Source organism: Nocardia arthritidis, assembly GCF_011801145.1.
Taxonomy (GTDB): Bacteria; Actinomycetota; Actinomycetes; order Mycobacteriales; family Mycobacteriaceae; genus Nocardia; species Nocardia arthritidis_A.
Window position 1 is genome coordinate 171821 of sequence record NZ_CP046172.1, and the last position, 57671, is coordinate 229491.

General features: G+C 66.4%; 44 protein-coding genes and 1 pseudogene (2 of these 45 running past the window's edge). 25 read left to right on the forward strand and 20 right to left on the reverse strand.

The features are described from left to right. The 15 genes and pseudogenes from F5544_RS00815 to F5544_RS00885 all read left to right on the forward strand — a co-directional run. Positions 1-1357 carry the 3' portion of a glycosyltransferase gene (locus F5544_RS00815; RefSeq protein ID WP_167471399.1) on the forward strand. Its footprint begins 575 nt before the window's first position, so only the last 1357 of its 1932 coding nucleotides appear in the window; its start codon lies beyond the left edge, outside the window; it ends in the stop codon at positions 1355-1357. An 80-nt stretch (positions 1358-1437) separates the two neighbouring features. After that, the gene (locus F5544_RS00820) at positions 1438-1956 is read left to right on the forward strand and encodes a phosphatase PAP2 family protein (protein ID WP_167478888.1); all 519 of its coding nucleotides are present in this window, start codon (positions 1438-1440) and stop codon (positions 1954-1956) included. A gap of 1 nt (position 1957) precedes the next feature. After that, positions 1958-2890, forward strand: coding sequence for a decaprenyl-phosphate phosphoribosyltransferase (locus tag F5544_RS00825; protein ID WP_167471400.1), 933 nt, complete (start codon positions 1958-1960; stop codon positions 2888-2890). 4 nt (positions 2891-2894) lie between these two features. Beyond that, positions 2895-4820 (forward strand): flagellar motor control protein ZomB, encoded by a 1926-nt coding sequence (gene zomB / locus F5544_RS00830; RefSeq protein WP_238847572.1) that lies wholly within the window; start codon positions 2895-2897, stop codon positions 4818-4820. A gap of 294 nt (positions 4821-5114) precedes the next feature. Further along, on the forward strand, positions 5115-6185 hold the full coding sequence (locus F5544_RS00835) for an alpha/beta hydrolase (RefSeq protein WP_238847027.1): 1071 nt from the start codon (positions 5115-5117) through the stop codon (positions 6183-6185). A gap of 298 nt (positions 6186-6483) precedes the next feature. Beyond that, positions 6484-7560 carry an alpha/beta hydrolase gene (locus F5544_RS00840; protein ID WP_167471402.1) on the forward strand — a complete coding sequence of 359 codons (1077 nt, stop codon included), beginning with the start codon at positions 6484-6486 and terminating at the stop codon, positions 7558-7560. A gap of 283 nt (positions 7561-7843) precedes the next feature. Continuing rightward, positions 7844-8854: an alpha/beta hydrolase gene (locus F5544_RS00845; RefSeq protein WP_167471403.1), complete on the forward strand. Its 1011-nt coding sequence runs from the start codon at positions 7844-7846 to the stop codon at positions 8852-8854. A 317-nt stretch (positions 8855-9171) separates the two neighbouring features. After that, positions 9172-10215, forward strand: coding sequence for an alpha/beta hydrolase (locus tag F5544_RS00850; protein WP_167471404.1), 1044 nt, complete (start codon positions 9172-9174; stop codon positions 10213-10215). Between the two features lie 327 nt (positions 10216-10542). Beyond that, the gene (locus tag F5544_RS00855) at positions 10543-12312 is read left to right on the forward strand and encodes an alpha/beta hydrolase-fold protein (RefSeq protein ID WP_167471405.1); all 1770 of its coding nucleotides are present in this window, start codon (positions 10543-10545) and stop codon (positions 12310-12312) included. Between the two features lie 161 nt (positions 12313-12473). After that, a complete protein-coding gene (locus tag F5544_RS00860) occupies positions 12474-13004 on the forward strand; it encodes a DUF732 domain-containing protein (RefSeq protein ID WP_167471406.1) in 531 nt (176 codons plus the stop codon). Further along, positions 13001-14002, forward strand: coding sequence for a cutinase family protein (locus F5544_RS00865; protein WP_167471407.1), 1002 nt, complete (start codon positions 13001-13003; stop codon positions 14000-14002). Before F5544_RS00860 ends, F5544_RS00865 begins: the two co-directional genes overlap by 4 nt. A 189-nt stretch (positions 14003-14191) precedes the next feature. After that, positions 14192-15223: an LLM class F420-dependent oxidoreductase gene (locus F5544_RS00870; protein WP_167471408.1), complete on the forward strand. Its 1032-nt coding sequence runs from the start codon at positions 14192-14194 to the stop codon at positions 15221-15223. Positions 15224-15418: 195 nt separating this feature from the next. Then, positions 15419-17328 (forward strand): annotated as a pseudogene (gene fadD32, locus F5544_RS00875) (long-chain-fatty-acid--AMP ligase FadD32). A gap of 85 nt (positions 17329-17413) precedes the next feature. Next, entirely contained in the window at positions 17414-22729 is a 5316-nt protein-coding gene (gene pks13 / locus F5544_RS00880) for a polyketide synthase Pks13 (protein ID WP_167471409.1), read from the forward strand. Beyond that, entirely contained in the window at positions 22726-24270 is a 1545-nt protein-coding gene (locus tag F5544_RS00885; protein ID WP_167471410.1) for an acyl-CoA carboxylase subunit beta, read from the forward strand. The genes pks13 and F5544_RS00885 overlap by 4 nt, the downstream gene beginning before the upstream one ends. A gap of 51 nt (positions 24271-24321) precedes the next feature. Here the strand turns inward: F5544_RS00885 and F5544_RS00890 are convergent, their stop codons facing one another. Next, the gene (locus F5544_RS00890; protein WP_167471411.1) at positions 24322-24819 is read right to left on the reverse strand and encodes a peptidylprolyl isomerase; all 498 of its coding nucleotides are present in this window, start codon (positions 24817-24819) and stop codon (positions 24322-24324) included. 145 nt (positions 24820-24964) lie between these two features. Between F5544_RS00890 and F5544_RS00895 the strand changes: the two genes are divergently transcribed. Then, positions 24965-28279 (forward strand): arabinosyltransferase domain-containing protein, encoded by a 3315-nt coding sequence (locus F5544_RS00895; protein WP_167471412.1) that lies wholly within the window; start codon positions 24965-24967, stop codon positions 28277-28279. A 70-nt stretch (positions 28280-28349) separates the two neighbouring features. On the opposite strand, the gene F5544_RS00900 is transcribed toward F5544_RS00895, so the two are convergent. Both F5544_RS00900 and F5544_RS00905 read right to left on the reverse strand, forming a co-directional pair. Next, positions 28350-28511, reverse strand: a complete 162-nt coding sequence (locus F5544_RS00900) for a hypothetical protein (protein WP_167471413.1) — start codon at positions 28509-28511, stop codon at positions 28350-28352. Between the two features lie 170 nt (positions 28512-28681). Beyond that, positions 28682-29080, reverse strand: a complete 399-nt coding sequence (locus tag F5544_RS00905; protein WP_167471414.1) for a winged helix-turn-helix transcriptional regulator — start codon at positions 29078-29080, stop codon at positions 28682-28684. A 94-nt stretch (positions 29081-29174) separates the two neighbouring features. On the opposite strand from F5544_RS00905, the gene F5544_RS00910 reads away from it, so the two are divergent. After that, positions 29175-30107 carry an NADP-dependent oxidoreductase gene (locus tag F5544_RS00910; RefSeq protein ID WP_167471415.1) on the forward strand — a complete coding sequence of 311 codons (933 nt, stop codon included), beginning with the start codon at positions 29175-29177 and terminating at the stop codon, positions 30105-30107. Between the two features lie 110 nt (positions 30108-30217). On the opposite strand, the gene F5544_RS00915 is transcribed toward F5544_RS00910, so the two are convergent. From F5544_RS00915 to F5544_RS00945, 7 genes are all read right to left on the reverse strand, one after another. Continuing rightward, complete coding sequence (locus tag F5544_RS00915) at positions 30218-30949, reverse strand: NYN domain-containing protein (RefSeq protein WP_167471416.1); 732 nt, start codon at positions 30947-30949, stop codon at positions 30218-30220. Between the two features lie 102 nt (positions 30950-31051). Beyond that, positions 31052-34366: an arabinosyltransferase domain-containing protein gene (locus F5544_RS00920; RefSeq protein WP_167471417.1), complete on the reverse strand. Its 3315-nt coding sequence runs from the start codon at positions 34364-34366 to the stop codon at positions 31052-31054. A gap of 80 nt (positions 34367-34446) precedes the next feature. Continuing rightward, the gene (locus F5544_RS00925) at positions 34447-36486 is read right to left on the reverse strand and encodes a galactan 5-O-arabinofuranosyltransferase (RefSeq protein WP_238847029.1); all 2040 of its coding nucleotides are present in this window, start codon (positions 36484-36486) and stop codon (positions 34447-34449) included. Positions 36487-36585: 99 nt separating this feature from the next. Then, positions 36586-37020: a type II toxin-antitoxin system VapC family toxin gene (locus F5544_RS00930; RefSeq protein ID WP_167471419.1), complete on the reverse strand. Its 435-nt coding sequence runs from the start codon at positions 37018-37020 to the stop codon at positions 36586-36588. Beyond that, positions 37017-37262, reverse strand: coding sequence for a hypothetical protein (locus tag F5544_RS00935; protein WP_167471218.1), 246 nt, complete (start codon positions 37260-37262; stop codon positions 37017-37019). The genes F5544_RS00930 and F5544_RS00935 overlap by 4 nt, the downstream gene beginning before the upstream one ends. Positions 37263-37287: 25 nt before the next feature. Then, positions 37288-38049, reverse strand: a complete 762-nt coding sequence (locus F5544_RS00940; protein ID WP_167471420.1) for a decaprenylphospho-beta-D-erythro-pentofuranosid-2-ulose 2-reductase — start codon at positions 38047-38049, stop codon at positions 37288-37290. Continuing rightward, positions 38046-39476 carry an FAD-binding oxidoreductase gene (locus tag F5544_RS00945; protein WP_167478890.1) on the reverse strand — a complete coding sequence of 477 codons (1431 nt, stop codon included), beginning with the start codon at positions 39474-39476 and terminating at the stop codon, positions 38046-38048. The genes F5544_RS00940 and F5544_RS00945 overlap by 4 nt, the downstream gene beginning before the upstream one ends. 168 nt (positions 39477-39644) lie before the next feature. Here F5544_RS00945 and F5544_RS00950 point away from each other — a divergent pair, with 168 nt between their 5' ends. Beyond that, positions 39645-40100 carry a GtrA family protein gene (locus F5544_RS00950; RefSeq protein WP_275107005.1) on the forward strand — a complete coding sequence of 152 codons (456 nt, stop codon included), beginning with the start codon at positions 39645-39647 and terminating at the stop codon, positions 40098-40100. Positions 40101-40244: 144 nt separating this feature from the next. Here F5544_RS00950 and F5544_RS00955 read toward each other — a convergent pair whose 3' ends face one another. The 3 genes from F5544_RS00955 to F5544_RS00965 form a co-directional block, all read right to left on the reverse strand. Continuing rightward, positions 40245-40877: a pyridoxamine 5'-phosphate oxidase family protein gene (locus tag F5544_RS00955; protein ID WP_167471421.1), complete on the reverse strand. Its 633-nt coding sequence runs from the start codon at positions 40875-40877 to the stop codon at positions 40245-40247. 286 nt (positions 40878-41163) lie between these two features. Further along, on the reverse strand, positions 41164-43371 hold the full coding sequence (locus F5544_RS00960) for a molybdopterin-dependent oxidoreductase (protein WP_167471422.1): 2208 nt from the start codon (positions 43369-43371) through the stop codon (positions 41164-41166). A gap of 145 nt (positions 43372-43516) precedes the next feature. Further along, positions 43517-43999, reverse strand: a complete 483-nt coding sequence (locus tag F5544_RS00965; RefSeq protein WP_167471423.1) for a hypothetical protein — start codon at positions 43997-43999, stop codon at positions 43517-43519. Positions 44000-44190: 191 nt separating this feature from the next. On the opposite strand from F5544_RS00965, the gene F5544_RS00970 reads away from it, so the two are divergent. Beyond that, positions 44191-44748 carry a DUF4282 domain-containing protein gene (locus tag F5544_RS00970; RefSeq protein ID WP_167471424.1) on the forward strand — a complete coding sequence of 186 codons (558 nt, stop codon included), beginning with the start codon at positions 44191-44193 and terminating at the stop codon, positions 44746-44748. A 236-nt stretch (positions 44749-44984) separates the two neighbouring features. Then, positions 44985-45827, forward strand: a complete 843-nt coding sequence (locus F5544_RS00975) for a helix-turn-helix domain-containing protein (RefSeq protein ID WP_275107006.1) — start codon at positions 44985-44987, stop codon at positions 45825-45827. On the opposite strand, the gene F5544_RS00980 is transcribed toward F5544_RS00975, so the two are convergent. After that, positions 45828-46259, reverse strand: coding sequence for a MarR family winged helix-turn-helix transcriptional regulator (locus tag F5544_RS00980; RefSeq protein WP_167471426.1), 432 nt, complete (start codon positions 46257-46259; stop codon positions 45828-45830). It lies immediately after the preceding gene. 85 nt (positions 46260-46344) lie between these two features. On the opposite strand from F5544_RS00980, the gene F5544_RS00985 reads away from it, so the two are divergent. Continuing rightward, the gene (locus tag F5544_RS00985; RefSeq protein ID WP_167471427.1) at positions 46345-47817 is read left to right on the forward strand and encodes an MFS transporter; all 1473 of its coding nucleotides are present in this window, start codon (positions 46345-46347) and stop codon (positions 47815-47817) included. Positions 47818-47884: 67 nt separating this feature from the next. On the opposite strand, the gene F5544_RS00990 is transcribed toward F5544_RS00985, so the two are convergent. Together F5544_RS00990 and rfbA are read right to left on the reverse strand one after the other, a co-directional pair. Beyond that, on the reverse strand, positions 47885-48433 hold the full coding sequence (locus F5544_RS00990) for a dTDP-4-dehydrorhamnose 3,5-epimerase family protein (protein ID WP_167471428.1): 549 nt from the start codon (positions 48431-48433) through the stop codon (positions 47885-47887). A gap of 2 nt (positions 48434-48435) precedes the next feature. Further along, positions 48436-49305 carry a glucose-1-phosphate thymidylyltransferase RfbA gene (gene rfbA, locus F5544_RS00995; RefSeq protein WP_167471429.1) on the reverse strand — a complete coding sequence of 290 codons (870 nt, stop codon included), beginning with the start codon at positions 49303-49305 and terminating at the stop codon, positions 48436-48438. A 216-nt stretch (positions 49306-49521) separates the two neighbouring features. On the opposite strand from rfbA, the gene F5544_RS01000 reads away from it, so the two are divergent. Then, complete coding sequence (locus F5544_RS01000) at positions 49522-50514, forward strand: alpha/beta hydrolase (protein ID WP_167471430.1); 993 nt, start codon at positions 49522-49524, stop codon at positions 50512-50514. 122 nt (positions 50515-50636) lie between these two features. On the opposite strand, the gene F5544_RS01005 is transcribed toward F5544_RS01000, so the two are convergent. Both F5544_RS01005 and F5544_RS01010 read right to left on the reverse strand, forming a co-directional pair. Beyond that, the gene (locus tag F5544_RS01005) at positions 50637-51335 is read right to left on the reverse strand and encodes a hypothetical protein (RefSeq protein WP_167471431.1); all 699 of its coding nucleotides are present in this window, start codon (positions 51333-51335) and stop codon (positions 50637-50639) included. A 189-nt stretch (positions 51336-51524) separates the two neighbouring features. Then, positions 51525-52235 (reverse strand): hypothetical protein, encoded by a 711-nt coding sequence (locus tag F5544_RS01010; protein WP_167471432.1) that lies wholly within the window; start codon positions 52233-52235, stop codon positions 51525-51527. A gap of 317 nt (positions 52236-52552) precedes the next feature. Between F5544_RS01010 and rfbB the strand changes: the two genes are divergently transcribed. Further along, on the forward strand, positions 52553-53557 hold the full coding sequence (rfbB, locus tag F5544_RS01015) for a dTDP-glucose 4,6-dehydratase (RefSeq protein WP_167471433.1): 1005 nt from the start codon (positions 52553-52555) through the stop codon (positions 53555-53557). Positions 53558-53563: 6 nt separating this feature from the next. Here the strand turns inward: rfbB and F5544_RS01020 are convergent, their stop codons facing one another. Further along, positions 53564-55120: a DUF2142 domain-containing protein gene (locus tag F5544_RS01020; protein WP_167471434.1), complete on the reverse strand. Its 1557-nt coding sequence runs from the start codon at positions 55118-55120 to the stop codon at positions 53564-53566. After that, a complete protein-coding gene (locus F5544_RS01025) occupies positions 55117-56121 on the reverse strand; it encodes a glycosyltransferase (protein ID WP_167471435.1) in 1005 nt (334 codons plus the stop codon). The genes F5544_RS01020 and F5544_RS01025 overlap by 4 nt, the downstream gene beginning before the upstream one ends. A 113-nt stretch (positions 56122-56234) precedes the next feature. On the opposite strand from F5544_RS01025, the gene F5544_RS01030 reads away from it, so the two are divergent. Together F5544_RS01030 and F5544_RS01035 are read left to right on the forward strand one after the other, a co-directional pair. After that, positions 56235-56756 carry a GtrA family protein gene (locus F5544_RS01030; protein ID WP_238847031.1) on the forward strand — a complete coding sequence of 174 codons (522 nt, stop codon included), beginning with the start codon at positions 56235-56237 and terminating at the stop codon, positions 56754-56756. Between the two features lie 240 nt (positions 56757-56996). After that, a protein-coding gene (locus tag F5544_RS01035; protein ID WP_167471436.1) for a glycosyltransferase crosses the window boundary here: on the forward strand, positions 56997-57671 show its beginning. Its footprint extends 1227 nt past the window's final position; 675 of the gene's 1902 nt are visible here — the first part of the coding sequence; the start codon lies at positions 56997-56999; its stop codon lies beyond the right edge, outside the window.

Below are 57671 nucleotides of genomic sequence, written 5' to 3' on the forward strand. Positions count from 1 at the left end.
GGCACTTGGCTCGGACCCGCTGGTGCTGGATAAGGTGACCGCGGTGATCGTCGCGGACCAGGGCAACCGCAAGGTGGTGGACGAGCCCGGTTTCACCGAGGCCGCCGCGGTACTAGGCGACCGGCTGATCCTGCGCGATCAGCCCAACCTCGGCGGCTCCGGCGGTTACAGCCGGGTGATGTACGAGGCGCTGAAAAATACTGCGGCGCAATACATCGTCTATATGGACGACGATATCGAGATCGAACCGGATTCGATCCTGCGCGCACTGGCCTTCGCCCGCTTCGCCAAATCGCCGATGCTGGTCGGCGGGCAGATGCTCAACCTGCAGGAGCGCTCGCACCTGCACAGCATGGGCGAGGTGGTGGACCGGGGCGTCTTCATGTGGACCTCGGCGCCCAATGTCGAATACGACCACGACTTTTCGAAGTACCCGCTCCGGGATCGGGATAATTCGAAGCTGCTGCACCGGCGCATCGACGTCGACTTCAACGGCTGGTGGACCTGCGTCATCCCGCGGCAGGTGGCCGAGGAGATCGGCCAGCCGCTGCCGCTGTTCCTGAAGTGGGATGACGTCGAATACGGTTTGCGCGCAAGGGATCACGGCTATCCGACGGTCACCCTGCCGGGTGCCGCGGTATGGCATATGGCCTGGAGCGACAAGGACGACGCGATCGACTGGCAGGCCTACTTCCACCTGCGCAATCGCCTGGTGGTCGCCTCGCTCCAACTGCCGGGCAACGGTCGCGGCATGGTCGTCAACACGATCAAGGCGACGCTGAAACATCTGCTCTGCCTGGAGTATTCGACCGTCGCCATCCAGAACCTGGCCATCCGCGACTTCCTCGCCGGGCCGGACCGGCTGTTCGAACTGCTGCCGAGCGCGCTCGGCGCGGTGCACGAACTGCGCAGGCAGTACCCGGATGCGGTGATACTGCCGTCCTCCACCGAATTGCCGCTGGCCAGCCACATCGGCGTCGGCGCCGTCGGCGAACCGGCCAACCCGCTGGCGAAGATCATCCGGCTCGGCAAGGGCGTGCTGCACAACTTCCGCCCCGCGCGGCCGGAACATCACGACACCCCGCAGCTCAACGTGCCGACGCTGGACGCGCGCTGGTTCCTGCTCTCGCAGGTGGACGGCGTCACGGTGACCACCGCCGACGGGCGCGGCGTCGTCTACCGCAAGCGCGATCCGCGCCAGGCGCTCGGCCTGTTCAAAGAGGCCATGCGGTTGCGTAAGGAACTGGCCGCCCGCTTCCCCGAAATGCAGGAGCGCTATCGTGCCGCTCATCCGCGGCTCACCAGCACTGCGGCCTGGGAACGCGCCTTCGGAATCGACCAGAACGGGAGCAAGTAGTGAACGCGGTCAATCCGAGCGTGCGGGATTTGAGCGAAGACCGTTCGGATACAACGGATTCCGGTACGCGCCCGCCGGAGGTGGCGGTCATCAACGCGGTGCAGGCCACGATCGGCGCCAAGCCCGCGGTGGTCTCGGCCGCGCGCGGCATGTCGCATTTCGGTGAACATGCGCTCGGCTGGGTCGGCATCGCGGCGGCGGGCTGGCTGGTCGACAAGCCGCGGCGCAGGCAGTGGGCCGGTGTCGCGGTCGGCGCCGTCGGCGCGCACGCGGCATCGATCGTCATCAAGCGGATCGTCCGCCGCCCGCGCCCGAACGATCCCTCGGTGCAGGTCAACGTGTCGACGCCGAGCAAGCTCAGCTTCCCGTCCTCGCACGCGACCTCGACAACGGCGGCTGCGGTGCTGCTCGGGCGGCTCACCGGGCTACCCTTGCCTGCGGTGCTCGTTCCGCCCATGCTGCTTTCGCGCGTGGTGCTCGGCGTGCACTACCCCTCCGACGTGCTCGCCGGGTCCGCGCTCGGCGCCGCGTCGGCCGCTGTCGTGCTAGCCGCCGAAAAGAGATTCGATAGTGACCGCACAGGAAAGAGCCGGGGTTGAGATGAGTGAAGAGCCGACCGGCGCCGACCTAGACGAGGCCGTTGTCAAGGGCCCGCCGAAGACGTTGGCGGGCGGGCTGATCAAGGCCGTCCGTCCCCGGCAGTGGGTCAAGAACGTCCTGGTGTTGGCCGCTCCGATGGCGGCGGGCCAGAAGGTGCTCACCGACGGCCACGTGCTGTTCCACATCGGCATCGCTTTCGTGGTGTTCTGCGTGGCCGCCTCGGGCATCTACCTCGTCAACGACGCCCTCGACGTCGAGGCGGACCGGGCGCATCCCACCAAGCGCTACCGGCCGATCGCGGCTGGCGTCGTACCGGTGAACCTGGCATACACGCTGGCCATCGCGCTGTTCGCGGTATCGATCGCCGGATCGTTCGTCGCGGACTGGCGGCTGGCCGTCGTGATGGTCATCTATATCGCCATCCAGCTGGCCTACTGCTTCGGGCTCAAGCACCAGGCGGTGCTCGACATCTGCATCGTGTCGTCCGGCTTCCTGCTGCGCGCCGTCGCCGGTGGCGCGGCCGCGAATATCCCACTGTCCCAGTGGTTCCTGCTGATCATGGCGTTCGGTTCGCTGTTCATGGCCGCGGGCAAGCGCTACGCCGAACTGCAGATCGCGCTGGCCACCGGCGCCAAGATCCGCAAATCGCTGGAGTACTACACGCCGACCTACCTGCGGTTCATCTGGACCCTCGCGGCGACCGCCGTAGTGGTGTTCTACGGTCTGTGGGCGTTCCAGCAGGGCAATCAAAAGGACACCGAGTGGTTCGCCATCTCGATGATTCCGTTTACTATCGCAGTCCTGCGTTACGCGGTCGACGTCGACGGTGGCGAGGCCGGTGAACCCGAAGAGATCGCGCTGGGGGACCGTGTCCTCCAGTTCCTCGCAATCGCTTGGATTGGAGCGGTAGGTGTCGCTGTCTATCTCACCTGACGAGATGTTGGTGGCGGGAGTGGAGCAGGGCGAATACGAATCCGAGCAGCCGGCCGCAGCGCCGGCTCGTTCGGCGCGCGCCGCCTTCCTATCCCGCACCACATTCGTCGGTGGGATAACGCTCACCGTTGTGCTCTTCGCGGTCGGTGCGTGGAATCGGCGGTGGATCGCCGACGACGGGCTGATCGTGCTGCGCACCGTGCGAAACCTCATGGCGGGCAACGGTCCCGTCTTCAACGAGGGCGAGCGCGTGGAAACCAACACCAGCGCGGCCTGGACCTATGTGGTCTGGTTCTTCACCTGGATCACCCAGGCGCGGGCCGAGTACGTGGTGCTCGGCGTGACGCTGGCGGTTTCGCTGGCCGCGATCGTCTTCGCCATGCTCGGCACCGCCCGGCTCTGGGGCGGTGCCACCTCGGCGTTCATGCTGCCCGCGGGCGTGCTGGTCTATATCGCGCTGCCGCCCGCCCGCGACTACGCCACCTCCGGGCTGGAGAGCGGCCTGGTCATCTTCTGGATCGCGGTGCTGTGGCTGCTGCTGATCCGCTGGGCGCAGGCCGATCGAGTGCGCCTGCCCGGACTGCTCGGGCTGGTGTTCTGGGCCGGGCTGGCCCCACTGGTCCGCCCGGAGATGACGCTGTTCGCCGCGCCCGCCCTGCTGATGATCTTCTGCGCGCCCGTCCCGCAGACCCGGTTCCGGCCGATCGTGGTGCGCGGCTTCATCATCGCCGCCGCCGGGCTGCTGCCGCTCGGCTATCAGATCTGGCGGATGGGCTACTACGGCCTGCCCTATCCGAACACCGCGGTCGCCAAGGACGCGGCGGGCAGCAAATGGGGCCAGGGCTTCAAATATCTGTGGGATCTGGTGGGTCCCTACTACCTCTGGGTGCCGCTGCTGGTGCTGTTGATCGTCGGCGTGCTCATGGTCCGCTCGGCCCTCGCGGGCAAGCGGCGGGAGCGGCGGGAATGGACCGTGCGCCGGGTGCGCGAATGGTTCCGTTCGCCGAGCGCGGTGGTGACGCTGGTGCTCGGCAGCGCGCTCATCCTCACCGTTTACGCGCTGCGCGTCGGCGGCGACTTCATGCACGGCCGCATGCTGCTGGCCCAGCTGTTCCTGTTCCTGCTGCCGGTCGCCGTCGTGCCGGTCCGGGTGCCCGATTTCCGCGAGCGGCGGCTGTCGGCGGGCGACTGGTCGTTCGCGCTGGTGCTGTTCGCGCTGATCGGCACCGCGGGGTGGGCGCTTTTCGCGGCCAACACCACCGCTATCAAAGCGGGCACCAAGATCACCTCGACCGGCATCGTCGACGAGCGCATCTACTACGTGCTCAACACCGGCCACGATCACCCCATCCTGGCCGAGGACTACCTGGACTACCCGCGCATGCGTGCGATGGTCAACGTCATCCGTGATACGCCGAACGGCGGCCTGCTGCTGGCCTCGCCGTCCTTCATGGACTGGTACACCGCCCCGCCGCCGCTGCCGATCCCGCAGGACGGCGACGAGCATACGGTCTTCTTCCTGAACCTCGGCATGACCAGCATGAACGTCCCGCTGAACGTGCGCGTCATCGATCAGATGGGCCTGGCCTACCCGTTGGCCGCGCACAGCGACCGGCTCACCGACGGGCGCATCGGGCACGACAAGAACCTCTACCCGGACTGGGTCGTCGTCGACACCGGCATGGTCGACCGGCACCCGTGGATGCCCTGGTACCTGGACGAGAAGTGGGTGACTCAGGCCCGGGTGGCCATGTCCTGCCCGGACACCCAGGCGCTGCTGCTCTCCTCGCGCGGCCCACTGACCTTCGAACGCTTCCGGCACAACCTCAAGAACGCGCTGCGCTTCGCCGAGTACCGCATCGATCGCGTACCGAAGTATGAGATCCAGCGTTGCGACTTGGTGGATCCCTATCCGGCACCGCACCATTGAGTCCGGCTGCACGCGTGGTTACTTCGACTGCAATGCGGCCGTCGTGCCGGAAACGTCCGGCATGGTAGGAGCGATAGGCCTACTGGGCACGCCCCTTGCGGGTGTGCCCACCGTTTGCACTGTTGATTACCCACAAGGTGGCGTTCGCCGCTTTATATCGGTTTGATAACGCTGAGATTACCGGGGTGCGCTACGCTGCCCCTGATACGCCCGCCGTCGGCCACATTGCGGTATGCCGTCGGCGGTCAACGTAAACGCGGCCCCGCGGCCGCACGAATGAAAGGCCGAAACCTGATGCGAGGCGTGTTCGGGCGTCTGAGGACTCGAAGAGCCGGTTCCTGGCTCAAGCGGTCGGCGCTGGTGTCGCTGGCCATCGTGCTACCGCTCGGCGCTTCGCTGACCGCGCCCGCCGTTACGGCGTCGGCGGCGTTCAACCCGGCGGGAATGGACTTCTGGGTCGATTCGAGCATGGGGCCGATCAAGTCGCGGATCTTCCGCGCCGCCGACGGCAACACCAGCCGCGTCGTCTACGCGCTCGACGGTATGCGGGCGCGCGGCGATCTGAACGGCTGGGAAATCGAAACCAACGTCGCCGACGCGCTCGCCAAGGCGAATATCAACGTGGTGATGCCGGTCGGCGGGCCGTCCAGCTTCTACGCGGACTGGAACGCGCCCAGCAATTTCTTCGGCATCAACACCGGTTCGGCGGGCTCATCGGGCTCGGCGTCCGGCTCGTCGATGACCGGATCCAGCAACTTCCAGGAGGTGCTCGGTAAGACCAGCACCTACAGGTGGGAGACCTTCCTTACCTCCGAACTGCGCAACGCGCTGCGCGACCGGCTCGGCTTCAGCCCGAACCGCAACGGTGTGTTCGGCCTGTCCATGGGCGGTAGCGCCGCGCTCACGCTGGCCGCCTACCACCCGGACCAGTTCAGCTTCGCCGGATCCTTCTCCGGCTACCTGAACATCTCCGCGCCCGGTATGCGCGAGGCGATGCGCGTCGCCATGATCAGCGCCGGTGGCTACAACATCGACGCGATGGCGCCGCCGTGGGGTCCGCAGTGGCTGCGGATGGACCCGTTCGTCTTCGCCCCGCGTCTGAAGGCCAACAACACCCGGCTGTGGGTGGCCGCGGGCAGCGGTATCCCGAGCGCGGGCGATGTGTCCTCCCCGATGGACGTTATCCAGGGCACGCCGCTGGAGGCGCTCGCGCTGGCCAACACCCGGGCCTTCCAGGTCCGGATGATCACGCTCGGCGCCGACAATGTCACCTACGACTTCCCGGCCGTCGGCGTGCACAACTGGCGCAACTGGGAGGACGAGGTCTACCGGATGATTCCGGACATGTCCGCCAATATCGGCTGAGTTCCCACCCGCGAAAAAGCCGCCCGATTTGGGCGGCTTTTTCCGTTTTCGGCCACTGTGAATATCGCGAATCGGCTACCGCCTCGGCAACGAATCCGCGTCGAGCGCCGGGTTCAGTTGTGGCATGAATCACTTTCCAGCAACATGTAAGCATTCTCCGTCGATTGATACTTGGAGAACATGCATACAGGTCGGAATGCCCTGGAAATCATGGGCTGTGACTGATGGTGCGCGATGAGGTGGTAGGTCGGCTAGCTCGATATTTGCTGACCGCCGCTCGAATGAAAGGTCGAGTCGAATGCGAGATAGGCGCTGGAAACGTAGGCCCGGTAGCTCGGCAGCGTCCGGATCATGGGCGCGGCGGATGGTCATCGGATTGGTCACCGCGCTGCTACTGCCGCTCGGGATCACGCTCGTCGGCGGCGCAACCGCATCGGCGGCCTTCAACCCCGGTGCATTCGACTTCTGGGTCGATTCGCCGATGGGCCCGATCAAGTCGCGCATCATCCGCGCCAGGGACGGCAACACCGATCGCGTGGTCTATGTGCTCGACGGTATGCGCGCCCGTGAGGATCTGAACGGGTGGGAGATCGAAACCAACGTCCCGCAGACGCTGGCCGACTGGAATATGAACGTCGTTATGCCGGTGGGCGGACAGTCCAGCTTCTATGCCGACTGGAATGCGCCGAGCAACTTCTTCGGCATTCCGCCGGGCACCGGTTCGAGTTCGGGTTCCGGCGGGCTGAACATCCTCGCGGCCGGTCCGGGCAAGAGCTACCGGTACCAGTGGGAGACCTTCCTCGAGAACGATCTGCGTCCGGCCCTGCGTGACCGGCTCGGGTTCAACCCGAACCGCAACGGTGTGTTCGGCCTGTCCATGGGCGGTAGCGCCGCGCTGACCCTGGCCGCCTACCACCCCGATCACTACAGCTACGCCGGCGCCTTCTCCGGTTATCTGAATATCTCCGCACCGGGTATGCGCGAGGCGATCCGGACCGCGATGATCGACGCGGGCGGCTACAACGTCGACTCGATGGCGCCGCCGTGGGGTCCGCAGTGGCTGCGGATGGACCCGTTCGTCTTCGCGCCGACGCTGATCAACAACGGCACCAAGCTGTGGGTCGCCGCGGGTAACGGCCTGCCGCGGCAGGATGACCTGAATATCCCGCTCGATCAGGTGCTCGATCGCATCTCGAAGGGTGGTCCGCTGGAGCTGTTGGCGATGTGGAATACGGTCGCCTTCAAGCTGCGGATGGATTCGCTCGGGGCGCGCAATGTCACCTACTCGTTCCCGCCCGCCGGTCTGCACGCCTGGACCAACTGGCAGGACGAGGCGTATCAGATGATTCCGGATATGTCGGCCAATATCGGCTGACCCGACCGGCCAGAGCCGCCCGGCACCGATCGAGGTGTCGGGCGGTTCGTCGTTTACGCCTGGATTGGCTGATCGGTCGCTGACTGTTCCGAGAGTTGGCCGCGGAAACCAGTATTCGGATAATTTGGCCGCACCTCGGCAAATGCCGTGACTTGATCACGATCCGGTATCGGCATGCGTTTCCGCTGGGTCGACTCCGAATAACGACCTATAGAAAGCGGTAGCGCGGCGAATGCGCGGCGGTTGCGGTCAACGGTGATCGAACGGGCGAAAGGTCGAGTCGATGCGGTCTGACGTGGTGCGCGGAAGGATTGCTGAAGGCCGGTTGCGTGGTCGCCGCCGAGTGCGGCGCACGGTCGCCGCCGTGGTGCTCGCGCTGGCCGTGCCCTTCGGAATCGGCGGGCTGGCGGCACCGGCGACGGCGAGTTTCAATCCGGCGGGCTTCGATTTCTGGGTCGATTCGAGCATGGGCCCGATCAAGAGCCGCGTCTTCCGCGCCGCGGACGGCAACACCCGTCGCGTCGTCTACGCGTTGGACGGGCTGCGCGCCAGGAACGACCTGAGCGGCTGGGAGATCGACACCGAAATCTCCAGGGTGCTGCCGCAATGGAACATCAATGTGGTGATGCCGGTCGGCGGCCAGTCCAGTTTCTATTCCGACTGGATCGCGCCGAGCAACACCAACGGCCAGGCCACCACCTACAAGTGGGAAACGTTCATCACCGAGAATCTGCGCGACGCGCTGCGCGACCGGCTCGGTTTCAGCCCGGTGGGCAACGCGGTGTTCGGCCTGTCCATGGGCGGCAGCGCCGCGCTGGCCCTCGCGGCCTACCACCCGGACCAATTCCGTTACGCGGGTTCGTATTCGGGGTACCTCAACATTTCCGCCCCCGGTATGCGCGAGGGTCTGCGGCTCGCGCTGCTGGATGCGGGCGGATTCAACATCGACGCCATGTGGGGTCCGCCGTGGGATCCCAAGTGGCTGCGCAACGATCCGTTCATGTTCGCACCGCTGTTGCGGCGCAACGGTACTCGGCTGTGGATCTCCACCGGCAACGGTATGAACGGGCCGAAGGACGTGATCAACGCGCCGATCGATGCCTTCCACCTCGGCAACGCCATGGCGCTGGAGACGATCGCGCTGGCGAATACCCGTGCCTTCCAAGCCAGGATGGACGGCCTCGGCCCGAATAACGCGGTGTTCGACTACACGCCGGTCGGCGTGCACAGCTGGCATTACTGGCAGGACGAGGTATTCAAGATGCTTCCGGATATGAGCGCGAATCTGGGTTGATGCCAAATCTCGCGGCGCCGCATGAATTTTCGGTGTTCCGAGAAGACATCACCTGCCGGACGCGATAGGGTCACCGCACCATCACAGCTTGCCCACGGGCGGATTTCGGCCATCGGGTTGCCTCGGCCTTGCTAAGGCATCGGTGACCGAATATCGTCCAGCGAGCGCAAGTGTGACCAGATCGATGTAGCGCCGTCGGGTGTGCCGGAAGGTCGGGATCCGGTAAGTCCATGACGTGCGTCTCGTTGGCAGCACGGGTGTTGTCGCGTCCGCAGGGCCCGCGGCCACACCACAACAGCAGAAAGAGAGCAGGATTCATGCGTTTCGGCAGGGCCGCCGCGCCGGAGAAGGATAGGTCGGGACGGCGAGGCGCACCTCGCGGTTTGCGTAATCGAATTCTTGCTGTCGGCGCGGCCGCGCTGGCACTACCCATCGCCGCCGGCGCCGCGGCCCCGACCATGGCCACCGCGGCGCCCGCCGCCGTCGCCGGTCCGGCGCTGCGCGTACCGTCCGGCGGCTACGAGGATCTGGTGGTCCCGTCGACGATGGGCCCGATCAAGGTACAGGTCCAGTGGGCCGCTCGCGGCGGTAACGCTGCGCTGTACCTGCTCGACGGCCTGCGCGCCAAGGACGATCGCAATGCCTGGTCGTTCGAGACGAACGCGCTGCAGCAGTTCGCCAACGACAACATCAGCCTGGTCATGCCGGTCGGCGGCCAGTCCAGCTTCTACACCGACTGGTACGCGCCGAGTAACACCAACGGCCAGAAGACCACCTACAAGTGGGAAACCTTCCTCACCAAGGAACTTCCAGCCTTCCTCGCGAATTACGGTGTCTCGCCGAACAACAACGCGGTGATCGGCCTGTCCATGGGTGGTAGCGCCGCGCTCGCGCTGGCCGCCTACCACCGCGAGCAGTTCAAGTACGCCGGTTCCTACTCGGGTTATCTGAACCTGTCCGCGCCGGGTATGCGCGAGGCGATCCGCCTGGCGATGCTGGACGCGGGCCGCTTCAACGTCGACGCGATGGCCGCGCCGTGGAGCCCGCAGTGGCTGCGGATGGACCCGTTCGTCTTCGCGCCGCAGCTGCGCGGCCTGCCGATGCACATCTCGGCGGCCAACGGCATCCCCGGCCAGTTCGACCACCCGGATTCGGCCATCGGCGTGTTCAACACCGCCAACGGTATGGCGCTCGAGGCGCTGTCGCTGGTGAACACCCGTGCGTTCCAGGCCCGGCTCGGCGCGCTCGGTATCCCGGCCGAGTTCGACTTCCCGGCGGCCGGTACCCACGCCTGGAAGTACTGGGAGGACCAGTTGGCCAAGTCCCGCAAGGGAATTCTGGACGCCACCAACGCCTGGTGATTTTTGAAAAGCGGCTTGTCCCGCCTCTCCGCGTATTTTCGCCGGTCGTGAGAGCCGCCCGGCCCGGTTAACGGGCTGGCGGCAGGCGAAGTAGTCGCTTTTTGGGCGTACCCGACGAGCTACCCATGTGCTCGCGAAATCAGTTGTCGCGGTGGGTAGCTCGTCGAGGCGTTTGAACTGGCTGGTCTATTCCCGTGTGTCTTACCGGGAACTGGCCGGTTACGGGGGTAGAAAGCTTTTGTGGCTGGGATCGCGTGCGGTAGATGGGGGAGAATCGGACGACGGGCCGGAGCGGCGCGTATCCGGTTGACGTTGCTTGCCACGGCCATGGTGCTACCCCTGGCGGCGGGCCTATCCACCGCCGCCCAACCCGCGAGCGCACAACCGGCGGCCGCCGCGCAGGGCGCCTCGGTGCAGAAGGTGGTGTGGCTCAACGACCGCCGCGTCGCGCTCTGGGTGAACTCGCCGTCGATGGGCAGCCCGGTCCAGGTGCAGCTGCTGCTCGCGCGCGACTGGAATACCCGCCCCGACGCCAAATTCCCGGTGCTGTACCTGCTGGACGGCCTACGCGCGACCGAGGACGAGAGCGGCTGGACCAAGGACGCGGGCGCGGTCGACTTCTTCGCCGACAAGAATGTCACCGTCGTGCTGCCGATCGGCGGCCAGTCCAGCTTCTACTCCGACTGGCTACAGCCGAACAACGGCAAGAACTACAAGTGGGAAACCTTCCTGATGAAGGAGCTGCCGCCGCTGTTGGAGGGGCAGTGGCGGGCCACGGATGTGCGTGGCATGGAGGGGCTTTCGATGGGCGGCACGGCCGCCATGTTCCTGGCCGCGCGCAATCCCGGCTTCGCCAAATACGCGGCCTCCTATTCCGGCTTCCTGACCACGACCACGCTCGGCATGCCGCAGGCCATCCAGTACGCGATGCGCGATGCGGGCGGCTTCGATGCGAATGCCATGTGGGGGCCGCCGAACGGCCCGGAGTGGGCGGGCCACGATCCGTACGCGCTGGCCGACAAGCTCAAGGGCGTGAGCCTGTACATCTCCAGCGGCAGCGGCGCCACCGGGCCGTTCGATCAGGCGTCGGCGATTCCCGGGGTCAGCACCAACTTCGCCGGCATGGGTTTGGAGATACTGTCGCGGCTCACCTCACAGAACTTCGTCACCAAGCTGGCCAAGCTGTCGATTCCGGCGCAGGTGAATTACCGTCCGTCCGGCACCCATTCGTGGCCGTACTGGGATTTCGAGATGCGGCAGTCGTGGACGCAGGCGGCGTCGGCGCTCGGTGTCGACGCGGGCAAACCCGGCTGTGCGGTGGGCGGCGCGATCGGCGCCGTCGTCGCGGGCAACAACTGGCTCGGCGACTGTCTGACCCCCGAGTATCAGGTGAACGGCGGTGTGGCGCAGGACTTCCGGGGCGGGCGGGTGTTCTTCACGCCCGGCACGGGTGCGCACGCGGTGGGCGGGATGATCGGCGGTGGTTATCAGGCGGCGGCCGCGGTGCTCGGTTTGCCGACCGGCGACGAGCGTCCGCTGCCGGACGGGCGCGGCCGCTTCCAGACCTTCCAGAACGGCTCGCTGTACTGGACGCCGCAGACCGGCGCGCAGGTGGTGCGCGGCGCGATCCTCGACGAGTGGGGCAAACAGGGCTACGAACGCGGCCCGGCCGGCTATCCGACCGGCCCGGAAATGAAGACGCCCAACAAGGACGGCGCGGTGCAGGGCTTCGAGAACGGCCCGTTCTACTACAACCAGAAGACGGGCGCGCATCGCGTGCAGGGCCTGATCCTCGGCAAATACGCGCAGCTGGGTTATGAGAACAGCTGGCTCGGTTTCCCGGCGGCGGAGGAGCAGGCGATCAAGGATCTCGGCAGATTCTCCCGCTTCGAGGGCGGCAATATCTACTGGAGTCCGCTGTCGGGCGCGTGGGCGGTGCGCTCGGGTCCGGTCATGGACACCTGGAAGGACACCGGGTTCGAGAACGGACGGCTCGGATATCCGATCAGCGACGAATTCCCGATTCCGGGCGGTGTGCAGCAGAACTTCCAGGGCGGATTCATCACCGTGAAGGACGGAAAGCCCGAAGTCCATTAGAAGACGCGGCATGAGCGTCAGGCCCGGAGGAGGTAGCGCAGCGTGACCACGCAGGGCCCGCGAATGCCGCCAATCGAACATTGCCATGGTCTTCTCAGAGGTTGCCGCTAGCCTGGACGGCGACCTCCCCCCGTTTGCACAGATCGAGGACAGAGAAATTCATGGATCGGACCCGTGGAAAGCTTGTCGGCGTCGTGCTTGCCGTCGCCGCAACCGGCCTACTCGCCGCGTGCGGTGGCAATGACTCGACCGCGTCGAAGACACCGACCCTGAGCAAGACCACGACGTCGGCGCAGAGTTCGGCCGCCGCGCCGAGCAGCGCCGCGGGCGACACCGGCAATCCCGCACCGGCGCCACAAGCCGCGCCGCAGACCACCGTCGCGCCCGAGCGCCCGCAGCCGGTGCCGACCGGCGCGGTTCCGCCCGCCGACACTTCGAAGCTCACCGACAAGGACAAGAAGTTCCTGGACGCGCTGAAGAACCAGGGCATCACCGTCTCCAGCCCGGATATCGCGTTGAGCGTCGCGAACTACGTCTGCCAGAGCACGCAGTCCGGTGCGAAGCAGGAGGACATCGTGCCGTTCGTGAACGCGATGGCCGGCTCCGATCCGTCCTTCGATCCGGCCAAGATGCCGGTGGAGAAGGCGGGGCAGATCTACATCGACGCCGCTAAGCAGACGTACTGCCAGTGAATTCTCGACGTGGTTACGGACCCCGCCGGTCGCGACCGGCGGGGTGCCTGCTGACCCTCGCGAAGATCGCCGCGGTGATCGCGATCATCATCGTCATCGCGATCATCATCTGGTACATCGCGGCGGGCCGGTACCGGCCGCCGGTCGGGCCGAAGCCGCCGCCGGGACGGCCGGATACGCAGTCGGCGAGTTGTCCTGACGTGCAACTGCTTTCGATTCCCGGCACCTGGGAGTCGAACAGCAACGACGACCCGTTCAATCCGACCGCCAATCCGAACTCGTTGATGCTCAACATCTCCCGGCCGGTTCAGCAGAACTTCCCGAAGGAACGGCTCGAGGTGTACACCGTGCCGTACGTCGCGCAGTTCTCCAATCCGGTCGCGCTGCCGCCGGACGGTCAGGCGTCCTACAACGTGAGCCGGTCCGAGGGTGCGCAGCGCGCGGTGGACGCGCTCACGACCATGAACAAGAAATGCCCGCTCACCACCTATGTGATCGCCGGATTCTCGCAGGGCGCGGTCATCGCGGGCGATATCGCCGCATCGATCGGGGCGAACAAGGGCCCGGTGCCGCAGGATCTGGTGCTCGGCGTCATGTTGATCGCCGACGGCCGCCGCACCGGTGAGGACGGGCCGGGGCAGGCCAAGCAGATCGGTACGCCGATTCCGCAGGGTGTCGGCGCCGAGGTGGCGCTGCGCGGCCTGGATCTGATGGGCATCACCATGACCGGTCCGCGCGACGGCGGTTTCGGCAAGCTGGCCGACCGCACCTACACCATTTGCGCCCCAGGCGATTTGATCTGTGACGCGCCCCGGCAGGCGCTCAACCCGTTCAATATGATTCCCAGCCTGCTGACGCTGGTGAGGGCCGCGGGCAACCCGGTGCACAGCCTCTACAACAGTTACGTCGTCGACGGTGACGGCACCACCGCCACCGAGTGGACGACCAACTGGGTCGAGGGGCTGGTCCAGCACGCCCCGCATCCGAAACATTCCTGAGCTCGCCCGGCATCTTGGTGAATTCGCACAGGCCAGGCCGGGCGGGCCGGGTGCGACCGACCGAGTGTGCCGCGACAACCGCACTCACCTTCTCCGGCACGCTGTAAAGTGCGCTGATGATTGCGACCGCACCGAAGCCCGACCGGTGCGGCGCGCCGGAACTTCGTTGACAGCCAGGAGCATGAGTTCATGACAGAAGCCGCCGCACCGGCCACTACGGCGGATGCTGAGTTGAGCGCGCTGGGCACGCCGCTGCGCAAGTTCCGCTTCGCCGCCGCGGGCGAGGGGAACAAGCAGGAGGGCGGCGCGCGCAAGTTCATCCAAACGGCGCAGCAGGCCGAGGAATACGGCTACGACACCTTCGTGGTACCCGATCACCTCGGCGACCAGATCGGCCCGATCGCCGCGCTCGGCGCGCTGAGTCAGGCCACCGAGCGGATCCGGCTCGGAACCTCGGTGCTGGCCAACCCATTCCGCCACCCGGTGGTGCTGGCCAAGGATCTGGCCACCATCGACGTGCTGTCGAAGGGCCGGCTCGAGGTCGGCATCGGCGCGGGCTGGAAGCAGGACGAATTCGCGGCCGCCGGAATCGAATACGAGCGGCCGGGGGTGCGGCTCGAACGACTGGACGAGGCGCTGACGATCCTGGACGTGCTGCTGCGCGGCCAGGAATGCAATTTCGACGGCAAGCACTACCAGGTGCACGGCATCAAGGGCACCCCGAGGCCGCGGCAGGGTCCGCGCCCGCCGATCTGCACCGGCGGCGGCGGTCCGCGCATGCTGCGCCTGGCGGCCAAGCACGCCGACATCATCTCCGTCGTTCCGGTGACGACGCAGAACGGCAAGGGTCTGCTCTCCAGCATCACCATCGATAAGGCCATCGAGAAGGTCAACCTGATCAAGGAGGCCGCGGGGGACCGGTTCGCCGAGATCGAGCTGAACTGGGCCATCACCGCGGTCGTCATCACCGACGATCGGGAGAAGACCGCGGAGATGGCGCTCAACGCGTTGGATAGGGGCCTTTCGCCCCTGCTCGAGGTCGACGTCAAGCTCTCGGTCGAAGACATCCTCGCCTCCCCCTATGTGGCGATCGGTTCATTCGAGGAGATCGCCGAGCACATCAAGCGTGTGCGGCAACTCACGTCGATGTCGTATGTGGGTGTGTTCCCAACGCAAATGGACGCTTTCGCGGGTGTGATCCCCCTGCTGCGGGACGAGTGATCCGCTGTTCTCTGTAACATGACTGAGGTTTGAGAACATCTAGCCGATAGCGGTCACCGCGCAGACCGCATTAATCTGCGAGCCTGCTCACGTATTTCGGAGCACCCGCGGGCGATAGCGAGTCGGGGCCTCACAGGTAACAAGCGGCGATGTCGCCGTATTGCTGCGATGTGCCTCGGAGGAGAAGAAGAAGGAATGGAAGAGACTTTCGACGACTACCTGGACGAACACGGGAACATCCGGATTCCCGAAGGTCGCACCCTGGTCGATCACGTCGAGAAGCACACTCGCAACGACGCGAATACGTTGGCGTACCGCTACATCGACTACTCGCGTGAGCGCGACGGCGAGGTGCACGAGCTCACTTGGCAACAGTTCGGGGTCCGGCTGCGCGCGGTGGCCGCTCGACTGCAGCAGGTGACCAACCCGGGCGACCGGGTCGCGATCCTGGCGCCGCAGGGTCTGGACTACGTGGTTTCCTTCTTCGCCGCGATTTACGCGGGCACCATCTCGGTGCCGCTGTTCGACCCGGACGAGCCCGGCCACACCGACCGCCTGCACGCGGTGCTCGGCGACTGCGAACCCGCGGCCATCCTCACCGCGAGCTCCTCCGCGGCGGGTGTGCGCCAGTTCTTCCGTTCGCTGCCCGCGCAGCAGCGTCCGCGCATCATCGCGGTGGACGCCATCCCGGACAGCGTCGGCGACACCTGGGTGCGGCCCGATATCGCCATCGACGATATCGCCTACCTGCAGTACACCTCGGGCTCCACCCGGGTTCCGGCCGGTGTGGAGATCACCCACCGGGCCGTCGGCACGAACCTGCTGCAGATGGTCGACGCGATCAACCTGGACTGGAATTCGCGCGGCGTCACCTGGCTGCCGCTGTTCCACGACATGGGTCTGCTGACGGTGATCCTGCCCGCGGTCGGCGGCAAGTACATCACCATCATGTCGCCGAGCGCGTTCGTCAGACGTCCGTACCGATGGATCAAGGAACTGGCCGCGGTCTCCGACGGCGCCGGAACCTTCGCCGCCGCACCGAATTTCGCATTCGAACACGCCGCGGCGCGCGGTCTGCCCAAGCCGGGGGAATCGCTCGATCTTTCGAATGTCATCGGCCTGATCAACGGCTCCGAGCCGGTGACCACCTCGTCGATGAAGAAGTTCAACGAGGCCTTCGCGCCGTACGGCCTGCCCAAGACGGCGATCAAACCCTGCTACGGCATGGCCGAGGCCACCCTCTTCGTCTCCGCGACCAAGGCCGAGGACGAGGCCAAGGTCACCTACGTGGACCGCGTCGAGCTCAACGCGGGCCGGATGGTGCCGGTCGAGCCCTCGGCCGAGAATGCAATCGCGCAGGTGAGCTGCGGTTATGTCGCGCTTTCGCAGTGGGCCGTTATCGTCGATCCGGAGTCGGTGGAGACCGGCGGCCGCGAGGTGCCGGACGGGCACGTCGGCGAGATCTGGCTGCACGGCAACAATATGGGCATCGGCTACTGGGGTCGCCCGGACGAGACCGCCAAAACCTTCCACAACCGGGTCGTGCACCGGCTGCCCGCCAACAGCCACGCGGAAGGCGCTGAGCCGGAAGCGAATTGGATGCGCACCGGCGACTACGGCGTCTACTACGACGGCGAGCTGTACATCACCGGCCGGGTGAAGGACCTGGTGATCGTCGACGGCCGCAACCACTACCCGCAGGATCTCGAGTTCTCCGCGCAGGAGGCGAGCAAGGCGCTGCGGCCCGGATTCGTCGCCGCGTTCTCGGTGCCCGCGAACCAGCTGCCCGCCCTCGTTTTCGAGCAGGGTAGCCACTCGGGCTGAAATTCGACGCCGACGACGCCTCCGAGCAGCTGGTGATCGTCGCCGAGCGCGGACCTGGTGCGGGCAAGGCCGATCCGCTGCCGATCGCCGACGCGGTGCGCGGGGCCATCTCCCAGCGACACGGCGTCACCGTGCGCGACGTACTGTTGGTGCCCGCGGGCTCGATTCCGCGGACCTCCAGCGGCAAGATCGCGCGGCGCGCCTGCAAGACTGCTTACTTGGAGGGGACGCTGCGCGGTGGTTACACCCAGCAGTCGTTCCCCGATGCACCCGAGGAGTGAACCAGCAAGGGCTGGCTCGACACTTATCCGCCGAGCGTCAGTTCCACGGCGCGGCCGGTACGCAGACAGGTAGCTTGAGGAATTGATGGCTGACAACGAGGGCACGCCCCAGACCGAAATCGTTCCCGCCGCCGCTGATGCGGTCGTGGCGGGAACGTCCGACTTCCTTGTCGGCAACGAGGCGCTGAAAACCGGTGCCACCACGGGTATTTCCGTGTCCGAATTGCGTGAGTGGATGCGCCGGTGGATCGCCGACGCGACCGCGCAGCCGCTCGAGCAGATCACGGTCGACCGGCCGATGGAGGAATTCGGCCTGGCCTCCCGGGATATGCTCGCGCTCGGCGGCGACCTCGAGGACGTCACCGGCGTCGTCGTCACCGCGACCGTCGCATACCAGCATCCGACCATCGCGGCGCTGGCGGAGCGGATCATCAACGGTGAGCCGGAGGTGCCGGAGGAGTCCGCGGACGACGCCTTCTACGCGTCGTACACGCCGGGCGAGGCACACGATATCGCCATCGTCGGTCTGTCCACCCGGCTGCCGGGTGCGGGCGATACGCCGGAGTCGACGTGGGAGTTTTTGATCAATCGCGGTGATGCGATTCGGGAGCGGCCGGAGGGGCGGTGGTCGGAATTCACCAGTGATCCGGCCGTGTCCGCGAAAGTGGCCGAACACAATACGCGTGGCGGCTACCTCGATCAGGAGGTCGTCAAGTCCTTCGACGCGGAATTCTTCGCGATGTCGCCGATCGAGGTCGAGCGCGTCGATCCGCAACAGCGGTTGATGATGGAGCTGACGTGGGAGGCGTTGGAGCACGCCAGGATCCCCGCGAGCAGCCTCAGGGGCGAGCCGGTCGGCGTCTTCATCGGTACTTCCACCAGCGATTTCCAGCTGATCGCCGCACTGTCCCTCGGGGAAGAGGATGCTGGAGCACCCGCCTCGGCCGCGGCCTACGGCCTGACCGGTAGTTCCTCCGGCATCATCTCCAACCGGATCTCCTACTTCTACGATTTCCGTGGCCCCTCGGTCGCCGTCGATACCGCGTGCTCGTCCACGCTGGTGGCGGTGCATCAGGCGGTGCGCGCGCTGCGTGAGGGCGACGCCGATCTCGCCCTGGCGGGCGGCGTCAACATGCTTCTCGCACCGATGATCACGCTCGGCTTCGACTCGATCGGCGCGGTCGCGAAGGACGGCCGGATCAAGGCCTTCTCCTCGGATGCCGACGGCATGGTTCGTTCCGAGGGCGCAGGTTTGATCGTGCTCAAGCGGTTGGTCGATGCCGAGCGCGATGGCGATCGGATTCTCGGGGTTATCAAAGGTTCGGCGGTCAATAGCGACGGCCGGTCGAACGGCATTGTCGCGCCGAATCCGGAAGCCCAGGCCGATGTGTTGCGGCGGGCGTATCGAGATGCGGGTATAAGGCCGTCGGATGTCGACTATATCGAGGCGCACGGTACCGGCACTCTGATCGGCGACCCGATCGAGGCCGAGGCGCTCGGTAAGGTGGTCGGCCGCGGTCGCGACGACGACAGGCCCGCGCTGCTCGGCTCGGCCAAGACGAACTTCGGTCACCTGGAGTCCGGTGCGGGTGCGGCCAGCCTGGCCAAGGTGCTGATGGCGTTCCAGCACAACGTGATTCCGCCGAGCATCAACTTCGCGGGTCCGAACCCTTACATCCCGTTCGAACAGTCGCATCTGCAGGTGGTCACCGAGCCGACCGAGTTCCCGCGCTACAGCGGCGTTGCGACCGTTGGTATTTCGGGCTTCGGCTTCGGCGGTACCAATGCGCACGTCGTGGTGCAGGAATACGTGGCGACGCCGGTGGTGCCCGAGGTGACGGCCGAGGCCGACGGCGATATCGAGACCACCGATGTGGTCGCCGAGGCGGAAGCCATTGTGGCGCAGCCCGAACCGGAGTGGTCGGCCGAGCGCACCGAACCGCTGCCGGTGATCATCGCGGTGTCCGGCTACCTGCCGTCGCGCCGCCGTCGCGCCGCCGCCGAACTGGCCGACTGGCTGGAAAGCGATGCGGGACAGGCGACTCCGCTGGCGGATGTGGCGCGGTCGCTGGCCAAGCGCAGCCACTGGCGCTCGCGCGGCGTCGTGCTGGCGCAGACGCATGAGGAGGCCATCGCCGGGTTGCGCGCCATCGCGGCCGGTAAGCCGGGCACCGGCGTATTCACCGCCGACTCGCCCGCCACCCTCGGCCCGGTGTGGGTGCTCGCCGGATTCGGTGCGCAGCACCGCAAGATGGGCAAGCAGCTCTACCAAGAGAATTCGATCTTCCGCAAGGCCGTCGACGAGGTCGACGAGCTGGTACAGGACGAGGCGGGCTACTCGATCCGGGAGATGTTCCTGGACGACGCACAGGACTACAACGTCGGCACCTCGCAGGTCGGCATCTTCACCATCCAGATCGGTCTCGCCGCGGTGCTGCGCGCGCACGGCGCGGAACCCGAAGCGGTGGTCGGCCATTCGATGGGCGAGGTCGCGGGCGCGTACCTCGCGGGCGGGTTGAACCTGGAAGACGCCGTTCGCGTCATCTGCGCGCGTTCGCGCCTGATGGGCGAGGGCGAGGCGATGATCTCCGACGCCGACGTGCGGAATATGGCGATCGTCGAGCTCAGCGCCGCCGATATCGAGCAGCTGCTCGCGGAGTACCCGGAGGTCGAGACCGCGGTATTCGCCGCGCCGACCAACACCGTGATCGGCGGCCCCAAGGATCAGGTCGAGGCGATCGTCGCGCAGGTCGAGGCGGCGGGCAAATTCGCGCGCATCCTGCCGACCCGCGGCGCGGGCCACACCTCGCAGATGGATCCGCTGCTGGGCGAGCTGGCCGCCGAGCTGGCGGGTATCGAGCCGAGCAAACTGAAGGCCGGCCTGTACTCGACGGTCAACAAGGAAGAGTTCTACCGGCCCGGCCACGACCCGGTGCATAACGAGGACTACTGGGTCAAGAACATGCGCCACGCGGTGTACTTCACCAACGCGGTGAAGCTCGCCGTCGACACCGGGTACACCACCTTCCTGGAGCTGGCCCCGAATTCCGTTGCGCTGATGCAGGTTCTGGGCACCACCTACGCGGCCGGACTGCACGACGCGCAGCTGATCCCGACCCTCAAGCGCAAGGAGGACGAGGCGGCGGGCGTCATCGCCGCGCTGGCTCAGCTGTACGTGCACGGCCACAAGGTGGACCTGCCGTCGCTGCTGCCCGCGGGCGAGTACGCCGACATTCCGCGAACCACGTTCCTGCGCAAGGAATTCTGGCCGAAGGTGCGGATGTCCAGCAGCGGCAGCGCCCGGGTGCCCGGCTCGCATGTCGCGCTGCCGGACGGACGCCACGTCTGGGAGGTGCAGGCCGCGGCGGTGACCGATGCGGCCGAGCTGGTGAAAGCGGCTGCGGCGCAGGTGCTCAGCGATGTTTCGCTCGGCGCGTCGATCCCGCATGCTGCGGTCCCCGGCGCCGGGACGCTGACCACCACGCTCACCCCGCATCCGGGTGGTGCGTCGGTGCAGGTACATGCCAAGGAGGGCAACGCTTTCCGGCTGCTGCTCGACGCGGTGGTCAGTTCCGGCGCACCGCTGCCCGAACCTGTTGTGGCGCAAGCGGTTCCGGCGGTCGAGGAGCAGGCGGCCGATCTGGAGGTCATCGAGACCTTCGGTGATCGCTGGGATCCGAACGGCAGCCAGACCCTGGAGGCCCGGCTCGCGCTGATCGTCGCCGAATCCATGGGCTACGCGGTCGAGGATCTGCCGATGGAGATCCCGCTGATGGAACTCGGCCTGGATTCGCTGATGGCCATGCGCATCAAGAACCGGGTCGAATACGAATTCGATATCCCGCAGCTGCAGATCTCCGCCGTGCGCGACGCGAACCTGACCGAGGTCGGCAAGGTGCTGCGCTACGCCGTCGACCACCGCGACGAGGTCCAGGCCATGGCCGATAAGCAGGCCTCGGGCGAGGCCGGGGAGCTCGGTGCGGGTGGCGATTTCGTCACCGCGGCACGGGCGGCGCTCGCGGCGGGCGAGGATCCGGCGGCCGCGGTGAAGGATGCGGCCGGGGTTACCGAAAGCGTTGCGGCCGAGGCGGATTCGCAGGTTGTCGCGGATTCGGTGAGCGAGCCGAATAGCGCTGGGGCTGAAGCGGTTTCGCCTTCGGCGTCGACCGACGCTGTGGCCCCGGACGCCGCGCGCGCGGCCGAGGTTGCCGCACCGACTGATTCGCCTGCGGCGCAGGAGCCCGTCGCGCCCGCGACGCCACTGCCCATCGAGGCGGCCGCGGTCTTCGCCGATGCCGAATCGCCCAACGATGACGACAATGTGCCGCCGCGCGATGCGGCCGAGCGGTTGGCGTTCGGCACCTGGGCGGTGGTCACCGGTAAGTCGGCGGGTGGCATCTTCAATACGCTGCCGATTCTCGAGGAGGAGGTCGCCGAGAAGTTGGCGGCGCGACTCACCGAGCGGGTCGGCGCCGAGATCACGGTTGACGATGTGCTCGATTCGGAGACCATCGAGGAGTTGGCCAACGTCGTTCGTGAGTTGCAGGACAGCGGTGCCGATCTGGACGGCTTCATTCGTCCGCTGCGGCCACGGGCCGAGGGTTCGAATGCGGTGCCGGTCTTCGTCTTTCACCCGGCGGGCGGCAATACCCTGGTCTACGAACCACTGTTGAAGCGACTGCCCGCGGGCACCCCGATGTACGGCTTCGAGCGTGTCGAGGGTTCCATCGAGGAACGGGCTCGCCAATACCTGCCGGAGCTGCGCAAGATTCAGGGCGATGGCCCGTACGTGCTGTACGGCTGGTCGCTCGGTGCGGTGCTCGCGCTGCAGGTCGGTCAGCTGCTGCGAGCCGAGGGCGCGACCGTCGAGTTCGTCGGTCTGATTGATCTGGCCAGGACGGTCGAGGACGAGGACAACAGTCCGGAAGAGCGGATCCGCCGCATCGAGCGCTACCAGGCCTTCGCCAAGAAGACCTATGGCGTGCAGGGCGAATTGGATCGGGAAACGCTGGAGAAACTGGCAGCGGCCGACGACGCCCAGCAGTTCAAGATGATCAGCGATCTGATCAAGATGAGCGATGCGAAGATCCCGGGTGGCGTGCTCGAGCATCAGAAGACATCGTGGGTCGAAAACCGTGCGCTGCAACAGGTTCGGCCGAGTCGCTACGACGGGAATGTCGTGCTCTACCTCGCGGACCGCTATCACGACGGTGCGATCGAGCTGGAGCCGCGTTTCGCCCACCGCCGACCCAACGGTGGCTGGGACGAATACATCGAGAACCTCGAAATCATCCACATCCCAGGCGATCACCTCCAGATCGTCGACGAACCGCGCGTCGCCAGAATCGGCGCCGACCTGACCGCCAAGCTGGCGGAAATCGAGGCGAAAGGGGCCAAGTGAGCACCACTGCCGAGAAACTCGCCGATCTGCGAAAGCGCCTCGAGTTAGCGCAGGAGCCGGCGGGTGAAGCGGGGGTAGCCAAGCGGGCGAAGAAGGGTATTCCCAGCGCCCGCGAGCGGATCAATATGCTGCTGGATCCCGGCACCTTCGTGGAAATCGGTGCGCTGGTGCGTAAGCCCGGTGATCCGTCGGCGCTCTACGGCGACGGCGTTGTCACCGGGCACGGTCTGGTCGACGGCCGTCCGGTCGCGGTGTTCTCGCACGATCAGACCGTGTACGGCGGTTCGGTCGGTGAGATGTTCGGCCGCAAGGTCGCCGGGATCATGGAGTACGCGGCGCGGGTCGGCTGCCCGGTGGTCGGCATCAACGATTCGGGTGGCGCCCGCGTGCAGGAGGCGGTCACGTCGCTGGCCTGGTATGCCGAGCTGGGCCGCCGCCAGGAACCGCTATCCGGTCTGGTGCCGCAGATTTCGATGATCCTCGGCAAGTGCGCGGGTGGCGCGGTGTATGCCCCGATCAACACCGATGTGGTGGTGGCGACCGAGGAGGCGTACATGTTCGTCACCGGCCCCAAGGTGATTCGCGAGGTCACTGGCGAGGATGTGAGCCTGGAGGAGCTCGGCGGCGCGCAGAGCCAGGCCGAGTACGGCAATATCCACCACGTCGCCAAGGATGAAAAGGCGGCGTTCGAGTGGGTGCGCGACTATCTGAGCTATCTGCCCACCAGCTGCCAGGAATTGGCGCCGATTGTCAATCCGGGTCTGGAGCCGGAGGTCACCGAGAGCGACCTGGAGCTGAATTCGCTTGTGCCGGATTCGGATAACGCCGGGTACGACATGCACGACATCCTGTTGCGCATCTTCGACGACGGCGCCTTCCACGAGGTCGGCGCCTCGGCCGGCCGCAATATAATCACCGGATTCGCGCGGGTGGACGGCCGCAGCGTCGGTGTGGTGGCGAATCAGCCGATGGTGTACGCGGGTGCGCTCGATGCCAGGGCCTCGGATAAGGCGGCGCATTTCGTGCGGCTGTGCGACGCGTTCGAGATTCCGCTGGTGTTCGTTGTCGATACGCCCGGCTTCCTACCCGGTGTGGAACAGGAGAAGATCGGCGTCATCAAACGCGGCGGCCGATTCCTGTTCTCCTTCGTCGAGGCGACGGTGCCGAAGGTGACCGTGGTGATCCGCAAATCGTACGGCGGCGGTTATGCCGTGATGGGTTCGAAACAGCTTGGCGCGGACGTGAATTTGGCGTGGCCCACCGCGCGCATCGCGGTGATGGGCGCGGAGAGCGCGGTCAGCCTGATCGGCGGCAAGCAAATCGAGGCCGCTCCCGAGGAGCAGCGGGCGGCCATGCGCCAGCAGATGATCGACTTCTACAACGCCACCATGGCGACGCCGTGGGTCGCGGCCGAACGCGGCTATATCGATGCCGTCATCGAACCGTCGGCGACCAGGCTGGAGCTGCGCCGCGCCCTGAAGTTGTTGCGCGACAAGCAGCTTGCCCGCAACCCGCGCAAGCACCACCTGCTGCCGCTCTAGGGATTGCGAACGGGCCGTAACCCGGTGAGGTACGGCCCGTTCCGCGAATTGTCAGCCGATCGAAGCGGATTCGATGACGACGTCATCGACCGGAACGTCCTGGTGCATACCCGCCGAAGAGGTGGCGACGCCGGCGATCTTGTCGACCACCTCGCTGCCCTCCGTCACGGTGCCGAACACCGCGTAACCCCAACCGGACGGGGTCGGTGCGGAGTGGTTCAGGAAATCGTTGTCGGCGACGTTGATGAAGAACTGCGCGGTGGCCGAGTGCGGGTCGTTGGTGCGCGCCATCGCGACGGTGTACTTGTTGTTCTTCAGGCCGTTGTTGGCCTCGTTCTGAATCGGGGCCTGGGTGCCCTTCTGCTTCATCTCCGGGGTGAAGCCGCCGCCCTGAATCATGAAGCCCGGGATGACGCGGTGGAAGATGGTGCCGCTGTAATGGCCGGAGTTCACGTAGTCCACGAAGTTGCGCACGGTGTTGGGCGCCTTCGCGTCGTCCAGATCCAGGACGATTTTTCCGTAGTTCGTCTCGAGATTCACCTTGGTCATATCCCTACCCTTTCATGCCGGTCTGTTATCGACCCAGCGAAGTCACGTTTGGCGTCCCTCAGTTGGGAGGCTACGAGCGGGGTCGTGCGCAAACCCTTCGCGGCGAAGCCACGGTGATCAAATCCACCAGCTAGCATTGCCAATCGTGCCCGACGCCGCTACTGCTGTCTTGACCAAGCCGGAGCCCGCTGCCGCGGTCGCTCCGCGCGATTTTCATATCGCGCGTCTGATCGCGCTCATCGCGGGGGTTTTGGGGGCGCTGTTCGCGCTGGCGACACCGTTCCTTCCGGTGACGCAGACGACGGCGGTATTGAACTGGCCGCAGGACGGCAAGCTCGGAAATCTGCAGGCGCCGCTCATGTCGCAGGTGCCGATCGATCTGCGGGCCACCATTCCGTGCTCGGCCGTCGCCCAGCTGCCGCCACAGGGCGGCATGCTGCTGGCCACCGCGCCGCCGCAGGGCGAGCGGGCCCCGCTGGAGGCGATGTTCGTCCGGGTGACGGATACCGCGGTGGATGTGCTCGACCGCAACGCCGTCGTGGCGACGGCGCCGCGCGATCGGATGGGCGAATGTTCGTCGATCGTCATCTCCTCGGATATCAAGCGGACGACCGCGGCGTTCGAGGGCCTCAGCAACGAGAAGGGCGACCCGATCGAGGGTCAGCTGGTGCCGGATCTGCGCCCGCAGGTGGTCGGCGTCTTCTCCGATCTGCAGGGCGCGGTGCCGCAGGGTCTGTCGCTCGAGATGACGGTGGACACCCGCTTCTCGTCGAGCCCGACCCTGATCAAGCTGGTCGCGATGATCGCGGCGGTGCTCGGCACGGTGATCGCGCTCGGCGCGCTGGCCAGACTGGACAGCAGTGACGGCCGCGGCCACCGCCGGATCCTGCCCGCCAACTGGCTGAAGCCGACCTGGGCTGACGGCGGTGTGATCGGCGTCCTGCTGCTGTGGCATTTCGTCGGTGCGAACACCTCCGACGACGGCTACATCCTGAGCATGGTCCGGGTCGCGCCGCACGCGGGCTATATGGCGAACTACTTCCGCTGGTTCGGCGTGCCGGAGGCGCCGTTCGGCTGGTACTACTACGTGATTCAGGCGTTCGCGCAGATCTCCACGGCCAGCCCGTGGGTGCGTCTGCCCGCGCTGTTCTGCGCCATCCTTTGCTGGATGGTCATCAGCCGCGAGGTGGTGCCGCGGCTCGGGCGCGGCGTGCGGCACAGCAAGGTGGCGCTGTGGACCGGCGGCCTGGTGTTCCTGGCCTTCTGGCTGCCCTACGACAACGGCCTGCGTTCCGAACCGATCGTCGCGCTCGGCGCGCTGCTGACGTGGGTTTCCATCGAGCGGGCCATCGCGACCGGACGGCTGCTGCCCGCCTCGGTGGCGGTGCTGTTCGCCGCGTTCACGCTGGCCGCCGCGCCGACCGGATTGATGTGTGTGGCGGCGCTGCTCGCCGGAATCCGGCCGATGGTGCGGATCGTGGTGCGCAAGCGGCGCGAATTCCTGGCGCAGGGCTACGGGAAATGGAGTGCGACACTGCCGCTGCTCGCGCCGATCCTGTCCGCGGGTGTGCTGGTGTTGATCGCGGTCTACACCGATCAGACCTTCGCCGGAATTCAGGAGGCGAACCGGGTGCGGCAGGCGACCGGTCCGAACCTGGCCTGGTACGAGGACTATCTGCGGTACTACTACCTGTTCGTCCAAACGGCCGACGGGTCGCTGTCGCGCCGCTTCGCCTTCCTGATCATGCTGCTGTGCCTGTTCACCACCATGCTGGTGCTGTTGCGGCGCAGGCGGGTTCCCGGCATCGCCAGCGCGCCGACCTGGCGGTTGATGGGCGTGGTGTTCGGGACCATCTTCTTCATGATGTTCAACCCGACGAAGTGGACCCACCACTTCGGCGCGTACGCGGGCATCGCCGGATCGCTCGCCGCGGTGACCGCGGTGGCCGTTTCGGCGAGTGCGCTGCGAGCCAGGAAGAATCGCGCGATCTTCCTCGCCGGGCTGCTGTTCGTGCTCGCGGTGGCGTTCTCGGGACAAAACGCCTACTGGTACGTGTCCAGCTTCGGTGTGCCGTGGTACGACAAGCGCATCTCGCTGCACGGCTACCAGTCGAATACGTTGATGCTGATCCTGTTCGGGCTGGCGCTGGTGCTGGTCGGCTGGTTCGCGCTGCGTGAGGAGTATCTGCCGCCGGAGGCATCGCCGAAATCCAAGCGCGGCAAGCGGATTCGCAAGTTCGCCGCCGTGCCGCTGACCGTTGTCGCCGCGTTCATCGTCGCGGTCGAGGTGTTCTCGCTGGTGAAGGGCGCGGTCCATCAATATCCGGCGTACTCGCTGGCGCGCTCGAATTTCGATGCGCTGAAGGGCAATTCGTGCGGTATCGCCAATGACGTGCTGGTCGAGCCGAACGTCAACGGGGGCAACCTCACTCCGATCGACGATCCGGCGCATCCGAACAAGAACGGTGACCCGCTGGCCGGGCCCGATCCGGTCGGCTTCGATCCGAACGGCGTGGCGAAGGATCTGTCCGCCGACAATGTCGAGGTCAAGCCGGGCACCGGCAATACATCCACCCAGTCGGTCGGCGCGGCCTTCGAGAAGGGGCAGAACGCGGGCACCGGCGGCGGTGAGGGCGCGCGGGGCGTGAACGGCAGCACCGTCGCGCTGCCGTTCGGCCTGGATCCGGCGACCACGCCGGTGATGGGCAGCTACCAGAAAGGCGTTCAGCAGCCTGCGCACCTGACGTCCAGCTGGTATCAGCTGGCGCCGCGTTCGGCGGACAAGCCGCTGGTGGTCATCTCGGCGGCGGGCCGCATCCTGTCCATCGACGACACCGGTGATGTGCTGTACGGCCAGTCGCTGCTGGTCGAATACGGCAAGAAGCAACCGGACGGCAGCGTCGAGAAGCTCGGCACCTATCTGCCGCGCGATATCGGCCCCGCACCGTCCTGGCGCAACCTGCGCGTCCCGCTCGACAAGATCGATCCGAGCGCCGACGCGGTGCGCATCGTCGCCAACGACCCGATCCTGATCGGTGACCAGTGGCTGGCGTTCACCGCACCGCGGATGCCGAAGCTGGTGTCGCTCAACAGCTTCCTGGGTTCGGAGCAGCCGATCCTGGAGGACTGGGCGGTGGGTCTCCAGTTCCCGTGCCAGCGGCCGCTCAGCCACAAGAACGGTGTCGCCGAGGTGCCGAACTACCGCATCCTGCCGGACCATCCGCTGGCCATCACCTCGACCAACACCTGGCAGGCCGAGGAATTCGGCGGTCTGAACGGTTGGGCGCAGATGCTGGCGCAGTCGGTGACGGTGCCGACCTATCTGAAGAACGACTGGGCCAGGGACTGGGGTTCGCTGGAGCGCTATGACCAGTACGCGGCCGCGAAACCGGCCGATCTGGAGACCGGCACGGCCGAGCGCTGGGGTTGGTGGACGCCCGGCCGGCTGCGGGTCGGCTAACTCGAAATAGATTCGGCCCGATGCGGATTCGCATCGGGCCGAATTGTTTATCCGGACAGTTGGAGTGCGATTACACCTTGGTCATGCGGCAGTGCAGTTCCCGCCGCAGTACCTCCTGATCGGGGAGGCGATTGAGCACACGAAGGATCGCAGGGCGCAATTCCCGCTGCTCCTCCTCGTTGAGCAGACCGACGAGATCGCGCAGATCCATGTCATCGAAGGCCGTCGTCATGGTGCCAGATTACGACGCTACTGGCGGGTCGGCAGCGTTTCGGATCACCGGTCACATGAAGGACAACCGTGTGTCCTGTGCAACTGCGAAAATGTACTGTTTCGCCCGTGTGGTTGACCTGGGCGTTTATCGTCCGGTCACAGTGACGAAACTACGTAAAACTTCGATGTTTAACGCCGCTGGTCGTATTCGTGGCGGGCGGCCAGCACGTCGTCCATTCGGGCCTCCGCCCACCCCTTGATGGCCGCCATCACCGGGCCCAGGCTGCGGCCCAATTCGGTCAGTTCGTAGTCGACGCGGACCGGGACGGCGGCGGTGATCCGGCGCTCGATCAGGCCGTCACGTTCCAGGCCGCGCAGGGTTTGGGTGAGCATTTTCGGGCTCACGCCCGCGATGATCCGGGCCAGTTCGGCGTAGCGCAGCGGGCCGTCGGCGAGGGCGTTCAGCACCAGGCTCACCCATTTGTCGCTGATCCGGTCGAGCAGTTGGCGCGCCGGGCATTCGGCCAGGTAGGCGTCGTACCGCTGTTTTTCCCGGTCACGGCGTTGCGCGGCGGTGGACGTCGGCATCTGCTCACCTCTCTGCCCGTTACGCACTTCTGGGTAACTACTACCCGATGGATAGTACAGCGGCTTAGGTTCGAGTGGACAGGAAGGAAAACTCATGCGAGCAGTAGTCGTCCGGCGGCCCGGTCCCGAAGCCGTCGCCGAGGTTGTCGAGGTGCCGACGCCGGAGCCCGGGCGCGCCTCGGTGCGCATCGAAGTCGCTGCGGCAACGGTGAATCCGGTGGATCTGATGGTGCGCAACGGGATCGGCGGCACCGCGTTCGCCGCGCCACGCGAACAGTGGGGGCTCGGTTGGGATGTCGCGGGAGTCATCGATGCCGTTGGCGCGGACGTCACCGAATTCGTTGTGGGACAGCCGGTTATCGGTATCAGCGACCGCCTCGACGTATCGTTGGCGGCACAGGCGGACTATGTCGTGCTGGAGGCCGTCAATGTCGCGCCCGCACCTATCGGAGTGGATCCCGTTGCCGCGGCGACTATTCCGCTCAACGGGCTCACCGCCCTCCAGGGTCTGGCCGCCCTCGGCCTGCGGCCCGGCGACAGCCTGCTGGTCACCGGAGCGGCGGGCGCCGTCGGCGGCTATGCCGTCGAACTCGCCGCGGCACAGGGCATTCGGGTAATCGCCACAGCCTCCACCGCCGACGAATCAACCGTCCGAGCCCTGGGCGCAACCGATTTCATCCCCCGCGACGCCGAACTACCCGACGCCGCCCGCGACCTCGTTCCCGGCGGCGTCGACGCCGCCTTCGACGCCGCCGCCCTCGGCCCCCAAACCCTCGCCGCCGTCCGAGGCGCAGGCAAATTCGTCTCCATCAACGTCGCTGCCACCCCAATCCCCTTGCGCGGCACCACCGTAACCACCACCCTAATCCGCGCCGACCGCCCCCAACTCGACCGCTTGGTCACCCTCGTCGACGCAGGCCGACTAACCCTGCGCGTCGCGGAAACCTACCCACTAGAGGAGGTCGCCGTGGCACATAAACGCCTCCAAGCAGGCGGTATCCGAGGCCGTCTCGTCCTGGTGCCTTAGGCACCCCTGGGCGGGGTCTGCGGCCCAAAAGAAAAACCCGCCCCCTAAGAGGGCGGGTGGTATGAACCCATTATGTCCCAGGTTGACGATTACCGCAACTTCGCCACGATTTACCAAGGTGGGGGCTTTCGAAGGTGGTCGATTGTAGATGGGAGCTGTGCAGCTCGAAAATCATTCGATGTCAATTGGTACCACCAGTGATTGCCAACGCCATCTGCTGGCATCCCACGGAGGGCGCCAGCGAGATATGCCGAGCTCGGGTTGACTGTTCCGACTGGGACGCGATTGCGAGTTTCATGAAGAGGGAACGCAAGGTCGCTGTCATTGCTGATCACTACAGCGGCATCGACTGAGTTCTGCAACACGTCCAATAGGAGATGGGATGCGACGTTGACGTCCGATCCCTTCTCCTCGCGCCGTGCAATCGACACCATGAATACTGCGTCCGGCTCGTCGGCACCGTGCTTGTTCTTGATCATCACTGGCCACGATGGATGAGTCAGTTCCGGGCGGCCGCTCTTTCCAGGCTTGGCCAGCGGCGCTGTCGTCGCACGGTGGACGTATGTGCCGAGGGACAACTCATCGATGGACCCCGCGCGCTGCAGTGCACGCAGGTACACATCCTGTTCCTGCGCTCCCTCTCGATTGTCTCTGGGGAGGATTCGAGCGGTGCAGTAGACCACCCGGTGAATCGTTGCGTCAACCCAGGCGGATTGGGCCGCAACCACATTGGTGGCAAGGGCGCGCAAATCCAGCCAGCGCCAGCCGGAAGTGCCACGGCCGCACTGATTTCGCGCGCCGTAGTAGAGGTTGAATCCGTCGATGTAGACACCCACCCGCATGTTCGCCGACCTTAGCGATCGAGTCAATGATACGTCTACGGTATTAGCAAATTCGCATCATCCGAGGTGGTTGGGGCATCGGCGGCAGATGCCCCAGCGGACCTACTTCACTCGGATTGGGGCGTCTTTGGCCCAGCCGGAACGGGTTTCGACGGTTACGGCGATTTGGGCGGGGGTGGCGTTTTTGGCGTAGGGGGTGAATTTTTCGAGGGAGCCCCAGTCGCGGGACCAGTTGTGGTCGAGGTAGGCGGGGACGGTTTGGGAGCGCAGGAGCAGGCCGGTCCAGCCGAGGGGGCCGCCGCCGATATCGTCCTGCCAGGCGTTGGCGGCGTCCTGGCCGACCCGGTCGGGGAGGATGCGCCACTTCGGGACCTCGGCGACGCCGTCGTGGTGGTTGAACGGACGCTGGCACGGGAAGGCGAGGCCGACGTGCCAGTCGAGCAGCACCGGATCGCCGGAGCCCTTCGGATCATCCGGTTTCACAACGGAATTCAGCGTCGCCAGGCGCGGCAGCCGGGGCGGGGTTACGGCCAGCCAGATCCGCGGGGTGATGTCGCGGTCCTCGGCGACAAGGCGCACCGCGTTCACCTCGGCGGGCAGTTTGTCCAGCGGCACCCGCAGGTTGCGCCAGGACGGTGCGGGACCGATATCCAGCGGCAGGATCGAGCCGAGGGTGCGTACCGTTCCATCCGCGTCTCGGACGCCGTATTCGAGTTTCAGATCCGCGCCATAGGTGCTCACACCGTCGGAGTTGACGGAGTGGATGCGGCCCGCCGCCGTGATGGCGAGCACCTTGTACGCGGGATCGTTGCGCACGCTGTTCAGATCGAGGCGGTACCAGTGCGAGGTGAGGGTGGCGACCTTCTGCTCATCGGTCATATAGCTGCCCATGACGGGCGTGCGGGCCGCGTCCAAGCCGAACGGCAGCGCGACGGTGCTGCCGTTGATTCCGGCCTGGGTGGTGGTGCCGCCGCCGGTGCCCGCGCCGGTGGTGCGGGTGGTTTTGTTCTTGGAGTTGGAGTCGATCGAGTTGGCGCCGCCGGTGACGGTCTCGTCGGCGTCGGCGGTCAGATCGGTGGCGACCCCGTTGGGCGTGAAACCCGTTGACTGCGCGTACAACCCGTCGGCGGGAGCGGCGTTGTACGGTGACAGCAGCGAGTCGGCGGTATCGGTTTCCACCAGGACCTCGTCGGCCAGCCCGCACGGTTTGCCTGCGACCGATTCGAAGTTCTGCTTGCCGACGGAGTAGGCCGGGTACTGGACGGCCGCCGCCTTGGCCAGCGAGGCCACCTCGAACAGCACGAGCACGGCCGCGGCGATGGTCAGTGGCGCCGAGGCGAAACGGTCGAAACGCGTTGTGCCCTTTTCCCTGTCGTTGCGGTAGGGCTCGCGGTAGTGCTCCCACACCGCCCACAGCAGCGCGAGCCCGCTCAACCCGAGGAACAGCGTGGATACGCCCTTACCGGCGATGAGCGGCGCCTTGTCGAACCACGGCACACCGTAGCTAGAGACGTACCACCACCCGTTGGGGCCGGTGAACGTCACCGCGAGCAGGAAGAGCACCGCGGCGGCGAACAGCGCCCGGTTGCGCGGTGAACGAATTCCGTTGCTGCCCACCGCGACAGCGGCGAGCGCCGCCAGCGATCCGGCCAGCCCGGCGTACACACCGAAGTGGTGGGTCCACTTGGTCGGCGTGAACATCATCAAAACCAGTGAGGCGAAGACGATTCCGAGTATCCGCACCGACGGTCCGCGCGAGGTGCCGGGAATCCGGCTCTTGCGCAACACCTGCAGCACGCAGACCAGCAGGCACAGCAGCATGACGAGCACGCCGAAGCGCCGGGCCAGCGATCCGTCGGGGGAGAGCATCAGCAGCGAATCCCACCGCGTGCGTTCGTCGAACCAGGCCACGTTCGGCCCGATGATCTTGCGCACTCGGGTGGCCTCCAGCACGGTGGCCAGCGTCTGATCGGCGAAAACCACCACGAGCACCAGGGTTCCGGCCGCCAGCCCCGGTGCGAGCAGCGCGGCATACCGGAAGATCGCGGGTCCGGACCCGAGGCGGGCCCGCTTGATGATGAGCAGCAGCACCGGCCGCGAACCAGCGATAAGCGCTGCGACACAGATCAATCCGGTCGGGCCCGCGGCCAGCGAGAAGGCGGCGATGAGCACCGCGGCCGCGGCGGGCAGCAGGCGGCCGGTGGCGATGGCGCGCTCGATGGCGCACCAGGTGAGCAGCGCGCCCGCGGCGATCAGCGGTTCCGGGCGCAGGCCGTTGTTGTACGGCAGCCAGAACGCCAGGAACACCAAACCCGCTGTCCACAGCGCGATCCGGTTGCGCCGCACCCGAGCGCCCAAGCGCGGCAACACCTCCCGGCTGATCACCAGCCAGCAGGTGATGCCTGCGGCCAGCGCGGGCAGCCGCATCCACGGGCTGGCGTCGGTGACCCTGGTCATCCACGCCAGCACCTCGTACGACCACCCGAAGGGCGCCTCGGGCACCGCGAACCAGCGGTAGTAGTTCGACATATAGCCCGACGGTTCGGAAACCCTGGCCATATTCAGGATGTAGCCGTCGTCGGAGGTATTGGCGCCGATGAAATGCCACAGCAGCAGCGTGCCGAGCACAACGGCGTCGGCGGCGGTGAATCGCCACCAGTGCGCGGGCAGGAAACGGCGGGCCCGGCGACCGTCGACGGTGTCCAGCAGATGCAGTGCGATCAGCGCGATGACGGTGCAGACGCCCGCCGCGATCATGACCGCGAGCTTCAGCCAGGTCGGGGTGGAGGAGAAGCGCGAATCGATGTCGATGTGCATTTTCGCGCCGGCGAGCTGATCGGACTTCAGATCGGTGAAGACGCCGACCACCTGCGGGCGGATATCCCGGGCAACGGTATTGCGGAAAGCGGTGCCGTCCAACCGGTGTGCCCCGACGAATTCGACGGTGGTCGCGGCATCGGTGGAGCTGATGGCGATGTGCTGGCAGCCGGCCAGCTCCGCGACCGAGGCGGAGAGCATCGGGATATCGCGCAGCAGCACCGACAGTGTCCCGTCGGCCACCGAAACCATCAGACCCTTGGTGGCCGCCTGGCCGGAGGCCACCGGAACCGTCGAAACGACCGTCCCCGCCGACCCGATCGCGGGCAGCAGCGAGCACGGCAGCGTCGCGTCCAGCCGCAGCGGCACATAGGAGACCAGCGGCGCTGTCACGCTCGGATCGCCCGCCTGCGGCCAATCCAGCGTCGCCCGGTCCTCGCGCACCGGCAGCAGCGGGGTCAGCAGCGCCAGCACGAAACCGAGTAAGCCGGTGACGATGGCGATCAGGCGGTTACGGGTGAACGCTCGATTTGCGGGGTCCGGTCGCACGGACGTTGATGCTATCCATCCGTCGCTGCGTTTCCCGCCAGCGCGGCGCATTTCGCGGTCAGTGGAGGTCGTCGACATCCCGGACCCACACGTCGTCTCCCTGTCGTGGCGCATCCTGGCGGCTCGGTGCTCTACCGGACCGTGACCAGGGTGAACGGGCCGATATCGGTAACGGTGAAGCGCGGGTCGGTGAACAGTTTCTTCGGGAAGCTCACCGTGTAGCGCTCGACGTTCGGATCGTTGGGATAGACGTCCCTGGACAGTTTCAGGGTGTATTCGTCGCCGGCGCGGCGGAACAGGAAGGCGTCGGGTGCTCGCCACGGACATTTGCCGAGCGCGTCGAGCAGTGCCGTGGACGAGTCGAGTTTGCTCCACCGCCCGATGGTGTCGGCGCGGGCTGCGAAATCGGCGAGGGGATTGGCGTAGTGCGAGGTCAGCGCCTGGAAGCCGTAGTAGGGGTAGAAGGAGAGGAAGCTCGTATCCGCGGTCAGCACAACGGAATCCGCGCGCGGGCGGCCGGTCTGGGCCTGCAGCGCGGCATCGATCTGGCGATAGAACCACACCGGCGACGGGTTGCGTTTGTCCGCACGGTCGCCGTTGCCGTCGGTGTCGGTGTACGCGACGGTGATCTCCGCGGTCAGCACCCGCGGAATGTTCTGGGTGAACGCCAGCGCGCCGAGGACGGCCAAGGCGGCGGCCAACGCGCGGAACCGGGGCGGCTCGTTCAGCGCCTGATAGATGGCGCGCGCGCCCTCCACGAAACCGAATGCGCCCGCGGCGGCGAGCAACACCTGCAGGACCGGCTCGAGCCGGAAGGAGAGCAGCGTGGTGCCCGCCGCCGTCGCGACCATCGACAGCAGCGTCCACAGGTAGATCGCGACCACGCCGATGCCGAGCGACTGCGCCCGGCGCGACGAGCCCGCGCGCAGCACCAGCCACACCGTGCCGAGCAGGCACAGCGCGCCGAGCAGTGAGAAATCCACCATCGGCAGTGGGAGTTCGGCGCCCGATTCGGGCAGGTAGTGGAACGCCGAACCCTTGAACCGGGTGCCGCCGCCGAGCAGTTCGATCAAGAAGGGCACATACACGATCAACCCGATGAGCATCGCGATCGCGCCGATCACGATCAGCCGCAGGATCGGTTGCGCTGCCGCCCGCCATGCCGAGCCCGAATCTCCTTCGCGCCGAGCCTGATTCGCGACATACCTGGCCCGCACGGCCAGCCCGGCCGCGATGAGCGCCATGAGTACGACGGCGAAGGCCGCGACCGCGGTGTACAGCGTGTAGAACGTGGCGGACAGGCCGATGAACAGGCCGGTTCCGACCACCGCGCCCCAACCGCCCGCGGTGCCGCTGACCGCATCGGTTGCAGGTGAATTCACCTCTGCCGCAACAGTTTCCATCTCGACCGAGGCCGGATCACGCCAAACCGACCGCTCCAGTGGTCGATACAGCGCCCCCCAAGCGAGCACCAGCACCGGCGGCAACAGGATGACCAGCACGGCGCTGTACGCCTCCGGCGCGGCATAGGCGACCGCGACCGCGGTGACGGTCGCGCTCACCGCGATGGCCCACTCCGCGCGAATCAGCTTGGACCACAGCACATATCCGATAACCGAGGCCACCGCGAGCGACCCGATCGCATACGGTTTGAAGGCCTCCCACCCCGGCATGCCCAGCAGATTCGCGACCCGCCCGCCGATCCAGAACCAGCCGGCCGGATAGAACGGCGGCAGATCCGCGTAGGTCATATCGTGCAATGCCGCACTGTCGGTGAGCCGCGTCAGATATTCGGTCCGGAACTCCTGATCGACCGAAACCCCGTACAGGTAGAGCTTCGTCGCCGCCAACGGCATGCCGAGCGTCACCGTGACGAACGTCGAAATCCCGCCCCACGTCAGCAGTTTCGCCACCCACGGCCACCGCCGCACCCGCGTCAGCCAGATCGCGGCGATCACCAGCACCGCCGCGAAGACCTGCCCCACCGTCGTCAACGCCCGAGTCACATTGGAGGAGTTGAACGCGGGCCAGTGCACCATCGAAAACGCCATCAGCCCAACCGCGGTCACCCCCACCGCGACAACCGCCGCCAGCACCGCCTCACCGAGCGCACCACCGGCCTGCCGGGCCAACAGGGACGTCCGCCCTCGGACCGGAACCTGCTCGATCACGCGCACTCCGCCTCCGGATTTCTCGACTGGTTGTTTCGCCGAGTCAGCCTAGTGGGCACTACCGGACGGAGCCTTCTCCTCAGCGCACACCGGGCCGCGTCACCGGTGCCTGGCGAGTGCGTCTTCGCCAGGCACCAGCTCGAATCCATCGCAGTGTTTCGGCGCGATCTGCCGGAAATGCCGATGGTCCAGCGTCGCAATTCTGGCGATACCCAAGCGCTCCGCCACGGCGACGACTGATGCATCGGCTGCGCCGAGCGGGAAGTTGCCGTATTTGATGACCAGATCCGCCATTCGGCCGTAATCGGCTGGAGTATGCGGTTCTACCCGAAGTTCCTCGGCCTCCAACGAGCGTAGGAAACGCGCCTCGATTTCGGACCCGAGTTTCGACAGCATGTAGCAGACCTCGGTCACGATGGTTGCCGGAACGACCAGCGGGCCGGGTTCGTCGCCGAGCATCGCGACGCAGACCGCATGATCGTGATCACGCCTATTAACGGCCGCCAAGAGCGGCCCGGTGTCGCAGACGATCATTCACGGCCGCCGAGTTCGCGCCAGAGAACCTCCTGGGAAGTGGCAGCGAAATCGGGCGCGGCTTCGGCTATACCTTCGAAGGAGAGGCGACGCCTGGGGGGCGTCGCCTCTGACTTCGTTTCGACGAGGCGGCCATGGCTCGCGACAAGCCTGAGCACGACTGGACGAAGATCCTCCTGCTCTTCCTCGGTCAGTAGACCGACAAGCTCGCGGAAATCCATATGCTCGTAGGCCGCTGTCATGACCGCCAGGGTACCTCTGCCCTGATCAGATCGGCAGCTTGCGGAAGATCGGGCGCGGGACGTGGCGCAGGATCATCATGACGAAGCGGATGGGGCCGGGGACCCAGATGAGTTCCTTGCCCTTGTCGGAGGCTGAAACGGCAAGCGTCGCAACGTCTTCCTTGTTGACGGTGAGTCCGTTCTCCTTGGCGTGGGCGGACAGTTTGGTGCGCACCATGCCGGGGCGCACCACGAGCACCCGCGGGCCGAACGGCCGCAGCGCCTCGCCGAGGCCCAGGTAGAACCCGTCCAGACCGGCTTTGGTCGAGCCGTAGACGAAGTTGAACCGGCGCACCCGCTCACCCGCCACCGAGGACATGGCGATGATCCGCCCGTAGCCCTGCGCCTTCATCTTCTCACCGAGCAGCACGCCGACGGAAACCGCTGCGGTGTAATTGATTCCGGCCATCTGCACGGCCTTGCGCTGGTCCTGCCAGAACACCTCGCCGTCGCCGTCGATGCCGAAGGCGACGATGGCGACATCGACATCACCGGCGGCCCACGCCTCGTCGATGACCTTCGGATGGCTTTCGGTGTCGAGCGCGTCGAAGTCGATGACCTGGACCTCGCTCGCCCCGGCCGCCTTCATCTGCGCGACGGCGTCCTCGCGCAGCGGGTCGCCGGGCAGCGCGGCCAGAATGATCCGCGCCGGACCCTTGCGCAGGTATTCGGCGCAGATCGCCAGACCGATTTCGGAGGTGCCGCCCAGCAGCAGAATCGACTGGGGGTTGCCAACGGCATTGATCACTGAAGCTCCAGCCTTCTCGCCATGTCGGACATGAAAACGCCTGTGGGATCGACACTTCGGCGGACCTTGATCCACTCGTCGATCCGCGGGTACATCTGGTGGAAGGTCTCCGCGGTGGTCCGCGAATCCTTCGCGGTGTAGAGCCTGCCGCCGAATTCCAGTACGCGCCTGTCCAATCCGCTGACGAACTCGTTGAGTCCGGCCGTGATCGGGAAGTCGACGCAGATGTTCCAGCCCGGCATCGGGAAGCTCAGCGGCGCTTGGTTACCCGGGCCGAACAGCTTGAAAACGTTGAGGAACGAATAGAATCCGGACCGCTGGATATCGACGATGATCCGCTTGAATTCGTCCACCGACTCCGGCGGCACCACGAACTGGTACTGCAGGAACCCTTTGTTGCCGTAGGCGCGGTTCCACTCCCCGAACATGTCGAGCGGGTGATAGAACTGCGTCAGGTTCTGCACCTTGCCGCAGTAGGTGCCCGACTTGCGGTACCAGAGCTCCCCGATCGGCGAGAACGTGTACTTGTTCGCCAGCCCGTTCGGGAAGACGTCCGGCAGCGTCAGGAAGGTCTTCCCGTTGAACCGCAGCGGATCCTTGCGCAACTTCTTCGGCAGCTGGTCGAGTTTGGCCAGGTTGCCGCGCGAGATGGCGGCCCGGCCCAGCTTGGGCGCCGGGCTGATCGCGTCGAACCAGGCCGAGCTGTATTCGTAGCGGTCCTCGGAGCCGTCGCTGTGGAAGGCGATGGTGTCGTCCAGCGTCGGCGTCACATCGCCGTCGGCGATGAAGTACGCGGTCTCGGTGGGCGTCATCTCGATGGTCGCGCGCAGGATGATGCCGGTGAGTCCGCAGCCGCCGACGGTGGCCCAGAACAGTTTGGCGTTGCGCTTCGGCGTGATGTGCTGCACCTGCCCGTCGGCGGTGAGCAGATCGAGCGAGCGCACGTGGTTGCCGAAGCTGCCCGCGCTGTGGTGGTTCTTGCCGTGGATATCGGAGGCGATGGCGCCGCCGACGGTGACCTGCCGGGTGCCCGGTAGCACCGGAACCCACAGGCCGAACGGGAGCGCCGCCTTCATCAGCTGGTCCAGGTTCACGCCCGCGTCCACGTCGACCAGGCGGGAATCGCGGTCGATGCGGTGGATCTTGTTCAGCGCGGTCATGTCGATGACCAGTCCGCCCGCGTTCTGGGCGTTGTCGCCGTAGGAGCGGGCCAGGCCGCGGGCGATAACGCCGCGACGCAGGTGGACGGGCTTGGCGTCGTTGTCCTCGGCGACCATGGCGACGGCCTTGGCGATCAGCTCCGGATCGCTGGTCGAGAGCACTTCGGCGGTGGTTGGTGCGGTGCGACCCCAGCCCGTCAACGACCTGGCCTGCGTGGGCAGTGCGGACGTGCCCTCGGCGGCGGTGTCGGTTTGGGTGGGGGCCATCGAATGCCGCATCGCGGAGCGATCCGTTGAGGGGTCGGGCGACGGGCGGGCAGCTTTCGTGGACATCGGGATAGAGGCTACAGGTATGACGCGTTCTGGGGCCGCTCTCTACTGACTCCCCGGTATCGGATCCGCATCACACCCGGGGTCGGCGTTACGCTCGTCGGCGTGCCTGCCGAACCACATCTGCCGCTGCCGGTAGAACTGCCGCTGGTCGACGAGCCGGGCGGTACCGATGTCGATCTGAAAACGCAGATCATCCGGTTCGCGTTGACCGGTGGGTTCTCCGCGATCGTCGATTTCGGGCTGTACAGCCTGCTGTTCAATCTGATCGGGCTGCCGCGCGAGATCGCGAAGTCGATCAGCTTCATCGCGGGTACGACGACGGCCTATCTGATCAACCGCCGTTGGACGTTCAAGGCCGAGCCGAGCCGGGCCCGCTTCGTCGCGGTGGTGATCCTCTACGCCATCACGTTCGCTGTTCAGGTGGGTATCAACGCCGTGTTGTACGACACGTTGCCGCAGGCGTGGTGGCGGCAGATCTTCGCGTTCTGCGTCGCTCAGGGCACGGCGACGGTCATCAATTTCGTGGTGCAGCGTGCGGTGATCTTCAAGATCCATTGACGCGCGGCGCGAGCGTCAGGCCCGAAGGCGGTAGCTTGGGATCGAACACGGGCCCCGGTGGCTCATGTGCGGCTGGTGACCGCCGCGGCGTCGTTGCAAGCACGTCGGCCGGTCGAGCATGAGGTCGGAGCCCGCGGACGGGTCTTATGGGGCCATGGCCGGTTCCGCTCGGCGTGTTTCGGCTTTCGCGCCGAAGTAGTCACCGCCCTTGGCCCGCGGACTGTCGGTGCCCCACTCGCGCGCCTCGCGGGTGGCCGGCACCAGATGCGGAATGTGCTTGCGGCAGTGGATATATGCCTCTTCCACGTCGACCACCACCCAGCGTTCGGCGATGCGGCCGCGCAGGCTGCGCCGCTCCGGCAGGCCGGGTGCACTGCGGCGCAGCGCCTCGTCCTCGATGATCCGGGCCGAGCCGTTGATGTGCAGGCCGATCAGGTCCCGCACGAAATCGATGAGCAGGATGCCGACGTGCGGATTCTCCAGAATATTGCCGAGGCTCGCCATCACGCCGTTGCCGCGATATTCCGGATAAGCAATCGTGCGTTCGTCGATGACGTGCAGGAAGCCGGGTAGTCCGGCGCGGAAGCTTGCGTCGCATTCGCCGTGCTTGTCGGAGGTGGCGATGAAGGCCATATCCATCCGGGCGATGAAATCGATCATGGTGCGGTTCAGGTGATCGAGTACTTGGTCGTCGTAGAAGCGCTGGGCTCGGTCCTGCGAACCGTACCTGTCCTGCAGGTCGCGTTCGCCGTCACTGCCGCATCGCATACCGGGCATCGAGCCCCCTCGAGTAGCTGGAGTTCGGATACCGCCGATTCGCCATCGAACCGGCCGGTAAGCCGAATCCCGGTCCATTTTATTCGACTTTACGGAGCAAAGCTACGAAATCCATGTTGAGAATGCACCGAATGCTTTGTTAGCGCAAGGGATTCCGGATGTTAGCCGGAATCCGACCGGCCGGATTGTTGATTGGGGCAGTACCACTGATTTCGTGAGAACATGGGTAACTCGTCGGGGACGCCCAAAAGTCCTGTTGCGCCTGGCCGTCAGCCCGGTTTGGGACTCAAGAGGCTCTTACGACCGGCGAAAATACGCGGAGAGGCGGGGGAGCCGGGGTCAGCGTCACCGGTACGCCGTTGAAGACCGCGTTGCCGGATGGCACGTCCAGCACCGAATCATCGGTCAGCACATTGGCATTGACGCCGGCGTGGGCGCGGGCCACCGCCTGCGCGCTGTCGGCGTGACCCCAGCCGTGCGGCAGGCTCACCACGCCGGGCATGATCGCCTCGGTCGGCTCCAGCGGCACCGTCAGCGTACCCGCGGCAGACTTCACCACCGCGTGCCCACCGAGCCCGAGCCGATCCACATCGGCCGGATTGATCTGCAGCGTGCAGGTATTCGAGCCGCTGACCAGCGTCGCGACATTGTGCATCCAGCTGTTGTTGGAGCGCAGCTGCCGCCGCCCGATCAGCACGACATCCGGTGCGGTATCGGCCAGCCGGGCCAGCAACCGCGCGACATCGTCCAGCAACTCGCGCGGGGCCAGCTCCACCCGGCGCGATTCGGTACGCAGCGCGCCGGGCAGCCGAGGCCGCAGCGGGCCGAGGTCGATGCCGTGCGGATTATCAAGCAGCACTTGCAGATTCAGCTCGCCACCGGCCCATTCACCGTACGGCCCGAGGCGCAGCATCATATCGATTCGCTGCTCGGTGCTGTCGGCGCCGAGCAATTCGCCGCGGCGCTGCGCCAGACCCGCCTTCTGCAGCGTTGTCGCGATGATCAGCTCATCCACCATGGCGAGCGGATTCGCCGTGCCGGAATGCGGTTGCCCCTGTACCGCGGCCGCCAGCCTGGCCAGGATCTCGGATTCGCCGGGGCGATCGCCGAGCGGGATCAGCGGCCGCGAGTACCTGGCGTAGTTGTGCACCGCGAATTGCAACAGCGCGAAATCGTAGTGCGGCGACTGCAGGGTGCGCGGCGGCGGCAGGATGACGTCGGCGTGCCGGGTGGTCTCGTTCAGGTAGCGGTCGACGCTGATCATGAATTCCAGTTCGGCGCAGGCCGTGTCGAGGCGGGCGCCGCTCGGTGCGGAGAGCACCGGATTGCCCGCGACGGTGATCAGCGCGCGCACCTGACCTTCGCCAGGGGTGAGTATCTCGTCGGCCAGCGTGCCCACCGGGAGCTCGCCCATGGCCTCCGGCAATTCGCGCACCCGGCTGGTCCAGCGGCCGACGCGGAACGGTTTGCTGCGCGCGATCCCACCGGTTGCCGCGGTGGCGAACATCGCGCCGCCGGGCCGGTCCAGGTTTCCGGTGAGCACGTTGAGCACGTCGACCAGCCACTGCGTCAGCGTGCCGAATTCCGCTGTGCAGGTGCCGATTCGGGCGTAGACGGCCGCGGTCGGCGCGGCCGCGAGTTCGCGGGCGAGCCGCACGACGGTCTCGGCCGGTATGCCGGTGCGGGCGGCGACCGCCTCCGGCGGGAAATCCGCGGCGGCCGCCCGCACCTCGTCCAGGCCGTTCGCCTCGACCCGCACATCGGTCAAGCCCTCGGCGAAAAGCGTGTGCACGATGCCGAACAGCAGGTACGCATCGCTGCCCGGGCGGATGAACAGATGTTCGTCGGCCAGCTTCGCGGTGCGGGTGCGCCGCGGATCGATGACGACGAACCGGCCGCCGCGCCGCTGCAGCGCCTTCAATCGACCCGGGAAATCCGGTGCGGTGCACAGCGATCCGTTCGATTCCAGCGGGTTCGCGCCGAGCATGAGCAGATAGTCGGTGCGGTCGAGGTCGGGCACCGGCACGGTGAGCGGGTCACCGAACATGAGGCCGCTCGCCACCTGCTTCGGCATCTGGTCCGCGGTGCTCGCGGAGTAGATATTGCGCGACCCCAATGCCCTGGCCAGCACCGGGACATACAGCGCACCGGCGACCGTGTGCGCATTGGGATTGCCCAGATACAGCGCGGCGGACTGCTTCCCGTATTCGCCGACGACCGCGGCGAACCGTTCGGCGATGAGTTCGAACGCCTCGGCCCAGCCCGCGGTGCGCCACGCGCCGGTCGCGCGGTCCCGGATCATCGGTTCGGTCAGCCGGTCCGGATCCTCGTCGAGATGTCCGAGGCTGGCGCCTTTGGGACAGATGAACCCGTTGCTGAACGGATCCGCCTTGTCACCGCGCACCGAGGTGACGTGGTCGTCGGGGTCGATGCTGATCTCGAGACCGCAGACGGCCTCACACAGTGGACAGGTGCGCAACAGGTTCCGGGCCATAGCTAATGCTCCCGCACGATCGGGAGATCTGAAACACATCGCTACGCGGCAAACCCGAAAAGACCGATACCCCGGGGGTATCGGTCTGTGGCGGCCCGTCGCGGAGTGGGCCGATTCAGCAGGTTATGGCTGGAGGTTCAGCTCTTCAGCAGGCAACCGAGGTGAGCCGGGTGCGGCGGTTGGCGCGGGCGGAGCGCACCGCGGCGCCGATCGCGACCACCGGCGGCAGCCAGCGCGCCTCGGCGGGCGAGATGCCCCAGCAGGCCGAGCCGGCGGAGAGCTGGGTGGGCGGCAGCGGGATGCCCGCGCCGTCGGTGTAGACGACCGCGCCGGCCTCGCGCAGCGCCTCGATCGCCATGGCCGCCTTGCCGACCGCGGTGACCAGGTGGATCTCCCGGCGCTCCGGGCCGGGGATCTCGATGACCGGGCCGGAGAGGTTGTTGGCCCGGAGGAACCGGCGCACCTCGCCGGCGAGCTCGCCGCAGACCTCGATGCCCGAGAGATCGGCATCGGTGATCAGGCAGAGCCCGTTGGCCGTTTCGGCAACCGTCCATCCGCGCTCGGTGTAGTCCTGCGCGGCAGCGGTCATGTCCGCCGCCGAGATGGAAGTCGGAAACGTCGTACGCACTGTTATCTCCATTCCCCGATAGATCTGGGTCCTGCTTCATGGGTGCTATCGGGTCGCGAGGTCGGCAGTGTTACGCGCTGAAACAGTTTTTCTTCACGAGTGTTGTATTCGTCTCATTCACTAGGGTTTTGGTAGCCGATGGCTATCGAATTCGACTGGCTTCGGCAGCGGAATACGGGGAGGATTCCGGCATGACCGATGAGTCCGACGGCGCCGTGCCGGATTCGGAGGAGTACGTAGCCGAATCTCGTTGGATTACTTGGAAGGAATCCGCGGCCCGGCGCTTCACCCGCGCCGCGGTCGCGCCCGAGCCGCCCGCCGAACCCTTCCGCAGCCCGCGGGCGTTCGGGGTGTGGAGCGTCGAAGCGGCGCGCGGACTGCTCGACGTGCAGTTCCGCCGTCCGGCCACGGTGACGTTGCTGCCGCTGGCCTACATACTCGGCCTGGCCTTCGCCTTCGGCACGCCGATCGCGCTGACGGTTTTGATATGGCGGCATTCGGTGTTGCTCGGGGTGCTCGCCGCGCTGATCGCGCTGCCGTTGGCGCTGACCATCGCCGCCGCCGTCCGGCTGATGCTGGAGTTCCTGGTGAACGCGGCGCTGCTGGCGAGCCGGGTCGAGCACATCAGCGAACTCGCCGACGACCTGTTTCAGGCACTGTCGGATGTGGCCGAACCGGTCAACCAGCTCTCCGAGGACGTTCGGGCGGTGCAGTTCTGGCGGTTCCGCAAGCGCGGTCCGCGCAAGTAGCCGCCGAAATGCCAGGTGTGCCAAACCTGTTCGGCATTGCGACGACAGTGGCGTACCTGCGCCACCTACCGTAACCATGACCAGTTCAACTGTGAAACAATGCGTTTCGAATATCCGGATGTTCAGATCTGGTACGCACTTCGACAAGCGCCATCCTGCGAATACGGGAGATTCGCGGATCCGCGCACGGATTAGGGGGAAGCATGGCTTTACCGCAGGGCATCACGGGGTCGACCATGCCCCGTCGACAGCTCGGCCGACACCTTCGTGACCTGCGCAATCGCGCACGGATGACCACCAGGATGGCGGCGCAGCAGCTCGAGTGGTCCGAGGCCAAGATCTGGCGCATCGAAACCGGGCAGACCTCGCTGCGCAGTCTCGATGTCGAGGCCATGTGCAAGATCTACGGCGCGCCAACCGATCTGGTCGAACCGCTGGCCGCGCTGGCCCGCGAGACCAAGGCGCGCGGCTGGTGGACCGCGTACAGCGAGGTGATCCCCGAGGGCTTCGAGGTGTACATCGGCCTGGAGGAGGCGGCCGAGCGGCTGTCCAGCTACGAGAACGAGCTGGTGCCCGGCCTGCTGCAGACCGAGGCGTACACCCGGGCGCTGCTCACCGCATCCCGCCCGGAGCTGTCCGAGGCCGAGGTAGCCCGCCGGATCGAGCTGCGGGTGGCGCGCCAGGCACAGCTCACCCGCGCCGCGAACCCGCTGCGGTTGGACGCGGTGATCGGCGAGTCGGTGCTGTGGCGGCACATCGGCGGTGCCGAGGTGATGACCGAACAGCTCGACCACCTGCTCGCCCTCGCCGAGCTGCCGAATGTGCGCATTCGGGTGGTGCCCGCGGATTCGGGCTACCACGACGGGATGGACGCCGGTCCGTTCGTGCTGCTGGAGTTCCCGGAGCGCAGCGCGGGCGAACTCGCCGAGCCGCCGGTGGTCTACGTCGAGGCGTTCACCGGTCCGGTGTACCTGGACAAGGAACACGAAATCGACCGGTACCGAAAGGCTTTCGCGAATACTCAGGCGGTCGCCGCCGATGCGCGCCCGGCCGTCGAGGCCGCGCGGCGCAGGTTCTGATCACCAGAAGCGGTGCAGGGTCTCCCGATGCGTCGGTAGCGCCTGCTCATACACCTCGCGGCCCTTGTCGGTGAGGCAGACGAAGACGGCGCGCCGGTCGTCGGCGCACATACTGCGCGCGACCAGGCCGTCTTTCTCCAAGCGGGCGACGGCCCGGGACAGCGCGCTCTGGCTCAGATAGATGTCGTTGGCCAGATCGCTCATTCGATAGTTGCCGCAATCGGCGTCGACCAGCCGGTCGAGCGTTTCGAACTCGCTGAGCCCGATTCGGTGCCTGCCCTGCAGTTCTTTTTCGAGTGCGCAGCTGACGAGGGCGTGTCGGTCGAGCAGTTCGCGCCACTCCGCCACCAGTCCGGTGTGCCCTGTGGCGCGCCGGACCACTGGGGCCTCCGACTTGCAGACGTCGGCGTCAATCATTGACGGCTTCGACATGTGCCCATCCTAGTGATCACCGGCCATCCATGCAACTGCATTTAATGTGTTGGCATTTAATGCGCGTGCATGTAATGTTCCCGCCATGACTTCACCAGCAACCCTCTCGGCCGCCCCGACGGCGACCGATCCGACCAGATGGTCCGCACGGCTCTGGGGCATGCTGATCACGCTCTGCATCGTTCTTTTCCTCGACGGCCTCGACGTTTCGATGATCGGCGTCGCGCTCCCCTCCATCGGCACCGAACTCGGACTCACCACCTCCACCCTGCAGTGGCTGGTCAGCGGCTACGTCCTCGGATACGGCGGACTGCTGCTGCTCGGCGGCCGCACCGCCGACCTGCTCGGCCGCCGCAAGGTCTTCCTGATCGCGCTCGCCGTCTTCGCGCTGGCCTCGCTGGCCGGTGGACTGGTCAGCTCCGGTCCGCTGCTGATCCTCACGCGCTTCGTGAAGGGTCTGGCCGCCGCGTTCACCGCGCCCACCGGCCTGTCCATCATCACCACCAACTTCGGTGAGGGCCCGGCCCGCAACAAGGCGCTGTCCATCTACACCGTATTCGGTGCGGGCGGCTACTCGATGGGCCTGCTGTTCGGCGGCCTGATGACCGGCGTCGGCTGGCGCTGGACCTTCCTGCTCCCGGTGCCGATCGCGATCGCCGCACTGGTCGCCGCCACCTTCCTGGTCCCCAAGGACGAGGCCGCCGAAGAGGGCGGACACGACATCCTCGGCGCGGTGCTGTCCAGCGCGGGCATGCTGCTGCTGGTCTACACCGTGGTCTCCGCGCCGCAGGTCGGCTGGGGTTCGCTGCGCACCATCGGCTCGTTCGTGCTGACGGCCGCGCTGTTCGCCGGCTTCGTCGCGGTGGAGAAGAAGGTGAAGTACCCGCTGGTGCGGCTCGGCATCCTGCGCAAGTCCTCGCTGGTGCGGGCCAGCCTCGCCATCATCGCGGTGGGCGGCTCCTACTTCAGCTGGCAGTTCATCACCACGCTCTACCTGCAGGACACCCTGCACTGGTCGCCGCTGCACCTGGCGCTCGCGCTACTGCCGGTGGGTCTGCTCGTCGTCGCATCGGCCTTCGTCTCCGACAAGCTGGTCGACCGCTTCGGCACCGGACCGATCATCGCCGTCACCATGGTCGTCATGGCCATCGGCTACCTGCTGTTCCTGCGGCTGGACACCGCGCCGTCGTACCTGTCGATGCTGCTGCCCGCGGTGCTGCTGATCGGCATCGGCTGGGTCGGCTTCCCGGCCATCAACATCCAGGCCACCAGCGGTATCGATGACGACGAGCAGGGTCTGGCGGCCGGCGTGCTGCAGACCTCGATGCAGGTCGGCGCGGCCATCGTGCTCGCGGTGACCACCGCCATCGTCACCTCGGGCACGCACGCAGAAACCTCGCCCGCGGCGATGCTGGACACCTACCGTCCCGGCTTGGAATTCGCGGCAGGCGTCTCCATCGTCGGTGCGCTGGTCGCGCTGCTGGCCTTCGCCCCGAAGTTCCGCAGGCAGGAGGCCGAAAAGGTCGCCGCCGAAAAGGAACTCGAACTCGTCGGCTGAAACCCCTCACGGCCGACAAAATCGAACGCCCCCACCTACGTCGGAAGGTGGGGGCGTTCGGTTATCTTCACGAAAATGGCGGGGCGGCACTGTCTTTCGCCGAACGGATGAAGGTGAGCGGCTTACCGTCCCGGCCGACGGTCGGCCATTCGATGGCCAGCGTCGGATCGAAAGCGTCGATCTCCCTGTCGAATTCGGGCGTGTACTCCAGCGAACACAGGTAGGTCACCGTCGAGTCGTCCTCCAGGGAGAGGATCGCGTGCCCCAAACCCTCGGCCAGGAATATCGAACGCCGGTCGACATCGTCGAGAATCACGCTGTCCCAGCGCCCGTACGTCGGCGAGCCGGGGCGCAGATCCACCACGACATCGAGGAAGGCGCCGCGCACACAGGACACGTACTTCGCCTGTCCCGGCGGATCTTCCGTGTAGTGGATGCCGCGCAGCACGCCCGCAGCGGAGACCGACAGATTCACCTGGCACAGCTCGAACTCGCGCCCGGTCACCTTCTCGAATTCGGTTGCCTTGAACGTTTCGGCGAAAGTGCCACGCGCGTCCCCGAATTGGCGCGGGGTGATCACCCAGGCGCCGGGGACGGACATCTCACGGAATTCCATACCTAGTCCCGTCCACGATCCAGCAGGCCGAGCAGGTAGGTGCCGTAGCCGGAGCGGACAAGCGCCTCGGCCCGTACGCGCAGCTGCTCGTCGTCGATGAAGCCCATGCGCCAGGCGACCTCTTCCGGCACACCGATTTTCAGGCCCTGTCGCTGCTCGATGGTGCGCACGTAATTGGCGGCGTCCAGCAGCGAGTCGAAGGTTCCGGTATCGAGCCAGGCCGAACCGCGGGGCAGCACGTCGACCTGCAGCTTGCCCTGTTCCAGGTAGGCCCGGTTCACGTCGGTGATCTCGTATTCGCCGCGCGCGGACGGCGTCAGCCCGCGCGCGATCTCCACCACGTCGTTGTCGTAGAAGTACAGCCCGGGGATGGCGTAGTTGGAGCGCGGCGCCTTCGGCTTCTCCTCGATGGAAATGGCCTTGCCGTCGGCGAATTCGACAACGCCGTACGCCGTCGGATCGGAAACCCAGTAGGCGAACACCGCGCCGCCGTCGATTCCGGCGAAGCGGCTCAGCCCGGTGCCGAGGCCGGGGCCGTGAAAGATGTTGTCGCCCAGTACAAGTGCCGCACAGTCGGTGCCGATGTGGGCGGCCCCGAGTACGAAGGCCCGAGCCAGGCCGTCGGGTTCGGGCTGCACGACGTAGCTGATGGACAGGCCGAACTGGCTGCCGTCGCCGAGCAGCCGGGCGAACGCCGCCGCATCCTCCGGTGTGGTGATCACCAAGACGTCCCGGATGCCCGCCAGCATCAGCGTGCTGAGCGGGTAGTAGATCATCGGCTTGTCGTATACCGGCACGAGCTGCTTGCTGACGCCGCGCGTGATCGGGTGCAACCGGGACCCGGTGCCGCCCGCCAAGATGATTCCGCGCATGACCATGCAGTCTGCCAGTGTCTGTCGGTTCCGGCTCGGGGAGGTTCCGACTCGCCGACGAATTGATCACGGGGGCGATTGTTGTTGCGTAGGTCACAGTGGACGTGGTGTTCTTGATGACACGTGTTGTCACCGAATACAACCCGTGCGATGTCAGCGCCGACATCGATCCGGAGATCCTGGGCGGTCTCGGCGCGCCAGTGAGGTAGGTGCGCGATGTCAGCAATCGGCCCCGGGGGATCCGGCACCGTCATGAATCCGGATGGGCCCAGCGCCCCGGCACGGGTTCTGCTCGCGACCTGTCAGGGTGTCATCCGGCCCGCGCTGCGGGTCGCCCCGATCAATAGGTCGACCATTCCGATCGGCGCCGCCGCGATATCCGGTCTGGCCCGGCTGCGGCCGCAACCGCGCGGAATAGAACGAGAACAGGTGGCGCTCAACGGTTTCCGAATGGAGATCCTGCGTCCGTCGGGCGCGGCGCGGGCGCTGCGGCACGGCGCGATGCTGTACCTGCACGGCGGCGGATTCGCCGTATGCGGGCTGCGCACGCATCGCCCGATCGCGGCCAGCCTGGCGCGGCGCATCGGGCTGCCGGTGGTGAACGTCGAATACCGGCAGCTGCCCGGTCGGCGCATCACCGATTCGGTGGACGACTGCATGACCGCCTACCGCTGGCTGCTGCGGCACGGCGCGGATCCGGGGCGCATCGTATTCGCCGGGGATTCGGCAGGCGGATACCTGAGTTTCGCCACGGCGCTGCGCGCGATCGAGGCGGGCCTGCCCGCGCCGGCCGGGCTGATCGGGCTGAGCCCGCTGCTCGACCTGGATTACGCGGCCAAGCGCGATCACGTCAACGTCACCCGCGATCCCTATATCCCGCTGTCCGCGTTGGCCGCGGTGGTGCGGATGGGCGCCGAGGTGGGCGGTGCGCTCGACCCGCTGCTCTCGCCGGTGAACGGCGCGCTGGCCGCGCTGCCGCCGGTGCTGTTGATCGCCGCCGAGGACGAAATCCTCAGGCACGATTGCGAACTCATGGCCGAACGGCTCACCGCCGCCGGTGTGCCGAATACGCTCGAGCTGTGGCGCGGTCAGGTGCACGCCTTCATGAGCATCTTCCCGAATCTGCCGGAGGGCAGGGCGGCGCTGGCCCGGGTGTCGCGCTTCGTCCGGGCTCGGCTCGAGGAACAGGACCAAGCCCGCTCCGCCTGACCAGAATTGGCCTGATTGAAAAGGCGGCCCCCGTCCCGAACTGTTGCGGGGCGGGGGTCGCGCTATCCCGCCCGGCTGCTGCCGAGCGGGGTTCGTCGCGAGATGCGTTGAGTGCCTTGGTCTTACTTGGCGGGCGGCACGAAGGGCTGGTTGATCGTGGTGAAGTACTGCGCCGCTGCGGCGATGGCGACCGGCGCGGTGATCACGATGTTCGCCGCGATACCGCCCAGCGGGGCCGCGGTGGCGGCGCCACCGATGCAGCCGACGAGCGCGGCCGGGATGAACGGACCGAACAGGCCGACGATGGTCGCCGCGGCCACGGTGGCGCCGACGATGCCACCCAGGACACAGCCGACGGCAGCGCCGCCGACGGTGCCGACCACGGTCGCCACGGTGGCGGCGAGGGAGATCTCGTCCTTCATCCGGTTCCAGGCGGCCTGTTCCCGGTCGTACGGGGTCTTCCACGGAGCGACGTCCTCGAACGGGAGTGCGACCGGCTTGTAGGTCGCATGCGCCATGTCGTACTGCGGCGTGAGGGTCGCGGTGTTGCCGGAAATGTTTGCGGCGATGGGGAATTCGAAGTCGTTGACCCGGAACGTCAGCGGGGTGCCCGCCATGACGGTGCCATTGGCCGACTTGATTTCGAAGACGCCGTTCTCGACGGTCAGCGAGCCGGCATCGGTCTTCAGGATGGTGCTGGTGCCGTCGCTGCTCGTGTTGACGTTGACGGTGTCGTTGGGCGCGGCGTGCACGGTGCCCGCGGTGACGCCGATCGCGGAGATGAGCAGTGCCGACGTGGCGGCAAACTTCTTGATGATCATGTGCTGTGGTCCTCTATCAGGTGCGTTTGCAAGTGGTAGTGACCGGTAACTGAATTCGCGAATCTTCAGCAACTCGGCCGGGCCAAGAGAAACCCCGCCCGGTAAGGCTGCCGGGCGGGGTTCCTGGCTCGCTGTTCGGTTGTGCGAGTTCAGTTGTGTGAATTCAGTTGTGCGAGAAGGTGCTTCGTCTCACTTGGACGGTGCCGGGGTGAACGGCGCGTTGATGGTGGTGAAGTACTGCACGGCGGCCGCGATGGCGACCGGCGCGGTGATCAGGATGTTGGTCGCGATACCACCGAGCGGAGCGGCGGTGGCGGCGCCACCGATGCAGCCGACGAGCGCGGCCGGGATGAACGGGCCGAACAGACCGGCGATGGTCGCCGCGGCCACGGTCGCGCCGACGATGCCGCCGAGCACGCAACCGACGGTCGCGCCGCCGATGGTGCCGACCACGGTCGCGACGGTCGCGGCGAGGGAGATCTCGTCCTTCATCCGGTTCCAGGCGGCCTGCTCACGGTCGTACGGGGTCTTCCACGGAGCGACGTCCTCGTACGGCAACGCGACCGGCTTGTAGGTCGCGTGGTCCATGTCGTACTGCGGGGTCAGGGTCACCGACTTGTCGGCGACGTTCGCGGCGATCGGGAATTCGAAGTCGTTGACCCGGAACGTCAGCGGGGTACCCGCCATGACGGTCCCGTCGGCGGCCTTGATCTTCAGTACCCCGTCCTCGACGTCGATCGAGCCCGAGTCGGTCTTGATAACGGTGGCGTTGGCGTTGTCGGGAGACTGAGCGACGCTCACTCCCACCTGCTCGGCCGGTTGCGCGTTGACAGTGCCCGCGGTGACGCCGAGGGCGGCGATCACCAACGCCGACGTCGCGGCGAATTTCCTCATCAGCATTTTGTTGTGAACCTCGATGTGAAGCGTTCGGAGGGGACTAACCGATCGAAATCTAGACCAGCTAACGCATGGTGAACCGTTTGTGACCGTTTATTCAAATTATGTTCACCGTCGAGACTCGAGGCTCGGTGAGATAGGTAAACGCGCACTGAAAGACAGGTTTTTGCCTTTAGATCAGACTGATGGAATCTGATCGTCGTGACTTTTGGGCCGGGCCTTTGAGAGCAAGCTCACAGCCCTCCCGCTGGTAACGCGCGCCTGTTCGGGGCCGACGGTTGGTCGCCGCCGTGCCCGCGTCAGGACGTAAGGTCGTGGGCGTGCGACTGCTCGTAACCGGCGGAGCCGGCTTCATCGGCGCGAACTTCGTCCACCAGACGGTGGCCGAGCGGCCCGACCTGACGATAACGGTCCTTGACGCGTTGACCTACGCCGGGAATCGCGCCTCGCTCGACCCCGTCGCCGACCGCATTGATTTCGTGCACGGCGATATCGCCGATCTGGATCTGGTCGACGAGTTGGTCAGCGGGGTGGATGCGGTGGTGCATTTCGCCGCCGAATCGCATAACGACAACTCGCTGGCCGAACCGTGGCCATTCGTGCAGACCAATATCGTCGGCACCTATTCACTGCTGCAGGCGGTGCGCCGCCACGACGTGCGCTACCACCACGTATCCACCGACGAGGTCTACGGCGACCTGGCCCCCGACGAGCCCGCCTTCACCGAGACCACCGCATACAACCCGTCCAGCCCCTATTCGGCCACCAAGGCGGGCAGCGACATGCTGGTCCGCGCCTGGACCCGCTCGTTCGGCGTGCGCGCGACGATCTCCAACTGCAGCAACAACTATGGCCCCTACCAGCATGTGGAGAAGTTCATCCCGCGCCAGATCACCAATCTGATCGACGGCGTGCGCCCCCGTCTCTACGGCGCGGGTCACCAGGTGCGCGACTGGATCCACGTGCACGACCACAATCGCGCGGTGTGGGACATCCTGGAGCGCGGCCGCATCGGGCAGACCTATCTGATCGGCGCCCAGGGCGAACTCGACAACAAATCGGTGGTGCGGCTGCTGCTCGAGGCGTTCGGCCGCGATCCGGACGACTTCGACCACGTCACCGACCGGCGCGGGCACGATCAGCGCTACGCGATCGACGCGTCGCTGCTGCGTGCGGAATTGGGTTGGGAGCCGAAGTATTCCGACTTCCGGACCGGGCTCGCGGAGACCGTGCGCTGGTACCAGGACAACGAATCCTGGTGGCGGCCAAGGAAAGCCGAGACCGAAAAGGCATACGCGGCGGCGGGCGAGCAGACCCTGAGCTGAGGCCGTTCAGCCCCAGACCACGGTCGTGTACTTCAGGACCGCCGCCGTCAGCGCGACAACCGTGGCGATCACGACGGTCCATGCGGCGCCGGTGGTGGGCACCCGGCCGGCGCTTCCGGTGAGCCGCAACGGCATCCAGCGCAGCAGCGCCGCGAACGCGAGCACCGCCAACGGCACGAAGTACCTGCCCTGCACGCCGTCGATGATGTAGTAGTCGACCGGTGTGAACGACATGTACAGCGTCACGTAGATCATCGCGACGCTGGCCGCCACCACCAGCGCGACGATCAGCGTCTTGCGGAACGTCGCGGTGTCCCGGTTCATCCGGTCGGCTGTTCCGATGGCGATGCCGAAGGCCAGCAGGCAGGTCACGATGGACAGCGCGGGCACGTCGACGTAGGCGAAGCCGAGCTCACCGAAGAACTGGGTGAACCACCGCTGGTCGCGCAGCCAGACGCTGTCGCCGAAGACGCTCAGGAAATGACCCGGGTCGGTGAGGATTCCGTGCAGCTGCTCACCGGGTTTCACCGAATGCCATTGTGCCTGCGGGCGCATCAGGCCCATACCCTCGCCGGTCGGCGCGGCGATCTTCATCCACACCGCGAAGGCCACCGCGCCGATTCCGGCGAAAACCCAAGGAAGCCAGCGCAACCAGCCGCGGAGTCCGAGCCGGTCGGCGGGTGCGACCACCACCAGCATGGCCATCAGCACGTAGGTCGGCTTGCTGACCGGCAGCAGCACGGTCGCGGCCAGCAGCGCCGCGGTTTCCACCGGACGCAGCCGGTGGCCCAGGAACAACGCCTTGACCAGCAGCGCGGAGAACATGATCGCCAGCGCGTTGGTCATGGTGTCGGCGGTGACGGTGCCCGCCTGGAAGATGGCGATGGGCAGCACCGCGACGGTGAACGCCAGCCACTGCACCCGGTGCGCGCGCAGCGCCCACAGTCCGAAGCCCACCACGATCAGGTAGGCGAGCAGTCCGGCCAGCCGGGTGAGCAGGACCATTCCGCCGGTGTGCAGGCCGATCAGCTCGGCGAACCGAATGCCAACGGCCGCTGGAACATACGGCACGGGTGAGTAGGCGGCGGTGTTGGTGAACCACACCGTTTTGGTATCCGAGGAAATGGGTGCCGAGCCGAGCCTGCCGTAGGCGGCGGGGTCGGAGACCATCGGATCCGGCTCGCCGATCTTGCGGTTGTAGTCCTCGAACGCATAGCCCATCAGCGCATCGATGCTGCGCGGCACCTCGCCGCCGTATGCGACGCCGCGGTCGTCGGATATGCGCTGCGGCAGGAATCCGCCGTGCGCCACCTGGTAGGCGCGGCCGAACTGGGTGATCTCGTCGTGTCCCCAGAACGCCGGGGTCTGGTAGGTGAACAGCGTGCCGAAGACGGTCGCGATCACCGCGAAAGCGATGGTGGCCGCGCCGAATCGGGCGAACAGCCGCCGGATGAAACGCGAATACCGGCTCGGTGCAGCGATCTTGGCTGCCGCAGGAGATTCTTCCGTTGTGGCGCCGTTGGTTTCGGCCAACGCGGCGGCCCGTTCCGCGGAGGTTGTCACCGGCCCGCCCCGCCGTCACCGCCGTTTCCGGTGAGCGGGAACAGAGTTGGGCCGCGCTGCGGTTCCTCCGCGCCGACCGCCGAATACCGCAGGTAGACAAGGCGTGCCGCCTCATGCCTGGACCGGCGGATACCGTCGAGGATCAGGCCTGCGGTCCACGCCAGGCTGCCGAGCAGCAGCAGGGTGAATCCGAGGAACAGCGTCGGGAAGCGCGGCACCTCATGGGTTTGGGTGAATTCGATGACGATCGGAATGGTCAGGATGATGGAGACCAACCAGCTCAGCGTGCCGAACAGCCCGTAGAACGCGACCGGCCGCTCATGCCTGGCCAGGCCGATGATCAGCGCCAGGATCTTGAATCCGTCGTGGTAGGTGCGCAGTTTGCTCTCGCTGCCCGCCGGGCGGTCGCGGAAGCCGACCGGCACCGCGGTGCGCGGCACCCGCAGGTGCAGCGAATGCACCGTCAGCTCGGTCTCGATCTCGAATTCGCGCGATACCGCGGGGAAGCTCTTCACGAAGCGGCGGGAGAACACCCGGAAGCCGCTCAGCATATCCTCGACGTTCTCCCCGAACACCTTGCCGACCACGCCGTTGAGCACCTTGTTCCCGGTTTCGTGGCCCGCGCGGTAGGCGGAGGCGCCCTCGTCCTGCTTGCGCACGCCCAGTACGTGGTCGTAGGGGCCCTCGAGCAGGGTCTTGATCATCAGCGGCGCGGCCGACGCCTCGTAGGTGTCGTCGCCGTCGATCATCAGGTAGACGTCGGCCTCGATATCGGCGAAGGCGCGCCGGACCACATTGCCCTTGCCCTTCGTGGTCTCCTGGCGCACGATGGCGCCCGCCGCGCCTGCGCATTCGGCGGTGGCGTCGGTGCTGAGATTGTCGTAGACGTAGACGACGATCCCCGGCACGGCGGCCTGCAGGTCGGTGACGACCTTGGCGACCGAGGCCTCTTCGTTGTGGCACGGGACCACGGCGGCAATACGAAGCTCGGTGGAGTCCACCCGGGTCAATCCTCGGAGTCGGCGGTGAATTGGGGAACACCGGGAGGGTACAGGGAACGAGGGGTGTGCGCGCACCCCGGCTGGCCGTGTTGTCGGTGGGGTACCGTCGGCCGGTGTCTTTCCCTGAGCACCCAGCGTCTTTCTCCGAATACCCGGCGCAGGCCGAGGAACGCGAGGCGCCCGGCGTGCCGCTGTTGACCAGGGTGCTCGGCGCGTTGCGGCAGGGCAGCGCGTTCCTGGTGGTGGGCGCGATCGGCTTCCTGGTCGACGCGGGCACCTACAACCTGCTGGTCTTCTGGGGTGGCGAGGGTGTTCTGTACCACGCGCCGCTACCCGCCAAGATCATCGCGATCGCGGTGGCCACCGTGGTGACCTACTTCGGTAACAAGTGGTGGACCTTCGGGCACAAGCGGACCGACAACCCGGCGCGGGAGTACCTGCTGTACGCGGTCTTCAACGTGGTCGCGATCGGCCTGCAGTTGGGTTGCCTGGGGTTCTCCCGCTACGTCCTCGATTTGTCTACTCCCTTGTCGGACAACATCTCCGGGACGTTGATCGGCCAGATCGTCGCGGTCGTCTTCCGTTATTGGGCATATGACCGGTTTGTATTCGTCGGCGACCGGAATCGGAAATGATCCGACCATGGGTCGTCAACGTTAAATGAGCGTTAACTTGGCGCTTGTGGCGAATATCGGGCAACCGAATTTCGATCTGTTTGCACCAAATGTCCGGATGGCAAACCGGGCGGTTTGTCCGACTGAGGCGCGTCGCCGATCGGGCGCACCGCTGGCTCGGTTGATATCCTCACCCCCGCCGCGAACGGCATCCCAGGGGCGTGTCTGTCCCGCCGGCACAATCAGGATTTCGAGGACTTCATGGACCAGTCGGCTACCCAGGCCGTAACCGAGACGAATCAGCGCCCGACCGCGGATGCCGCGCCCGCCTCGCTACGCGCGGACCATCGGGCGCCCGATCGGCTCGTGCTGCAGCGCGGCATCTTCACCGGCCCGTCGGCGAAGGTGAGCGACGAGCTGTACGCGGTATTCGTCAAGGGGCGCGGCGATCGGACCCGGCAGGCGCTGCGGCTGGAAAAGGGCGCGAGCGCGCACACCAACACCTACTTCGGCCGGTTCGCGGCGAGCTACTGGCAGCGCTGGACCACGGTCACCGAGGTGCGCGCCGGGATGGTCCTCGACGTCGGCAAGGAGGCCAGGGTCCGGCTGGTCGCCTCCGATATCGCCGGGCACCGCCGCATCATCGACACCGCCAAGGTCACCGCGAGCGGTCCGCTGACGCTCACCGCGCCGCTGGACCAGTACGTCGACGGTGGTGCGCTGTGGCTCGAATTCGATGCCGTCGGCGGCGAACTCGGCATCACCGACCTCGCCTGGACCTCGGTCGCGCCCGATCACATGCGCCCGGTCGCCATCGCGATCTGCACCTTCAACCGGGCCGAGGACTGTGCGAATACCGTTGCCGCCCTTGCCTCCGACCCGACCGTGCTGGCCGCCATCGATGCGGTCTACGTCGTCGATCAGGGCACCGATCTG

Excerpts from the sequence above, each read along its gene's own strand:
- F5544_RS00825 (WP_167471400.1), top strand. The coding sequence starts at position 1,958 with ATGAGTGAAGAGCCGACCGGCGCCGACCTAGACGAGGCCGTTGTCAAG.
- zomB (WP_238847572.1), top strand. The coding sequence starts at position 2,895 with ATGTTGGTGGCGGGAGTGGAGCAGGGCGAATACGAATCCGAGCAGCCG.
- F5544_RS00835 (WP_238847027.1), top strand. The coding sequence starts at position 5,115 with ATGCGAGGCGTGTTCGGGCGTCTGAGGACTCGAAGAGCCGGTTCCTGG.
- F5544_RS00840 (WP_167471402.1), top strand. The coding sequence starts at position 6,484 with ATGCGAGATAGGCGCTGGAAACGTAGGCCCGGTAGCTCGGCAGCGTCC.
- F5544_RS00845 (WP_167471403.1), top strand. The coding sequence starts at position 7,844 with ATGCGGTCTGACGTGGTGCGCGGAAGGATTGCTGAAGGCCGGTTGCGT.
- F5544_RS00850 (WP_167471404.1), top strand. The coding sequence starts at position 9,172 with ATGCGTTTCGGCAGGGCCGCCGCGCCGGAGAAGGATAGGTCGGGACGG.
- F5544_RS00855 (WP_167471405.1), top strand. The coding sequence starts at position 10,543 with ATGGTGCTACCCCTGGCGGCGGGCCTATCCACCGCCGCCCAACCCGCG.
- F5544_RS00860 (WP_167471406.1), top strand. The coding sequence starts at position 12,474 with ATGGATCGGACCCGTGGAAAGCTTGTCGGCGTCGTGCTTGCCGTCGCC.
- F5544_RS00870 (WP_167471408.1), top strand. The coding sequence starts at position 14,192 with ATGACAGAAGCCGCCGCACCGGCCACTACGGCGGATGCTGAGTTGAGC.
- pks13 (WP_167471409.1), top strand. The coding sequence starts at position 17,414 with ATGGCTGACAACGAGGGCACGCCCCAGACCGAAATCGTTCCCGCCGCC.
- F5544_RS00890 (WP_167471411.1), bottom strand. The coding sequence starts at position 24,819 with ATGACCAAGGTGAATCTCGAGACGAACTACGGAAAAATCGTCCTGGAT.
- F5544_RS00900 (WP_167471413.1), bottom strand. The coding sequence starts at position 28,511 with ATGACGACGGCCTTCGATGACATGGATCTGCGCGATCTCGTCGGTCTG.
- F5544_RS00905 (WP_167471414.1), bottom strand. The coding sequence starts at position 29,080 with ATGCCGACGTCCACCGCCGCGCAACGCCGTGACCGGGAAAAACAGCGG.
- F5544_RS00910 (WP_167471415.1), top strand. The coding sequence starts at position 29,175 with ATGCGAGCAGTAGTCGTCCGGCGGCCCGGTCCCGAAGCCGTCGCCGAG.
- F5544_RS00915 (WP_167471416.1), bottom strand. The coding sequence starts at position 30,949 with ATGCGGGTGGGTGTCTACATCGACGGATTCAACCTCTACTACGGCGCG.
- F5544_RS00920 (WP_167471417.1), bottom strand. The coding sequence starts at position 34,366 with ATGCGCCGCGCTGGCGGGAAACGCAGCGACGGATGGATAGCATCAACG.
- F5544_RS00930 (WP_167471419.1), bottom strand. The coding sequence starts at position 37,020 with ATGATCGTCTGCGACACCGGGCCGCTCTTGGCGGCCGTTAATAGGCGT.
- F5544_RS00935 (WP_167471218.1), bottom strand. The coding sequence starts at position 37,262 with ATGACAGCGGCCTACGAGCATATGGATTTCCGCGAGCTTGTCGGTCTA.
- F5544_RS00945 (WP_167478890.1), bottom strand. The coding sequence starts at position 39,476 with ATGGCCCCCACCCAAACCGACACCGCCGCCGAGGGCACGTCCGCACTG.
- F5544_RS00955 (WP_167471421.1), bottom strand. The coding sequence starts at position 40,877 with ATGCCCGGTATGCGATGCGGCAGTGACGGCGAACGCGACCTGCAGGAC.
- F5544_RS00960 (WP_167471422.1), bottom strand. The coding sequence starts at position 43,371 with ATGGCCCGGAACCTGTTGCGCACCTGTCCACTGTGTGAGGCCGTCTGC.
- F5544_RS00970 (WP_167471424.1), top strand. The coding sequence starts at position 44,191 with ATGACCGATGAGTCCGACGGCGCCGTGCCGGATTCGGAGGAGTACGTA.
- F5544_RS00975 (WP_275107006.1), top strand. The coding sequence starts at position 44,985 with ATGCCCCGTCGACAGCTCGGCCGACACCTTCGTGACCTGCGCAATCGC.
- F5544_RS00980 (WP_167471426.1), bottom strand. The coding sequence starts at position 46,259 with ATGTCGAAGCCGTCAATGATTGACGCCGACGTCTGCAAGTCGGAGGCC.
- F5544_RS00985 (WP_167471427.1), top strand. The coding sequence starts at position 46,345 with ATGACTTCACCAGCAACCCTCTCGGCCGCCCCGACGGCGACCGATCCG.
- F5544_RS00990 (WP_167471428.1), bottom strand. The coding sequence starts at position 48,433 with ATGGAATTCCGTGAGATGTCCGTCCCCGGCGCCTGGGTGATCACCCCG.
- rfbA (WP_167471429.1), bottom strand. The coding sequence starts at position 49,305 with ATGCGCGGAATCATCTTGGCGGGCGGCACCGGGTCCCGGTTGCACCCG.
- F5544_RS01000 (WP_167471430.1), top strand. The coding sequence starts at position 49,522 with ATGTCAGCAATCGGCCCCGGGGGATCCGGCACCGTCATGAATCCGGAT.
- F5544_RS01005 (WP_167471431.1), bottom strand. The coding sequence starts at position 51,335 with ATGATCATCAAGAAGTTTGCCGCCACGTCGGCACTGCTCATCTCCGCG.
- F5544_RS01010 (WP_167471432.1), bottom strand. The coding sequence starts at position 52,235 with ATGCTGATGAGGAAATTCGCCGCGACGTCGGCGTTGGTGATCGCCGCC.